Below are 57,671 nucleotides of genomic sequence, written 5' to 3' on the forward strand. Positions count from 1 at the left end.
GGCGCCGGCATAGCTGACCGTGTCATAGCCCGCGTCGCCGAAATACCAGTCGCGGCCGGGAGTGGCCACGAACATGTCGTTGCCGCCCAGGCCGCTCAGTCTGTTTTCCCCCTCGTCGCCCCGCAACCGATCGGCAAAGGCCGAACCTTCGACGGCCTCGATGCCCACCAGAACATCGCCAAGAGCGGCAAGGCCGTTGGTCCGGCTGTTGCCAAGATCGGCCACCACCCCTTGTGGGGCATCGGCATAGCTCATGGTGTCGAACCCGGCCCCGCCGTCGATCGTGTCCGGTCCCTCTGCCCATCCGAACCGGTTGTCGCCATCATCCCCGCGCAGCGTGAACGGGTCGGGCAGATCGACCCGCTGGGTGGCAAAGTCCACCGCGTCAGACAGGTCGCTCCACCCCAGGCGGGCGCCGTCATGCGACATCAGGGTCAACGTCTCGTCGCCCCAGCGCAGCACCGCCCCGCCCGTGATCGGGCCGAGCGCAATGTCGCCGGGCCCGGTCACCCCGGCAAAGGCGCCCAGGTCGATGCGGTCCTCGAACCGGTTGAAATCGGCCACCGTATCGGCCTGCGCATCGGGCGAAAAGACAAAGACATCCGCGCCGGCCGCCCCGAACAGGCGGTCGGATCCGGGGCCGTCGATCAGGATATCCGCCGCCCCCGTGCCGTGCAGATCCCCCCCGGCCGCGGCGCCCTGCAGGACCGGCCCCAGCCCGCCGGTGTCAAGCGCCAGCCGGGTCAGCCCGCCGTCCCGGGAGGACAACGCCCACAGTTCGGTCAGGCCATTGTCCTGCACAAAGCGCAGCTGGCGCACCCCGTCCAGGGCGGTCGCGGTGCCGTCCACCAGGGTTTCGCGATGGATCAGCCGCCCGCCGGGGATCAGCTGGAACAGGGATATCCCGCCGTCATTGCCGCCCGCGGCGATCAGCACCCCGTCCCCCACCGTCACCGCATCCAGCGCCGCAACCCCGTCAAAGCGCGTCTGCAGGCTGTCATTGACCTGATCGGTGGCGATCAGCCTGCCCTCTCCGGTCAGTTCGAACACGTTCAGCGACCCGCTGCCGAAGGCACCCGCGATCACATGCGCCCGACCGTCAAGCACCGCCGTGACAAGGGCCGTGGGCCGGTCGATCGCCAGCCCCTGGGCGACCCCGATCGCCGAACGGGGGGTCAGCACCTGTCCCGGATCCGCGCCGATCTCGAAACTGCTCAGACCGTTTTCCGTGGCCGAGGCCGCCACCAGATAGCGGCGGCCCCCGATCTCGACGCTGTCCAGCGCGGACAGCCCCGACAGGCAGAAGCCGGCCACGGGCTCCACCCTCTGCACCGGCTGTGGCAGACCGGACCCCGTGCGAAAGACGTCGATGCCGCTGCCATGGGGACGGGTTGCGAACAGAAATGCGTCTCCGCCCGGCGTGGCGTGATGCAGAACCACCAGGTTGCCGGCAAAGGCCACCCCATCGAGATAGGCGCTGGCGGTGCCGCCGGCCTGCGTCAGCCGCGCCAGCGTGCCGGCTTCGATCTGGCGATCCTGACCGTCGATGCGCAGCGGGACCATCCCGCCGGCATTGCCCGTCGCCTCGAGCCGAAAGGACGAAAGCGGCACGGGCGCCCTGCCGAATGCCGCGCCCAGGTCGGCACGCGCCAACTGGCCCGTGGCCGGATCCTGCACCACGAGCGTCGAGCCCTGCGCCCCCTGCACCACATCCAGGCGCGCCACCTGGCTCAGCACCGGCAGGTCGCGCACCCAGACCGTCTGGATCCTCGACAGACCCCCCATGTTCCCAAGCCCCACTCCCGGGCCCCCACCCGGTCGCCGGAAAGGGTGGGATGCGGGAGCGGATCGGGTGGTGTCGCGATCGCGGCGAAAGCGGGGTATTCAGAAAGGATTCAATGCAAATCCGCGACTTTCGGCGGGCCTGTCCGCCCGGCCCGGATCATCTGCCGAAGCCCTTGCGCAGAATCCGCCGAGCGCGATCGGCGATCGTTGTCTCGTCGCGCGGCGGATCGGCGTAAAGCCGCGCCGCGATCTCCAGCCATTTCCATTCGGTCACATCGTCGCGATAGAAGAGTTTCCCGGACGGAGCGGTGTCCGACAAGGTGAATCCGGGCTGCCAGGGCTGGACCCGGTCCACGAGACGGGCGTTGACCGGGGCATACACGCTGTGGAACCGGGCGTATTCGGCGCGGCTCAGCAAGGATGTCGGCCGGGGCGGATCGGTGCGCAGGATATCGGTCACCGCCGTCACCAGCGCAGCGGGCGGCGGCGCGCTGCCGGCGATCCGGCTGGCCAGATAGAATCCCAGCGGGTCGGGCGAGATGTTGGCGCTTTCCGGCGGCGGCTGGCGCAGGTCGGAAACGGACAGATCCGCCCCCGCCAGATCCAGAAGAGCCTGGGCCAGCCCGCCCCGGGCCCGGCGGACATGCTCGTAGTCGAACAGATGGATCCGGTCCGGCGAGAACCCTTCCAGCAGCCGATCATAGATCCGCTCGTGATCGATGCTGACGCCATGGCACAACCCCTCGGTCCAGGCCCGGTTCAGATAGGGGCGCAGCGTCAGGGCCCGCCCCTTCCTGGCCACTTCCAGCCAGACCGACTGGGCCAGTTCGGCCTGCCGGCGCAGGGTGCAGATCACCCGCACCTCTTCGAAAGGGGCCAGGCGCCGGGCAAGGTCGGCATAATCGATGGGTTCCCGCCCCTGGCGCGAGAACGCTTCCGAGGACAGGATCACCGTGCCCGGTCCCCGGGCATGACGTTGCACCAGATCTTCCCACAGCCGGTCCGGGCCGCCCTCCCGGAAACGGTCCGGCGGCAGGTCCGGGATCTCGAACCACACTTCGACCAAGGCGTGATGGGCGCTGTCCGAGCCGATGCGGGGATAGTGGAGCCCCGCCTGTTCCAGCCGGTCGCGGTTCAGATGGAACAGGTGCTGAAGATAGCTGGTTCCGGTCTTGTGGGTTCCGATGTGAAGAAAAAGCCTGGCCATCAGCCCGTGTCGTCCTGCCCGTTCTTCCCGGTCACACGCCGGGGTTCGTCGATTTCGATCCTCCCGGCGCCGGGCGCCGGCGGTTTCCGGTCCAGATCGCGGCTTTCCAGCTGCCCCAGCCCCGCGGCATCCGCCAGCACGCCCAGGGCGCGTTCGATCGCATGCGCGGTGGTGCCGTCCACCAGCGCCTGTTCGGGTTCGAAATCCTCCGCCTTGAGGTTCAGCGCCGCCAGCCGCGCGATCAGCGTGGGCTTGATCCAGTAGATCGAACCTGCGGCGAAACGCAGCACCCGGCCCTCGGTGCTCAGGCCGGCGCGGTTCAGCAACGCCTCGGCGCGGAGGCGATTGATGCCCCACCACGCATCGCCCTCGACCAGTTGACCGTCGGCCACCCACAGCGCCGAGGCGGTGTCGGCCAGAAACGCCTCCAGCCGCGCCTGCGTGCGATCGGGATCGCCCAGCACCCCCCGCGCCAGACGCTGCCGCCAGGCATCGCCATCTCCGCGATGGGGGGATTTCTTGCCGTGCAGCTTGCAGACCGCGGCATAGGGCGCCAGCACCCCCGACTGCGCCAGGTGCAGGAACGGCAGGATATCGCGCCCGCGATTCGGCATCGCCCAGACCCGCGCGCGCGGAAAGGCGGTCCGGATCGCCGCCGCCGTGGGGGCGGTTTCCTCCGGCGAGCCGGTCAGCGTCACATAAAGGTCGTATGCAAAGCGCTGTGCCCGCAGCAGCGCGGCGAATTCCGGCCACATGTCGTGGTAGTAGAGATGCAGCACCACCGCCACCGGGGCGGGCGGGTCCGGCCGGTCGGCCGGAGCGATCGCAGGCAGATCCGGCAGCGGCCCGCCGCCGGTCCGCAGCATGACGGTGCGTCCCTCGCCCCGCCCCTGCCGCAGATAGTGCAGCAGCGGCGGATGACCTGCCGCGGCGACATCGGGGTTGTGAAACAGATAGGCCCGCGGTGAAAAGCCGGGATTGGGGCACAGGCCGGCCGGTTCGCCGAACTGGACATAGTGACGTTCGGGCGCCAGGCGGAACAGCCGCCGCAGACGCGGGTTCGAGGCCAGATAGAAGGCGCGATCGAATTCCGGCCGCCCGCGCAGCAGACGGGCATATTCCCGCTCGGCCGGGGTCGGAAACAGAAATCGCAGCACGATGCGCACCCGGCGCAGGAAACCGGCGGCAAGGGGCTCAGATCCGCCGGGAACGGTGCGGGACGGCGGGGTCATCCCGACTGCCGGTCCATCCGATCACGGCCAGCCATGTCCGGTGCCACCCCGCGCGGCGCGCCGCGGCGGTGTGCCAGAAAAACCGGGATGCGAAACCCATGAAGCATGACCGAAAAACCTCGACCTGTCCGGCGCGCGCACCGACAGGGGCACGATAGGCGGCCCACGCCGGAAAGAGAAGAGCCCCGCGTTCCGGCGGATGACATCCCCCCCCGTGCTTGCTATGCAAACGCAATGGTTTTTGACGTCATTGAGGCCCATGCAGATTGAAGAAACCCCCCTTCCGGGCGTCCTGGTCCTGACGCCGAAACGCTTTGGCGACGCGCGCGGCTTTTTCAGCGAAAGCTGGAACCGGCGGGTGCTGGCCGACCACGGGATCACCCTCGATTTCGTGCAGGACAACCATTCGCTCTCGCGGGCGGTGAACACGGTGCGGGGGCTGCACTACCAGGCGCCGCCGCATGCCCAGGACAAGCTGGTGCGCTGCGGGCGGGGGCGGCTCTTCGACGTGGCGGTGGACATCCGCCGCGGCTCGCCGACCTTCGGGCGCTGGTTCGGCATCGAGCTCTCGGCGGAAAACGGCCGGCAGTTGCTGATCCCCAAGGGGTTCCTGCACGGTTTCGTCACCCGCGAGCCGGATACCGAGATCTGCTACAAATGCACCGACTACTACGCCCCCGACTGCGACGGCGCGGTGCGCTGGGACGATCCCGACATCGGCATCGACTGGGGCCTGACCGGCGATCCGATCCTCAGCGACAAGGACGCCGCCGCCCCGCGCCTGGCCGACTTCGACAGCCCCTTCAGGTGGGAGGAATGAGCCGCATGAAACTGATCGTCACGGGCGGCGCGGGCTTCATCGGCTCGGCCGTGGTGCGCCGGGCGGTGCGCGACGGGCACCGGGTGGTGAACGTGGACGCGCTGACCTATGCGGCCTGTCTGGACAACGTGGCCGAGGTGGCCGATCACCCAGATTATGCCTTTGTAGAGGCTGATATCCGCGACCGCGCAGCGATGGACGCGGTGTTCGCCGAACACCGGCCCGACGCGATCATGCACCTGGCCGCGGAATCCCATGTGGACCGCTCGATCGACGGGCCGGGCACCTTCATCGACACCAATATCGGCGGCACCTACACGCTTCTGGAAGCGGCGCGCAAATACTGGACCGCGCAGGGCCGCCCCGACACGTTCCGCTTTCACCACATCTCCACCGACGAGGTCTATGGCAGCCTCGGCCCCACCGGCCAGTTCACCGAAGACACCCCCTACGACCCGCGCTCGCCCTATTCCGCCTCCAAGGCCGCCAGCGACCACCTGGTGCGGGCCTGGCATCACACCTACGGGCTGCCGGTGGTGCTGACCAACTGCTCCAACAATTACGGCCCCTTCCACTTTCCGGAAAAGCTGATCCCGGTCACCATCATCAACGCGCTGGCGGGCAAGCCGCTGCCGATCTACGGCGACGGGTCGAACGTGCGCGACTGGCTCTATGTCGAAGACCATGCCGAGGCGCTGCTGCTGGTGGTGCAGAAGGGACAGGTAGGCCGGTCCTACAATATCGGCGGCGAGAACGAACGGACCAATCTCGAACTCGTCCAAACCCTCTGCGCCATCCTCGACGAGCTGCGCCCCCGCGCGGACGGGCGCCCTTATGCCGAACAGATCACCTTCGTCGCCGACCGCCCCGGCCATGATGCGCGCTATGCGATCGACCCTTCCCGCATCCGCGCCGAACTCGGCTGGCGCCCCTCCGTGACGGTCGAGGAAGGGCTGCGCCGCACGGTGCAGTGGTATCTCGACAACGAACCCTGGTGGCGCGCTCTGCAGACCCGCGACGGCGTCGGCCGGCGCCTCGGAACGGGGGGGTGACGGTCCCATGCTTCTTTCTGGTCCCAAATACCCCCGCCGGAGGCTCGGGTTTCCGCAGGAAACCCGATCAATTCCCCCGCACAGAGCCTGTTTCTGGCAGGCCGGGGGTGTCGCGCCATGACCGTTCTCGTCTTCGGCCGCACCGGACAGGTGGCCCGCGAACTGGCGCGGGCGGGCGGCGTGACCTGCCTTGACCGCGCGGCGGCGGATCTGGCCGATCCCCAGGCTTGCGCCGCCGCGATCCGCGCGATCCGGCCCCAGGCCGTGATCAACGCCGCCGCCTGGACCGCCGTGGACGCGGCCGAGGATCACGAGGAACTCGCCACCACCATCAACGGCGCCGCCCCCGGCGCCATGGCCGGGGCCTGCGCCGATCTCGGCATCCCTCTGGTCCACATCTCCACCGACTACGTCTTTGCCGGCAACGGCACCGCGCCTTGGCGCCCGACCGACCCGACCGGCCCGCTGGGGGCCTATGGCCGGTCGAAACTGGCCGGCGAACGGGCCGTCGCCGCGGCGGGCGGGACATGGGCGGTGCTGCGCACCTCCTGGGTGGTGTCGGCCCATGGCAGCAACTTCGTGAAGACCATGCTGCGGCTGGGGCGCGAACGGGACGAGTTGCGCGTCGTCGCCGACCAGATCGGCGGGCCGACACCGGCCCGCGACATCGCCGCGGCCTGCCTGAAAATCGCCGAAACCCTCCGTGTAGAGCCTGATAAAGGCGGCATCTACCACTTCGCGGGCGCCCCGGATGTGAGCTGGGCCGATTTCGCCCGCGCGATCTTTGCCCAGGCCGGGATCGCCTGCCGGGTCACCGACATTCCCAGCGCGGATTACCCCACCCCGGCCCGGCGCCCGCTGAATTCCCGCCTTGATTGTTCACGAACCGAAGCCGTTTTCGGCCTGAAAAGGCCCGATTGGCGTGCAAGCCTGCGCGACATCCTGACCGAGATCGAAGAGGCGAGGACATGAGACAGAGCAGCACCGGGCGCAAGGGCATCATCCTGGCGGGCGGATCGGGCACGCGGCTTTACCCGATCACCATCGGCATCTCCAAGCAGCTTCTGCCGATCTATGACAAGCCGATGGTCTATTACCCGCTTTCGGTGCTGATGCTGGCGGGCATCCGCGACATATGCGTGATCACCACGCCGCAGGACCAGGACCAGTTCCGCCGCACCCTGGGCGATGGCAGCCAGTGGGGCGTGTCGCTCACTTACGTCGAACAGCCCAGTCCCGACGGGCTGGCGCAGGCCTATGTCCTGGCCGAGGATTTCCTGGACGGCGCCCCCAGCGCGATGGTGCTGGGCGACAACATCTTCTTCGGCCACGGCCTGCCGAAGCTGCTGGCCCAGGCCGACGCGCAGACCGCTGGCGGCACCGTGTTCGGCTATCACGTGGCCGACCCCGAACGCTATGGCGTGGTGGGTTTCGATGCCGAGGGCCGGGTGGAGACCATCATCGAGAAACCCGCCGTGCCGCCGTCGAACTTTGCCGTCACCGGGCTCTATTTCCTCGACGGCACCGCGCCGGAACGGGCCCGCCGGGTGACGCCCTCGGCGCGGGGCGAGCTCGAGATCACCTCGCTGCTCGAGATGTATCTGGCCGAGGGCGCGCTCAACGTGATGCAGATGGGGCGGGGCTATGCCTGGCTGGATACCGGCACCCATGGCAGCCTGCTGGATGCGGGCAATTTCGTGCGCACGCTGGAAACCCGGCAGGGCCTGCAGACCGGCTGCCCCGAGGAGATCGCCTTTGAAAACGGCTGGATCAGCGCCGAAGAGCTGGCCGCCCGCGCCGAGATGTTCGCCAAGAACGGCTATGGCGCCTATCTCGCGGGGCTGCTGAAGTGAGATCCCCCGCGTCCGCGCGTCCTGCCGATTGCATCCGGACCCTGCCCCGTGCTTGTCTTTGACCGCACCCCATGACGAAGGAATGTCCATGAAGATCCTGTTCGTTCACCAGAACATGCCCGGCCAGTATCGCGAACTGGTGCAGTGGCTGGCCGCGCGGGGCGGACACGAGATCGTCTTTCTCACCCAGCGCAAGAAGGGGCCGGAATACAAGGGCGTGACCAAGGTCGTCTACACGCCCCATCACCGCCCCGCCAAGGATGCCTATGGGCTCTCGAAGGTCTGGGAAGAGGCGACCGGCACGGGCTTTGGCGCAGCGATGGCGGCGCGGATGCTGGACCGGGAAAAGGGCTGGCGGCCCGACCTGATCCTCGGCCATACCGGCTGGGGCGAGCTTCTGTTCATGAAGCAGGTCTGGCCGGACGTGCCGGTGCTGGGCTTCTTCGAATATTTCTACCGCATGACGGGCGGCCTGGTGGGGTTCGATCCCGACGAGCCGGTTTCGGATCACGCGCCCTTTCTCAACCACGCCCGCAACGCGGTGCCCTTTGCCAGCATCGAAAGCGTCGATCTGGGCCATGTGCCCACCGAATGGCAAAGGGATCGTTTCCCCGCGAGCTTTCACGACAGGTTCTATGTCTGCCATGACGGGATCCGCACCGATCTGCTGCAGCCCGACCCGGAGGTTTCGCTGAAACTGGGTCGGCTCGACCGGCCGCTGACGCGGGCCGACGAGGTGTTCACCTTCATGGCGCGCAATCTCGAACATGCGCGCGGCTTTCACATCTTCATGCACGCTCTGCCAAAGATCCAGGCGGCGCGCCCCAATGCGCGGGTGATCGTGATCGGCGGCAACGATGTCTCCTATGGCCGCAAGAGCAAGCATCCCGGCGGCCTGCGGGGCGAGCTGACCGAGACGCTGGGCGACAGCGTGGACTGGAACCGGGTGCATTTCCTGGGCCAGGTGCCCTATTCGTCCTTCGTGCAGGTGGTTCAGCTCAGCCGCTGCCACCTGTATCTGACCATGCCCTTCGTGCTGTCCTGGTCGCTGCTGGAATCGATGTCGATGGGCGCGACCGTCGTCGCCACCGATGTCGCGCCCGTGCGCGAGGCGATCACCCATGGCGAAACCGGGATGCTGGTGGATTTCTTCGACGTGGACGCGCTGGCGGATCAGGTGATCGACGTGCTGGCCAACCCCGGTGCCTATGCCCATCTGGGGCCGGCGGCGCGGGCGCATGTGGTCGAGAAATACGACTTTCTCACCCGCTGCCTGCCCGAGCACATCGCGCGAATGAATTCCCTGGTGCCGGCTTCGGCCCGGATCGAACTGCCGGGCTGACCCGCTCGGCGGTCCGGGGTCAGTTCACCAGCCCGATCCGGTTTCCCAGCCCGTAGAAATTGCCGACGATCTGCGAGATCGTGAGCAGGTCGTTGATCGGCGCTTCGGTGGCCAGGATCAGGTCGCCCGAGTTGATCCTGAAATTGCGTGCCGCGAACAGCCCGTCGGCCGAGGTCAGGTCCAGCGCGAACACCACCCGCGGCTGGCGCGGCCCCTGGTTGCCCGGCCGGACGGCCGAGGCGGGGTATTCCCGCAGCACCAGCAGACCCTGCGGGTCGGCGCGGCTGTCGTTCACGCCGCCCATCGCCGCCACCGCGTCCATCGCCGACATCTCGTCCTTGTTGAAGATGTGCATCGCCTCGGTGCCGGTGGCGCCGAAGGACAGGAAATAGCGCTCGTCCTCTTCGACGAAGACCCGGTCCCCGCCCCGCAGAAGCGTGTCGGCCTGCGGGTTGGCCAGCAGATGATCGACCGAGGTGCCGTAGAGCCGCCCCCCCCGCATCAGGCGGATCTGCGGGTTGTTGAGGTTCGGGTTGATCCCGCCGCCGGCGGCGATCAGGCTCATCACCGTGTAGTTGCGGTCCGGCATCGGATAGGTGCCGGGGCGCGGCACGCCGCTGACCAGATCGACCGAGTTGTTGCGCCCCTCGGTCATGCTCAGCTGCACCTGCGCCGAGGGGATGATCGCCTCGAGCGCGGCCTGCAGCTGTTCGCGGGCCAGGTCGGGGGTCAGGCCGACCACGCTGATATTGCCCACATAGGGCATGAAGATCGACCCGTTCGCGGCCACCTTCACGTTGGGCAGCGCGATCTCCTTTTGATCCAGCGAGGTCAGCAGCGAGTTTTCCGAACTGTCCCAGACGCGGATGTTCAGCGTATCGCCGGGCTGGATGATCTGGGTGCGCGCGCCGCTGCTGTGGGAAATCCAGCTCAGCCGCTGCTGGGTGCCGGTGTCGGGCCAGCGCGCGACGATGGGCAGAAAGGCGCGCGTCACCTTGTAGGCGGCGAAATCGGCATCGGCCCGGGTGGCTTCGCGCAACAACTGGCGGCTGTTCGGCCCCCCGCCCGGCAGTTCCGAGGAACAGCCCGAAAGCGTGCCCAGGACCAGTCCGGCCACGACCGCTATGTGCAGAAGAATCCTCATTCGCCGGAAGGGCCTGCCCTGGGAGTTGCCGTTGTCGTTTTCCGGCCGCAAGATACCCCCGGCGGGAAACGGGTCAACCGAAATGGGGCGGGCAATGCATTTTCCACGGATTCTGGTCCTGGGGGCCACAGGTCGGATCGGCGCGATCCTGCGCCGGTTATGGCTCCGAAGCGGGGCACGAACCGGGGATCATGTGCTCTGGCAGGCCCGCGCCGCGCGGCACGGCAACTGGGCGGTGTTCGACCCGCGCGACCCCGATGCGGTGGCGCGCGCGGCACGGGGCTGCGACACGATCCTGTGTCTGGCCGGCGTCACACCCACGCGCGCCGCGCGGGGCGCGGCCATGGCCGACAACGTGAGGCTGGGCCTGGCAGCGGTGCGCGGCGGCGCGGCGGCGGGCGCGCGGGTGCTGTTGGCGTCCTCGGCCGCGGTCTATGGGGGCGGCCAGGGTCTGTTGGCCGAAACCGTCCCCCCTGCCCCGCTGTCCGACTACGGGCGCGCCAAGGCCGAAATGGAGCATCGCGCCATCGCGCTGGGGGCCGAGCTGGGCGTATCCGTGACCTGCCTGCGGATCGGCAACGTGGCCGGGGCCGATGCGATCCTGGGCGACTGGCGTCCGGGATTCCGGCTGGACCGTTTTGCCGACGGCCGCACCCCCCGGCGCAGCTATGTCGGCCCCGCAACGCTGGCGCGCGTGCTGAAGGATCTTGCCGCCGCCTCCGATCTGCCGCCGGTTCTGAACGTCGCCGCCCCCGGCTCGGTCGAGATGGGGGCGCTGCTCGATGCGGCGGGGCTGGCGTGGACGCCGCGGCCGGCTCCGGAAGACGCGATCGCCCGGGTGCAGCTTGACGTATCGGCACTGGAAAGGTTCACCTCGTTTGCGCCAAGGGATAGCCTGCCCCGGACAATGGTGGCGGAGTGGCGTGAATTGGCTTGTTTAGAGACTTATATTTCCTGATGACCCCCCAGAAACGCCTGCTTGATCTGGTCTTTGCCCTGCTGCTGGTCGCGCTGCTCTGGCCGGTGATCCTGGGGCTTGCGCTCTGGCTGTGGGCGAAACAGGGCCGGCCGATCTTTCATGTGGCCGAACGGATGAAGGGCATCGACCGGCCCTTCATGCTGTGGAAATTCCGCACCATGACCGTGGCCGAAGATGATTCCGGCGTCTCGGGCGGGGACAAGGCGGCGCGGATCACGCCCGCCGGCGCCTGGCTGCGGGCGCGGCGGCTGGACGAGCTGCCGCAGCTGTGGAACATCATCCGCGGCGATCTGAGTTTCGTCGGGCCGCGCCCGCCGCTGAGGCAATATGTGGAACGCTTTCCCGACCTCTATGCCCAGGTGCTGAAATCGCGGCCCGGCGTGACCGGGCTGGCCTCGCTGGTCTATCACCGGCACGAGGCGCGACTTCTGGCGCGCTGCACCGCGCCGGAAGAGACCGATGCGCTCTATTCCCGCATCTGCGTGCCGGCCAAGGCACGGCTGGACCTGATCTATCAGCGCCACCAGTCGATCTGCTACGATTTCGATCTGGTGTTCCAGACGATCGGAAATCTGCTGCGACGCGGCGGGTAGAGCGAAGGGCGCGCCCGGTGAGGCGAGAAAGGGGGCGCTGCCCCCGTCGCCCTGCGGGCGACTCCCCCGGAGTATTTTTCGCAAGATGAAGGAAGCGGGTCCGCGTCGATTTCGGAAAATGCCTTTTCAGAGCCTGTTTTTCACAGCCGCTTCAGCAGCGCCGCCAGCCACAGCGTGGCGTGATTGATCCGCCCCTTGCGATGCAGCCCCGTCTCGCGCAAGAGCGCCAGGCGGGCGCGCAATCCCCCCTGCCGGTCGCGGGCGAAGCGTTCCAGCAGGGCGCGCGCGTCATCGGTCAGCAGATCCGCATTGGCCATGAGCGCTGCGACGTTCAGATCGTTCCAGTGCCGGTAGGTGCCCCGCAGCATCGCCACGAAGCGCGCCAGCTTGGAGCCAAGGCCCCGGTTGGCGCCGATCTGGTTGCCCGGGTGCTGGCGATAGAGGATCCGGGGCTCCTGCCCGAACAGGATCGTGCCGCCCGCACCCGAGATCAGCTGGTAGAGCCACCAGTCATGCACCGCCACGTCCCGCACCCGCGGCACCGCCCGCTGCACCAGCGCCATGCCCGCGCGGTTCAGCACCATGGTGTTGCCGCCTGCGAAGTTCTGCACCAGCGCGTGGCGGAAATCGTGCGGCCCCGGCACCGGGCGCGACAGGTGGCGGCGGCCGGTGGCCGAATCCCATTCCCAGCTGCGGGTGCCCAGCAGGGCCGGGGCGGATCCGTGCGGGGCCAGCAGGTCAGCCGCCTGGCGCAGCTTGTCCGGCAGCCAGATGTCGTCCTGATCGGCCAGGGCGACGTAATCGACCGCGGCCGCTTCGGGCCGGCCCAGCAGGTGCAGAAAATTGGCGCTGGCGCCCCGGCGGGGGCCGTCGATCACGGTGACGGCGATTCCGTCGCGGCCGGCCTGCGCGGCAAAGGATTTCAGCCGCGCCCGGGTGCCGTCGGTCGAGCCGTCGTCGGAAATCACGATCCGCGCCGGTTTCAGGCTCTGCTCCAGAAGGCTTTGCAACTGGGGCATCAGGTCTTCTCCGGCCTGAAAGGTCGCCATCAGCACCGCCACGCGCGGGGATTGGGGATCCTGATCCGTCACGCCCCGCCCTAACGGTTCATGGCATCGCGGATATGCCGGTTGAGCATCAGCAGCCCGACCGCGAACAGGATCCCGGACACGCCCATGACATAGACCAGCGACACGTAGGGCGCGTCATAGGTGGCGTAGATGCCCGATCTCAGCAGGCCGACAAGGTGGATGAGCGGGTTGAACCACAGGATGTCCCGATAGGGCTGGGGCACGATGTCGAACATGAAGAAGATGCCCGAGACCAGGAACATCGGGCGGTTCAGGATCGCCCAGACCTGAACATAGGAGGGATAGGCCGCGAACAGGTAGCAGTTGAAGGTGCCGATCCCCAGCGTGAAGGCGCCGGCGGCAAGGTAGGCCAGAACGATGGTCGGAAAATCGAGAATGAGCCGCAGGTCATAGATCGCGATGATGCCGCCGAAGATGATCACGGACACCATCAGCTGGGTGAGATAGTTCAGCAGGAACCGGGCCAGGATCGTGTCGAGCGGGGTGACGGCGGGAAATTCCAGCAGGGGCTTGGAAAAACTCACCGCCTGCGCCACCTTGTTGCCGACATTCATGTAGAGATTGAAGACCAGGTAGCCAGACGCATAGAACAGGGGAAAGTTCGTCCCCAGGGAGGGGTGGCGCAGAAACAGCGCGAACGCGATCGACAGCAGCGCCAGCGCGGCCACGGGTTCGATGATCGCCCACAGATATCCGGCCGCGGATCTGCCATAGGTCGTGCTCATCTCGCGCAGCATCAGCGCGGTGATGGTCCGAAGGGGGCGAAACCAGCGGAAGCGGAGGATCTGGACCGAATTGGACATGGGATGAGGCCGGGAACTACCCAATCGGGCGGATGTGGTATAAGACCCAGACTTATATCGGATTTCAGGAAGGCACAACGATTTGACCGAACCGGCAGTCAAGCCCGCAGCCTCGGCGACCGACGAAGGCAAGCCCGACAAACCGACGCCCAGGGTTGACGTGGTGAAGTCGGGCGATGCCCCCCGGCCCGCGGCCGGGGACGCGCGGGAGGGCGCGGCAAGGGTCCAATCCGAACCGGCAAGACCGGCCAAGGGGGCCGACAAGGCCGGGAATGCCCCCGACCATGGCAAACCGGCTCCGAAACAGCCGGAACGGAAACCGCCGCCCCCGGCGAAACCGGCGCAGCCGAAGGTGATCGAGGTCGCCCCGATGGCCCGCCACGCCCGCACCCACCGGCGGCACTGGGGCATCCTTCTGAGCTTTCTGGCGCTGGTGATCCTGCCCACGGCCCTGACCGGATGGTACATGTATGCGATTGCCGACGACCAGTACGAGTCCCGCGTCGGGTTCTCGGTGCGGTCGGCCGAAAGCCAATCGGCGCTGGACATGCTCAGCGGGTTGGGAGGGCTGATCGGAGCGACCTCGTCCTCCAGTTCGGATCCCGACATCCTTTATGAATTCATCCAGAGCCGCGAAATGGTCGAGCGGGTCGATGCCAGAATGGATCTGCGCGCGGTCTTCACGCAGCCCTGGTTCGACCCGGTCTTTTCGCTGCCGGACGATGCCAGCATCGAGGATCTGGTGGACTACTGGTCGCGCATGGTGCGGGTCTATTACGACAGCGGCACCAAGCTGATCGAGGTGCGCGCCTTTGCCTTCACCCCCCAAGAGGCGCACCGGTTGGCGCAACTGATCTACGAGGAGGCCGAGGCCAAGATCAACGAGCTGTCCTCGGTGGCCCGGGATGACGCCACCCGCTATGCCAAGGAAGAACTCGACAAGGCGATCGACCGGCTGATCAAGGCGCGCCAGGCGATGACCGAATTTCGCGTCCGCACCCAGATCGTCGATCCGCAGGCCGACATCGCCGGGCAGATGGGGCTCTTGAACTCGTTGCAGACCAAACTGGCCGAGGCGCTGATCGAACAGGATCTGCTGGAACAGACCGCGCGCAATGGCGATCCGCGGCTCGACAAGATCGCGCGCGAGATCGCCGTGATCGAGGAACGGATCGCCGAAGAGCGGCGCAAGCTGGGGGTTGGCGGCCCGGACGCGTCGGCCAATGGCGAGCCCGAAGAGGGCTATGCCAAGGTGATCGGCGAATATGAGAGGCTTCAGGTCGAACTGAAATTCGCCGAAACCGCCTATGTGAGCGCGCTCGGCGCCTATGACGCGGCGCTGGCCGAGGCACAGCGCACCAGCCGCTATCTCACCGCCTATCTGCAGCCGACGTATCCGGAAACCCCGACCGCGCCGAACCGGCCGCTGGTGGTTGCCCTGATTGCGGGCTTTCTGTTCATCGGCTGGTTCAGCCTCGTGCTGGTCTATTACAGCTTCCGTGATCGCAGGTGATCGGGGGCGAACATGATCCGGCTGGAAAACCTCAACAAGCGGTTCCACTTCCGGGGCCGGGACAAGGTGGTTGCGGACAATCTGAACATCACCCTGCCCTCGGGCGTGGCGATCGGGCTGCTGGGCCGCAACGGCGCGGGGAAATCGACCCTGTTGCGGATGATTGCCGGAACGGTTCTGCCGGATTCGGGACGCGTCCGCACCACCGGCACGATCTCCTGGCCGGTGGGGCTGGCCGGAGGGTTCCATCCCGACCTGACCGGCGCGCAGAACGTGCGCTTCATCGCCCGGATCTATGGCGTCGATACCGACGAGCTACTGGATTTCGTTGCCCATTTCGCCGAGCTTGGCATTCATTTCCACCAGCCGGTGCGCACCTATTCGTCGGGGATGCGGGCGCGGCTGGGGTTCGGGGTGTCCATGGGCATCCCCTTCGACACCTACCTGGTGGACGAGGTGACCTCGGTGGGCGATGCCAACTTTCGCGCGAAAAGCGAGGCGCTGTTTCACGAACGCATGTCGCGGTCCGGCGCGATCCTGGTGTCGCATGGCGCGGAGATGATAAAGCGGGTCTGCCGGGCCGGCATGGTTCTGGAAAACGGCAAGCTGCATTATTTCGACGACGTGAACGAGGCGATCGCCTTTCACCTGGACAACATGAAGGTCGCCAGAAGCGAAGAATAGCCCAAGGGCGGCCTCACAGAGGAGAGCGCAGATGAACATTACCGTGGTCGGGATCGGCTATGTCGGCCTGTCCAATGCCATTCTTCTGGCCCGCCGCCACCGGGTGGTGGCGCTGGACATCGACGCCGATCGCGTGGCGCGGCTCAATCGGCGCGACTGCCCCATCGTGGACCCCGAGATGGAACAGTCGCTGGCCAATGACGCCCTGGATCTGACCGCGACCACCGACGCGCCGGCCGCGCTGCGGGAGGCGGATTTCGTGATCGTCGCCACCCCCACCGACTATGACCCCAAGGCCAATTTCTTTGACACCTCCAGCGTCGAGGCCGTGATCGGCCAGGTTCTGGACATGAACCCGGATGCGGTGATCGTCATCAAGTCCACCGTGCCGGTGGGGTTCACCCGCGAGATCAGCGCGCGTCTGGGCACCGACCGGATCATGTTCAGCCCCGAATTCCTGCGCGAGGGGCGCGCGCTTTACGACAACCTGCACCCCTCGCGGATCGTGGTGGGCGAGGAGACCGACCGCGCCCGCGCCTTTGCCGAGATGCTGCGCGACTGTTCGGAAGAGCCCGACGCGCCGATCCTGCTGACCGGCCCCTCCGAGGCCGAGGCGATCAAGCTTTTTGCCAATACCTATCTCGCCATGCGGGTGGCCTATTTCAACGAGCTGGACAGCTATGCGCTGACCCATGGGCTGAACCCGCGGCAGATCATCGAAGGCGTCGGGCTCGATCCGCGGATCGGCACCCATTACAACAACCCCTCCTTCGGCTATGGCGGCTATTGCCTGCCCAAGGACAGCAAGCAGCTTCTGGCCAACTACGCGCAGGTGCCGCAGAACCTGATGCAGGCCATCGTCGAGGCCAACCGCACCCGCAAGGATTTCATCGCCGACCGGATCATCGAAAAGGCCCCCCGCAAGGTCGGGGTCCATCGGCTGGTGATGAAGGCGGGGTCCGACAATTTCCGGCACAGTTCGATCCAAGGGATCATGAAGCGGATCAAGGCCAAGGGGATCGAGGTGATGGTCTATGAGCCGACGATGGAGGAGGAGAGTTTCTTTGGCTCGGAGGTGACGCATGATCTGGATCGGCTCAAGCGGGAATGCGACGTGATCATCGCCAACCGGCGGGCGCCGGAGCTGGAGGACGTGGCCGACAAGGTGTTCACCCGCGACCTGTTCGGGTCGGATTGACGGAGCGGAAGGCGAGGGGCGCTGCCCCTCGCGCTCCCCGGGGTATTTCGGACCAGAAAGAAGCAGGGGGCCATTTGCGGAAAGATGGGGCCCTGCGCTGCTGTCAGAGCGTGAAAACGGACTCTAACCGGTCCGTTTCTTCACCCAGCCCAGAAATGCCGCGTCGGGCTTGCGCAGGCGGGGATGGCCGGTGCGGGCCCAGACCCCGCGCCATTCGGCCTCGAGCGCGTGCACGTCCGCGCCCGGCATCAGGGCACGCGCGGCCTCGAGCGTCTCGGCGCGCAGAACCGGCGGCGGGGGGGCGGATTCGGTCAGCCGGGCGCGCGGCGTGAACCGGATCAGGTCGCCGGGTACCTCTTCCATCGCATAGTCCGGCAGGTGGTCGGCGGCGATCATCTCGCGCAGCATGGCGCGGAACACCCGCCGGGGCGAGGCGGAGCCCGATTTCTTCAAGAGCGTGTCCACCGAGACGGTCCAGCCGTCCTGCCGGCCGCAATGCTTGCGCGCCAGTTCGTAGATGCGCCGTTCCAGCGGTTTGCGCAGGCGGAAATAGTCGCGGCTGAGCGTCAGCACCGATTTCGACAGCACCGCGCGATAGAGCCAGTCGCTGAGCGTCACCGCCACGCTGACCATGCGCCCGCCGCGGGTGCGCCGGACGATCTCCCAGCGTTCGATCAGGCCGAACCCGGTGGTGGTCTCGGTGTCGCCGGTGGTGATGTTGGTGGTGATGCGGGTGCCGGCCAGCCGCTCGAACGCCTCGCGCAGGCGACGGTAGGCATCGCCGCTGGTTTCGCGATTGGTGGCAACCAGCAGGTCATGCGCCTTGAGCGTGAGCGTGCGGCTCACCTGCCGCCCCGCATTCAGCGCCGCCATCAGCTGACTGATGCAGAAGATCAGGATGTCCTTGTCGTGGATCGTCGCCAGTCCCTTGACCGAAGGCGTGACCTCGATCCGCACCCCGTTGTGTTCATAGCGCAGGATCCGCCGGTCGGGCCGGGTGGAGAGCGAAAACACCGGATGCTCCATCGTCGCCATGTCGTCCTTGGGGATCGCATCCAGGATATCGCAGACGAAGAAATCCCCCTGAGGATGCCTCAACGGCAGCAACCCGCCCGATCCGCCCGTCACCGCGCTGTTCATGTGCCCTGCCCGACTCGATTTTTTTTCGTGGTTTCGTTGACGCCCACCCTAGAGTTATCCACAGCCTGCCGCAACGTGGCTTTGGAGTCGCGCAATCGTGGGATCGGAGTCGGTTTATCGTGGGTTCAGAGTCGGAACGCGCTGGATGAAGCTATCAAACGTATTGAAATCAAATGAAATTGTTTCACGACAGGCGTGCTTTAACACTGAAATAACACAAATCTAACCAAGAAAAAAATTGCAGCTCGCACCGCCAAACCGCAGAAATCCTCCTGCCAACGCCCAAAATTGCAAAGAAAAGACGCCGATCTGTTCGTGTTTTCCTTTCATGTCGCGGGTTTCGTGGTATCATGCGAAAAATACGGCACATCGGGCAAAAATCATGGCACGCGACAGCGCAAGCGGACAGGCGGGACTTCCTCCCTATTTCAACATCGATCCCGACGCGGCACTGGCGGATCTGGACCCGCCGACCGATACGGGCGGCTTCGCGCGGATCGCCGAATCCTGCGCCCGGGGACGGGCGGATCTGGCCAGCCGAGGGCTGGACGAACAGGGTCAGAAACAGCTGCGGCGGTTTTCGACCTGGGAGATCTGCCGCTATCTGATCCCGGTGGCGCAGGCGCATTTCCGGCGCGTGCTGCGGCAGAACCCGGATCTGCCGCAGGGCATGTCGGAAACCGAAGGCGGGGCCAAGTGGTTCACCCTGGACGAGGTGCTGCGGCTGCGTGCGTTCTTCGGCGCCCAGGGGTCGAAGGCCAAGAACTATCTGCCCTACCGGCCGAAGGGGTTGCCAGCCAAGATCGTGGCGGTGGCAAATTTCAAGGGCGGCGTGGGCAAGACCTCGACGGCCGCGCATCTGGCCATGTCCGCGGCGCTGGACGGCTACAAGGTGCTGGTGATCGATCTGGACAGCCAGGGCTCCATGACCTCGATCTTCGGCGGGCGGGTCGAGGATGAATGGCAGACCGCCTTTCCGCTGCTGGCGCGCCATTACGGCGAGCATCTGCGCGCCGAAAACCAGCTGCGCGTCAGCCGGGGCGAGCCGCCGCAGCCGCTGGACGAGGCGCTGGAGACCGCACTGGGGATGACCGCGCGGGACGTGATCCGCCCCACCCACTGGCCGAACATCGATCTGATCGGCGCGCAGCTGAACCTCTACTGGGCCGAGTTCCAGATCCCGGTCTGGCGGATGCAGGCGCGCGGCTGGAAGCTGTGGGACGCGCTGACCGACCGGCTGGCGGCGGACGGGGTGCTGGACGACTATGACCTGGTGTTCGTCGATACCCCCCCTGCCCTTGGCTATCTGACCATCAACGGGCTGGCGGCGGCGGATATCCTGCTGGTGCCGTTCGGGGCCTCGTTCCTGGAGTTCGACTCCACGGGGCGGTTTTTCGACATGCTGCATTCGACCTTTGCCAGCATCGAAGAGGGAGAGAACACCGCCGCCCGCGCCCTGGGCCGGCCCGGCATCGCCTTTGAATGGGACGCGGTGCGGGCGGTCATCACCCGCTATGACGGCGCCCAGCAGGGCGAGCTGGCGGCGCTGATCCAGGCCTATATGGGGCGCACGCTCAGCCCGCACCGGCAGGATTTCACCGCGCTGATCGGCCAGGCCGGGGAACAGGTCAACGGCATCTACGAGGCCGACTATCGCGACTTCAACCGCGAAACCTATGCCCGCGGGCGCGAGACATTCGACGCCACCTATGCCGCCTTCAAGCGGTTGCTGCTGGGAATCTGGCGGCGCGACGAATTGGCCGCGCGGGAAGAGGCCGCCATGCAGGGCGCGTGAAAGCAGGCTCTGGCAAGGCGAAATCGCGCGGAAACGAGGAGGACGAGACATGGCCAGACGCAAACGGCTCACCCCGGCGCAACCGGATTACCTGAGCGGAGACCGCGCGCCGGGAACGGCCCTGTCCGGACCGCTCGGCGCCTCTGCCCCGTCGTCAGCGGCGCCGATCGCCCAGGTCGCGGGCGAGGCATCGGTGCATGCCGCGCTGGAGGAGCTGTCGCGCGAGGTCGAGGCCGCGCGGGCGGATGGGCGGATGATCGAGGCGCTGCCGCTCGAGGCGGTGGACGAAGGCTATCTGGTGCGCGACCGGATGGTGCAGGACGAAGAGGAAATGGCCGCGCTGATGGACAGCATCCGCGCCCGCGGCCAGCAGACCGCGATCGAGGTGGTGCCCCTGCCCGGCGGCGGACGCTACGGGCTGGTGTCCGGCTGGCGGCGGCTGACGGCGCTGAAGCGGCTGCAGGAGGAAGAGGGCGGCGCGCGCTTTGCCACGGTGCTGGCCCGGATCGTGTCGCCCGAGACGGCGCAGGCAGCTTATGTGGCGATGGTCGAGGAAAACGAAATCCGCGCCAATCTGAGCTTTTACGAGCGCGCCCGGATCGTCGTGCAGGCCCTGCGCGAGGGGGTCTATCCCACCCGGCGGGCGGCGCTGCAGGGGTTGTTCGGTTCCACCACCCGGTCGCGGCGGTCGAAGATCGGCAGCTTCATGGCCTTGGTCGAGGCATTCGACGGAGATCTGAAGCACCCCACCGCGATTTCGGAAAAGCTTGGGCTGGCGCTGGTCAAGGAATTGGCGCGCGATCCCGGCTTCGACGATCGTGTCCGCGGGCTGCTGCGGCAGCGGCCCGAACGGACGGCGGGCGAAGAGATGCAGATTCTGGTTTCGGCGCTCAGGCCGCCGGAAGCGGCGGGGGGAGAAAAGGCGGACGCCGGCGCAGCTGGCCAGCCGAAGGCGGAGCGCCCCGCAACGGACGCGGTGTCCGACGTGGCGCGGGAGCATGTCGCCCCCGGCCTCACGGTCAGCTTCTACCCCTCGAGAGGAAAGATCGAACTGTCCGGCCCGAAGGTGGACGAGGGGTTGTTGGCGGATCTGCGCGACTGGCTGGCGGCGCGGGCCGGCTGAGACTCGTTTCGGGAAAATGTTTCGCGTGCGAAACAATGGCGGCCCGCGCCAAGGCTGGGATTGCGCGGAAACCTGCGGAAACTCCGGGCAGGATACTGCCTGCGGCGGTCTCTTCGAATCGAAGTTTTGCAATGGCTTTTGAAATCGGTAAGGTTTCGGGGTGACATTGTTTTTGGGTAGCGTTTTCGCCGAGGGCACGGCGCCAGGGAAAAGGCTGCGTTCGGGGCGGAGATTCCAGGTGGCATGCTGAACTTGATTCGTGGATTGTCTCGGCGGCAGAAGGGCTATGTTCTGCTGATCCTTGACCTGCTTCTGATCCCGGTCGGGTTGCTGTTCACCTATGCCGTGCAGGGGATCGGGGGTTCGCCGCTCCGGGCGCTCGAGGCCGCGTCGGCGGTCTTGCCTTACCTGCTGCTGATCGGGGCTTCGGTATCCATCTGGCTTGGCCTTCCCTCGATCCGGCTGAACGCCTACGAAGGCCGCGCAATCACCTTGACCGCTATCCTCTCCCTGGTCCTTGCGGCCGGATCGGCCGGGCTGTCGGGGCTGGTTCCTCTTCCGTTGGTGCCGGGCACGCATGTGGTGTTCGGGATCATCTATTTTCTGCTGGTGGTGTCATCCCGTGTGGTCTTGTACCAGATCGTGACGGCGCTTTACCGGCGGGCCCAACCACGACGACGCGTGCTGATCTACGGGGCGGGCACCACGGGAACCCAGCTGGCGCAGGCGCTGCGGGCCCATGAAAGCATCGATCCCGTGGCCTTTGTGGACGACAACAGGTCGTTGCAGGGGCTGTTTCTCGCGGGGTTGCCGGTCTTTTCCCCGGCCCGGATCACGGAAATTGTCCGGGAAAAAGCGGTCGATCGGGTGCTGCTGGCAATGCCGTCGCTGTCTCATCCCCGGCAGGCGCAGATCGCCCGGCAGCTGCAGGAGTTGGGAATCGAGGTCCAGGCCCTGCCATCCTTTGCCCAACTGATCGGCGAAGAGCCCCTGCTTGACAAGCTGACGCCGGTGGCGCCGCAGAGATTGCTGGGGCGTGCGAGCTGTGATCTCGATCTCGGCGATGCCTGCGATCAATATGCGGGCCGCACGGTGATGATCTCGGGGGCCGGCGGAACGATCGGCGCGGAACTTTGCCGCCAGGTTCTGAGCTGCCGGCCGCACCGGCTGGTGCTCTACGAATTGTCCGAGCATGCGCTCTACACCGTGCACCAGGAACTCGAACTGCTCACCGAGGGGACCGGAGTCGATCTGGTTCCGGTGCTGGGCTCGGTCGCCGACGACCGGCAGGTGCGCAAGGTGGTGGCGGATCATGGCGTACAGGTCGTGCTGCACGCCGCCGCCTACAAGCATGTGCCCCTGGTCGAGGCCAACCCGCTGCCGGGGCTTTCCAACAACGTGCTGGGCACCCAGGTTCTGGCCCGCGCCGCCGCGGATGCGGGGGTCGAGCGGTTCATCCTGATCTCGTCGGACAAGGCCGTGCGGCCGGCGAACATGATGGGCGCCTCCAAGCGGCTGGCGGAACTGGTGGTGCAGGATCTTGCGGCCCGCAAGCCCGGCACGATCTTTGCGATGGTGCGATTCGGCAACGTGCTGGGATCGTCCGGTTCGGTGGTGCCGCTGTTTCAGGATCAGATCAGCCGGGGCGGGCCGGTCACCGTGACCCATCCCGAGGTCAAGCGATATTTCATGACCATACGCGAGGCGGTGAACCTTGTGCTCAAGGCCGGGGCCGAGGCCAAGGGCGGTGAGGTCTTCGTGCTGGACATGGGCGAGCCCGTGCCGATCATCCGGCTTGCCCGCCAGGTGATCGAAAGCGCCGGCTACACGGTGCGCGACGCCGACAATCCCGACGGAGACATCGAGATCGTCATCACCGGATTGCGACCGGGCGAGAAGCTTCAGGAAGAGCTGTCCCTGTCCGACGAGCGGATCGTGACCCGCCATCCCAAGATCTTCTGGGTGCGCGAAGCCGGCCTGTCCGAGATCGAAGTGGCGTCGATGCTGCGGGCTCTCAACGAGGCGCTGGAGGCAAATGACGTGGCCGCGGCCCGGGCCGTGGTCGGCCGGTGGGTCGAAGGCTTTGCCCAGGTCGAGGCGGCGCGCCAGTCGCTGTGAGCCGGCGCCGCCGCGGGGGTGTCCGATTGCTCCATCTCCATTGATCCAGGCCGGCGAACCGTGTTCTAACCGCCAGGAAGGCCCGCCTGTGCGGCGGGGCGGGGCGGGCAGGTTCACAGGTGATGCGGCGCGTGTTTCAGGCAGTCAGGAAGAGGACCGGTGCGCGGATCGTCGCGGGCACGATCTGTCTGATCTCCCTGTGGGGCCACGGGCTTGGGGCGCAGGAACACGGGCAGGAACACGGGCAGGAACACGGGGCGCAGGATCCGGGGCCGCCCTCCTTCGCGCCGCTGCCCCCGCCGACGCTGAGTTTTTACGGGGCGCCGGGGCTGATGGACATGCCCACCGGCGAGATGATGCCCGATGCGCAGTTCGGGGCCAGCCTGGGCGGGTTTGCCGGGCAGTGGCGCTATACGCTGACTTTTCAGGGCCTGCCCTGGGTGTCGGGCAGTTTCCGCTACAACGGCATCCGCGGCCTGAACCTTTTCGGGTTCAGAACCTATTACGACCGCAGCTTCGATGCCCGGTTCCGGCTGCGCCGGGAAAGCCGATACTGGCCGGCCATCGCGCTGGGGCTGCAGGATTTCGCCGGCACCGGGATCTATTCGGGGGAATATATCGTCGCCACCAAGACCCTTGCCGTGCCGGGGCTCGGCAAGGCCAGCCTGCCGGGGCGGTTGAAGATCACCGCGGGGCTGGGCTGGGGGCGGCTGGGGTCCTATCGGTCGATCGGGTCGATCGGCAGCCGGCCGGCTTTCGATCCCGGCAGCACTGGCGGCCAGCTGTCCTATGACCAGTGGTTTCGCGGCCCCTTCGCTCCGTTCGGCGGGGTCGAATGGCAGCCCGATGACCGCTGGGGGGTGAAGATCGAATATTCCTCGGATGCCTATGTGACCGAGACGCGGACCAGTTCGGTGTTCGAGCGCCGCTCGCCGTTCAATTTCGGGGTGGAATACCAGGTCTCGCCGCGCACCCGGCTGGGCCTGTATTACATGTATGGAACGGAACTGGGATTTTCCGCCCAGATCCAGCTGAACCCGAAGGACACGCCGGTCAAGCTGGCCGTGGCGGCGCCGCGACCGCTGGCCGTGCGTCCGCCGCGGCAGGTCCAGCCCGCCGCATGGGGCACCGAATGGGTCACCGTGCCCGGCAGGCCCGCGGAAGTGCGCGACGCACTGGATGCGGCGCTGAAGGGGCAGGGGCTGATCCTTGAAACCCTGACCATCAGCGCCCACGAGGCCGAACTGCGGTTCCGCAATCCGAACTATCATTCCTTCACCCTGGCCGCGGGGCGGGCCGCGCGGGCCATGGCGGCGGTGCTGCCGGCCTCGGTCGAGACCTTCCACCTTGTGCCGGTGTCCCAGGGCATGGCGCTGTCGCGGGTGACGATCCGCAGGACCGATCTGGAGACGCTTGAATTCGACGGCAACGCCGCAGAGGCGCTGGGGGCGGTGGCCGGGATCTCGGACGCGCCGCCGCTGTCGGGGCGGGCGCTGCCGGCAGAGGGGCTGTATCCGGACAAGAGCTGGGCGCTGTCGCCCTATTTCTTCCCCAGCTATTTCGACCCGGCCAAGCCGGTGCGGATGGACGTCGGCATTGCCCTGCACGGGGCCTGGCGCCCGGCGCCGGGCTGGCTGGTGTCGGGGCGGATCTGGCAGCGGCTGGCGGGCAACGTGGCCGGCAGCCCCCGGTCGGGGTCGCGCCTGCCGCCGGTGCGGACCGAGGTGCCGCTTTATGCCCAGGCGGACACGACCCTGCACGACCTGTTCCTGTCCTATCAGTGGCGGCCGGGTGCGGACCTCTATGGCCGGGTCACCGTCGGTTATCTGGAGCCGATGTATGGGGGGATCTCGACGGAACTGTTGTGGAAGCCGGTGGCCAGCCGGCTGGCTCTGGGGGCCGAGATCAACTATGTGCGCAAGCGGGACTATGACCAGCGTCTGGGGTTTCTGGATTATACCGTGGCGACCGGCCATGCCTCGGCCTATTACGAATTCGGCCCCGGCCTGATCGGGCAGGTGGATGTGGGGCGCTATCTGGCCGGCGATGTCGGCGCGACCTTCGGGATCGACCGAGTGTTCAACAACGGCTGGTCGGTGGGCGGGTTCTTCACCAAAACCAACGTGTCGGCCCGGGATTTCGGCGAAGGATCGTTCGACAAGGGGGTCCGGTTCACGATCCCGCTGACCTGGTTCCTCGGTCACGAGACGCGCCAGGCCACGGGGCTGGCGATCCGGCCGATCACCCGCGACGGGGGCGCGCGGGTGGACGTGCCCGGACGGCTTTATCCGCAGATTCGCGCGGCCCATGCCAAGGCGCTGTCGGAAAGCTGGGCGAGGGCGTGGGAATGAGGGTGAAACAGGCTCTGCGCGGGGGAATTGCCGTCTTGTTCCTTGCGGGGCTGGCGGCCTGCAGCGGCGGCAGCGACGCCCCGACCGAAGTGGTACAGCTGACCACCGCCCTGCGCGAGGCCGTGGCCGCCCGGGTCGCCGGCGATCAGCCTGCCGCGCGCCCGCAGCTGACCCGCGCCATGCTGAAAGGGATCGAGGGCGCCTATCTCGAGGCCACGCTCGAGAAGAACGGAAAATGGGCCTATCTTCCGGTCGAAGGCGTGCGCCCCGATGAGGGCAATGGCGCGGTCACGGTCTGGCGCACCGTGGACGACGTGTCGCTGATTACGCGCAATGGGGTTCTGGTGGGCACGCGCGGGCTGGGCGGCGACATCCTGTCCACCGAGATCGACCTGCCGGCGGGCCGGGCCGGCCCGCCCGAGGGCGGGGTGCGCGTGCTGCATGTCCGCGACAGCAATGACGCGACGGTGCCGGTGACGCTGGCCTGTTCGGTGCGGGATCTGGGGCCCGAGACGATCGAGATCGTCGAGTTGCGCCATACCACCCGCCATCTGCGCGAAACCTGCGACGGCGGCGGCGGGCGCGTGGTGAACGACTACTGGATCGATACCCGCCGCCCGATCGTCTGGCAGTCGCGGCAATGGGCGGGGCCCCATAACGGCTATCTCAGGCTGCGGCAGATCACCGAATAGGCCGGGTGCGCACGACGAAAGCCCGCCGATTCCGGCGCGCCGGCCTGCTCTTTCGTTGAAACACAAGGTCAATTACGTTACGAATTCATGTGAGTTGTTCCGAGGGGTTTCGAGAGATGAAAAAGACATTGGCGATTTTGACCGCGGCCGCTCTGCTGCCCGGCGCTGCATTTGCCCAGGCCGACGATGCGATGGAGCAGGCCATCAAGGGCGGCTATTGCGGCTCGGCAACCCCGCTCGACGCGGTGTTCCTTGCCACCGGGCAACTCCAGGTCACCTGTCCGCCCGGCACTGCCGCCGGCGCGGGGGCCGGTGCCGGTGCTGGTGAAGGGGCGGCGGTTCTGGCTGGTGGTGGCCTCGGGTCGGCTGCGCCGGTCATTATTCTGGTCGCCGGACTCGGACTTGCCGCCGGTGGTGGCGGCGGTGGCGGTACGACGACGACCACGACGACCACGACGACCACCACGACCGGTACCAACTGACGGCTGGCTGGTTCGCGTCAACGGGTGAGCGGCCCGGGGCGGGGGGCCGGTTTTCCGTGACCTGCGCGAGACAGCGGGGCAGGTGTCGGGCGCCGCAGGGCTGGCCCAGGGCCATGCTTGGCGCCGTGGCGATGCCTGGGCAGGCAAGAGGATTGACGGGTGACGGGCGGAACGGGCGCTGGCAATCATGTTCTGGTCACCGGCGGAGCGGGCTATATCGGCAGCCATGCCTGCAAGGCGCTGAAGGCAGCCGGCTTTGTCCCGGTGACCTATGACAATCTTTCCACCGGCTGGCGCGACGCGGTGAAGTTCGGCCCGTTCGAGCAGGGCGATCTTCTGGACCGTGCCCGGCTGGACGAGGTCTTTGCCCGCCACCGCCCCGTCGCGGTGATGCATTTCGCGGCCCTCAGCCAGGTGGGCGAGGCGATGGCCGAGCCGGGCCGCTACTGGCGCAACAACGCTGCCGGGTCGCTCAACCTGATCGAGGCCGCCTGCGCCGCCGGATGCCGCGATTTCGTGTTCTCCTCGACCTGCGCCACCTATGGCGAGCATGACGACGTGGTGCTGGACGAGGACACGCCGCAGCTGCCGCTGAATGCCTATGGCGCGTCCAAGCGCGCGATCGAGGACATGCTGCGCGATTTCGGCGCGGCGCGGGGGCTGAATTCGGTGATCTTCCGCTATTTCAACGTGGCCGGTGCCGACGCGGAGGCCGAGATCGGCGAGTTCCACCGCCCCGAGACGCATCTGATCCCGCTGGTGCTGGAGGCGGCGGACGGCCGGCGTCCGGCGCTGACGATCCACGGCACCGACTACGACACGCCCGACGGCACCTGCATCCGCGACTATGTCCATGTCTGCGACCTGGTGGAGGCGCATCTGCTGGGGCTCGACTGGCTGCGTGCGGGGCGCGGCAGCCGGGTGTTCAACCTCGGCACCGGGCACGGATTCTCGGTGCGGCAGGTGATCGACGCCGCCGCCGCGGTGACCGGGCGGGTGGTGCCGGTGGAGGAAGGCCCGCGCCGGCCGGGGGACGCGACGCGGCTGGTGTCGGGGTCGGTGCGCGCTGGCCGGGAACTGGGCTGGACGCCGGCGCGTTCGACGCTGGAGCAGATGATCGCCGATGCGTGGCGCTGGCTCCGGGTGGGGCACTACGCGCGGTGAAACCGGCATTTCGCTCTTTGGGCTTTCAGGGGGGCGGCGCATGTGCATTCCCAGTCTGCCGTCTCCGAAAAGCAAGCTGGAAGGTCCGAAATCCAGGTCATGAACGGCCGGTTCCGGCAAGGGGGGGCGGCGGTGCCGCCATCGGGACTGGTGTTTTGCCTGAAGATGCTTCGGAGCATGGTGCGGCGCCGGGGAAGAAATTTCCCTGTTTTGAATGGAGGTAAACTTGGTGGAGATTGTTTTCCGGATTTTTTGATTCTTACTTCAGTGGAAAATGAACTCATTTCATGAAAATTGATAAGATAAACTTATCGAGCCTGCGAAATACAGCGCCCAATCCGCCCCTTGTGCGATTGTCGAAGGGCTTGGGCGTTGCGGCAAACCGTTAATGCTCCGTCCGCGGGGCTGACATTTTCTTTGCACACTCCGCTTCAAGGTGCGCCCGTTCGCTTAACCGGAACAGGAGCCCCCATGACGGATCTCTCGCCACGTCTCGGCCTGCCTTACCTGCTGCCGTCGCAGGCCCAGAAACATGTCACCCACAACGAAGCGCTGCGCCTGCTGGATGCGCTGGTGCAATTGACGGTCGAGAGCTTCGAGGCCCTCACGCCACCGGCCAGCCCGGCCGATGGCGAATGCCACGCGCTGGGGGCGGCGCCGACCGGGGAATGGGCGGGGCAGGAGGGACGGATCGCCCTGCGTGAAACCGGTCGCTGGCGCTTCATCGACCCGCAACCGGGCTGGTTGGCCTGGGGGCGCGACGGCAGCGGTTTGCGGGTTTACGACTCCGGCGGGTGGATGCCGGTCCCGGTCGGGGTCGAGCAGGTGGACCGGCTCGGCATTTCGACCGCGCCGGATGCGGTCAACAAACTGGCGGTGGCCGCCGACGCCACGCTGCTGACGCATGCCGGTACGAGCCATCAACTCAAGGTCAACAAGGCCGCGGCCGGCGATACCGCAAGCCTTCTGTTCCAGTCGGGCTGGACCGGCCATGCCGAGATGGGGCTTTCCGGCAGCGATGATTTCTCGATCAAGGTCAGTTCCGACGGCGCGACATGGCGCCAGGCGCTGACTGTGGATGCCGCCACGGGGTTCATGGGGCTGTGGGAGGCCGCCACCCCGGGATCTGCGCTGGAAGTGGCGCAGAATGCGGTCGAGCCGACCATTACCGTTCGAAATACCGGCGGCTCCGGAGGGGCATCATTCCGCATGGTCGATGCGGCAAGTCTTGGCGACTGGAAGGCCGGGATCACCGCGGGTGGAGATTTCAGGTTGCGGGACCAGCGGGCGGGACAGGATTGCATCCACATTTCCACCGATACCGGGCATGTCGGAATCTCGAACACGTCACCGACCGCTCCGCTGGATGTGGGGGGCGGTGTCCGGCTGGGCTCCAGCACCGTTGCCACGCTGCCGTCGGCCGCGGATCTGGGGGCCGGGACGCTGATCTACGTCTCGGACGAATCCGGCGGTCCCGTGATCGCATTTTCCGACGGCACGAACTGGCGGCGCATGACCGACCGCGCGGTGGTTTCGTGACGCCCGGCATGTGCCGGATCAGGACGCGCCGGGGTCTGACGCCTCCGGCTGGGCGATCTGAAGGTTCTGGGAAACCCAGTCGTTCGTGCCCGGATAGGCGTTCAGGTAGAACACGTTGTCCGGGGTTACCCGGACGGCGAAGATCCGGTCTTCGGGTTCCAGAAACGGGCGCAGATGCTCGATCAGCGCCCGCGCGCTGTCGGTGTTGACATGGACCAGCGCGGCATTGTTCAGTACCCTGCAGACATTGAGCTTCTGCATCGCTTCCGCAAAACCGGCATAGTGGGGCGGGCCGTCCTCGTGGTTCAGGTCATAGCTGAGAAGGAATATCGGCATGGGCTTCTCCGAATTGTCAGGTTGTCGTTGCGCAATTGATTGAAATGGGGCGGGGCGTCGGCCCCCGCAGGCGTGACATCCGTCCATGCCGGTCCCCGATGGCCGGGCGCGCGCCGGACGCCGCGGGAAGATCGGCCGTCAGTTGACGCGCGAAAGGTCATGCAGATGCTTGGCGGCCCAGATCGCCGCCTGGGTCCGGTTGCGGACCCCGATCTTTCGGTAGCAGGCGCGCAGATGGACCTTCACGGTGCTTTCCCCGATGTTCAGCGCATTGGCGATGTCCTTGTTCGATGCCCCTTCACACAGTTTGCGGATGACGGCGGTTTCGCGGCGTGACAGCAGGGCGCCGGAGGTCTTGCGGGAGGCTGCCCGCCGTGGGCGGCCCACGTCGTCGTCCTCCTCCGATGTTTCCTCGATCGGATCGGGAGCCGATCCGGTGTCGAGATCCCCGGCTTCATGCGGTTCGGCCCGCGTGATCATGAAACCTTCATGTACCAGGGTCAGCACGCCGGACAGGGAGCGCAGGGAACTGTCGTCCAGCACCATCGCCTCGACCAGGCCGGTCGGGAGCGATTGGAGTTTGCCATACATTCGCCGGGAACACAGGATGACGATCCGGGCCTCGCCGTAACGCGCGCGGAAGGCCTCGATTTCCTCTGCCTCCAGACGGTCCCCATGCGCAAGGTGAAGCAGAACGACCGGATCGGACGAAGGGGCGTCGATGTCGGACAATCGTTCTGCGACGCCGTGCACCTTGATGCCTTCGCCGGCACAAAAGGATGCAATCAGATCGCGCAACAAGGCGCGCCGAGAAACAACAAAAAAAATCATGGGCAACACCCCGAACAACACAACTACGGGAAGGAAACGCCAGCACGGACGCGATATGCAAGCGTCCTGGATGCTGCCCCCCCATTCGAATGGGCGAATCCGCCATTCGTTAACGTGACCTTAACACAAAAGCGCGAAGTTGGCATCGGATTCTTCCCTTTCGGACAGGTCGAATTCGAGGGCGGCCGAGCCGAATGGAGAGGGAACCGGTCCCCCGCCTGTTTGAAGATGTGCAACGCAGCCGATTTTTCTTTTTTTATCAATTTATTGATGCCGAATAACCGGCGGGCGCCGCCGCCTTGCGCCCCTGCTTCTTTTGGCCTAGGGTGGGGCATTCGTGATTGCATTGCCCGCTGCGAAAGCAATGCCCACGGAATCGTTCAGGCAAGGCACATCGTCTCCCATTCCAAAAGTATTAGTCCTTTTGGATGATATTTGTTTTCATTTTGGAAACAGATGGCCTGTTTCGGATTCATTGTTTCCAGAAACTCCGCAAAGCGCGAGATATGGATGGCATACCTTACCTCCTAAGGCCGAGTTTTTAGAGGTCCGGTTTCATTGTACCATCCGATCGAGAAAACGAGGGCTGTCGATCGGAGGACATCGAACACCATTATTTTCAAGTTTCCAGTTTCCAGTAGCGAGTTTCATGGTGCCGGGGGGCCAAACCACATGTTGATCGAGAAATGTCGCGGGATCTCCGTTCCGCAGGTGATTCATTGCGACGCCCTGAGCGAGGTGGTGGGAACCATCTCCGACTTTTCCATGGTCTGGTTTGACAGGGGAAATGCCTGCATGCCCGATGGCATGGTGGCGACTTCGGGACAAGGCGGCGACCTGCCTGGCTTGCTCCAGAAGAAGGATATTCCGACACAGGCCAGCGGTTCGTTGTGCGAGGTTGTTCTCCTGGATCCGAATGCCGACGATACGGTGACACGGCTGCGCGGGCTGGTCGCTGATCTGCCCGAAAGCCGGGACAACATCAAAACCGGCGACGGGGCCAATGGCGCGACCGAACCGGATGACGCCACCGAAACGCCGCCGCCCGACGCCGGTCCCGAGCCGGGATGGAAGGCGTTCGAATGCGTCTTTCAGGACGGCACCCGGGATGTGGTCGTGGTCTGGACGGCCGAGCCCGATGACGCTCTTCGCCAGATCCTCACCGTGATCTGGCCGGGCCTGCGGCGGCTGTGCCTCGACGAGATCCGCCGGAGTCAGGCCGGCTTGCCCGACGAGGCGATGCTGTGGCTGGTCCAGCGCAAGGTGAACGCCTCGGTCCTGGTGCTTGACGAGAACTGCAACCTGCTCCAGACGAATGCGGCGGGGGCCGATCTGATCAAGCGGGGCGACCTGCTGCGGGTGTCGGCGGGGCGGCTGTGCAGCGTGAATGAACGCGCCACCGCGGGGCTGCACCGGATGGTGCATGACGTGTTCCGGGCCTCTGAAAAGGATCGGAAGGCACGGGAATACGTCCTGCTGCTGCGGTCGCGCAAGGGGGCGGACGGCCAGGAGCACAAGCAACCCCTGCCGTTGACGCTGACCCCCTTCCAGGGATCGGATGGCCGCAAGGTTCTGATTGCCCTGCTGCCGATGCCGCCCGAACAGGACCGGATCGAGCATCTCGCGCGCAAGATGGGACTGACCCCGTCCGAGGCGCGGGTGGCGGCCCTGATCCGGGCGGGGCTTCCCAGCCGCGAAGCCGCAAGGATCGCCGGTCTGAAGATCGAGACGTTCAACACCTACGCCAAGCGGGCGCTGGCCAAGATGAATGTCAGCGGGCGGGCCGACATGGCGCAGATGCTGACCTGGCAGGCGGCCGTGGAGCGGCCGTCATGACCACGCCGCTGCCTGATCGCATCCTGTCGCCGCCGTCCGGTGGCGCGGTGGGGGCTTTCGATTTGACGAAAGCGAAACCGGCAGGGAACGTTCTTTTGTTTCCCGAGGGGATACAATCAAGAACTACGATCCCGGCCGCCCCGCCTCGGCGCCGCCGCAGGATGTCGTCGGCCGGCCGCCGGGGGCGGCCAGGCCCTGAGAAAGTGGATTTTTCATTTCGCCTGAATTGTTCGGACGAAATTCAAGCCGCCGGCCGGGCCGGCGCAAACACGCAATTGGGGGGGGACCATGCGTGACAGGACTGACAAGATTAGCGAAGACGATCTCATTCGCGGACGGAACGAATTGCGGGCGGCCCGGCGGGCCAGCCGCAGGCTGATTCTGTCGGCCGGATTTTTCAGCATTTTCGTCAATGCCCTGATGCTGACCGGGCCGATGTTCATGCTTCAGGTCTATGATCGGGTGCTGGGCAGCCGCTCCGAGGAAACGCTGGCCGCGCTCTTCGGGCTGATGGCCTTTCTGTTCCTGATGATGGGGGTTCTGGATTGGGCCAGGGGACGGATCCTGGCCCGGGCCGGCGCCCGGTTCCAGGCGCTTCTCGACCGGCGCGTCTTTTCCGCCGTCCTGAAGAAGGCTGCGCGGGGCCAGCCGATCCGCGAGACCGAAAACCAGCTCAAGGATCTCGAAGCCGTGCAGAAGTTCTTCGGCTCGAACGCGTTCGGGGCGCTGATGGATCTGCCCTGGACGCCCCTGTTTCTGGTCGGCATCATGGTGTTTCACCCCTTCCTGGGGGCGCTGGCGATCATCGGCGGCAGCATTTCCATCGCCCTCACCATGCTCAACCAGATCCTGACCAAGAACCCGGTCGTGGTTGCGGCGGCGACCGGCTACAAGGCGGACCGATACGCCGAAAATCTGCAGACCGAGGGCGAAACCATCCGCAGTCTCGGGATGCAGGAGGCCGCGTTCGAGCGCTGGAACCGGGTGCATCGGAACGCCCTGCAGCAAGGCGTGCGCGCCAATGATCTCAGTGGCAGCTTCCTGGTCGGAACCAAGACCTTCCGCCTGTTCCTGCAATCGGCGATGCTTGGCGTCGGCGCCTATGTGGTGCTCAAGGGCGAGGCGTCACCGGGGGTGATGATCGCCGCGTCGATCCTGCTGGGGCGTGCCCTGGCCCCGGTCGATCTGGTGGTCGGGCAATGGCCGATGGTGCAGCGGGCGCGGCGCGGCTGGGAAAAGCTGACCGAGCTGCTGGCCGAGGTGCCGCCGGACGAAACCCGGATCGACCTGCCGCGGCCCAAGGCGCATCTGGAGGTCGAACAGCTGACCGTGGTGCCGCCGGGGGCGCGGCAGGCCTCGCTGCGGCTTGTCAATTTCGAGATCAAGCCGGGCCAGGCGGTGGGCGTGGTCGGACCCAGCGGCGCGGGCAAGTCCACGCTGGCGCGCGCGGTGACGGGCATCTGGCACCCGGCCGGCGGCAAGATCCGCCTCGATGGCGCGGCGCTCGACCAGTATGACCCGGTGAAGCTGGCACGCTATATCGGCTATCTGCCGCAACGGGTGCAGCTGTTCGAAGGCACCGTGGCCGAGAACATCGCCCGGCTTGAGTTGGAGCCCGACAGCGAAAAGGTGGTCGAGGCCGCCAAGCGCGCGGCGGCGCATGACATGATTACCAAGCTGCCGCAGGGCTACAACACGCCGATCAGCATGATCGGCACGCAGCTTTCGGGCGGACAGATTCAGCGCATCGGCCTGGCTCGGGCGCTTTATGGTGATCCGGTCCTGCTGGTGCTGGACGAACCGAACTCGAATCTCGATACCGAGGGGTCCAACGCGTTGAACGAGGCGATCCGCCAGATGAAGGCCAGCGGCGGCGCGGTGCTGATCATGGCGCATCGCCAGGAAGCGCTCAGGGAATGCGACATGCTGCTCGTGCTTGGCGACGGTGTCCGCAAGGCCTGGGGTCCGCCCCGCGAGATCATGGCCGGCGCAACGGCCAGGATCCGTGAAATCCAGACGGCGAGAGCCGCGAACAATCCGGTCGGAGTATCGTGATGGGCAAGACACGCAAGACGAAGGCGACGGGGGACGCCCCCTTGCACAAGATCAACCTGCGCGACGGTTTTCTCGTCCCGAAGGTTCCGTTGCTGATCGGTTTTCTGACCGTTGCCTTTCTGGTGGGCGGGTTCGGCCTGTGGGCCACCCGCACCGAGATCGCCGGCGCGGTGATCGCGCCGGGCCGGATCGTGGTGGATCAGAACCGGCAGGCGATCCAGCATCCCGACGGCGGCGTGGTCGAGGAGATCCGCGTCAAGGAAGGCGATGCGGTGCACGAAGGCGATCTGCTGGTGCGGCTGGATTCGACCCGGCTTGCGTCGGATCTCGCGATCGTGGAGTCCCAGCTGTTCGAGACGATGGCCCGGCGGGCCCGGCTCGAGGCGGAACGCGATGGCGCCGAGGCGATCGCGTTCGATCCGCTGCTGGTCGAACAGGCCCGGACCGATCCGCTGGTGGCGGCCCGGATGCAGGGGCAGGAACGCCTGTTCCGCGCCCGGCGCGAGTCGCTGGACAAGCAGACTGAACAGCTGCAGGCCCAGAAAGAGCAACTGGCGAAGCAGATCGCCGGGATCGACGCGCAGATGGACGCCACCCGCCAGCAGCAGGATTTGATCGAGGAAGAGCTGGCCAACCAGCAGATCCTGCTGGACAAGGGGCTGGCGCGGCAGGACCGCGTGACCGCCCTGCGGCGGGAAGAGGCCCGCCTGGCCGGAATCCTGGGCAGCCTGGAATCGCAACGGGCGCAGGCCGAACAGCGCATCGCCGAATTGCAGATCACCGATCTGCGCCTGCGCGCCCGGTTCCGGGAGGACGCCATCACCCAGCTGCGCGACCTGCAGAACAACGAGGCCCAGCTGCGCGAACAGCGGCGCACGCTGATGACCCGGCTGGACCGGCTCGAGATCCGCGCCCCGATCGACGGGGTGGTCTATGACCTGCGCGTGCTGGGCCGCCGGTCGGTGATCCGCCCGGCCGAGCCGGTGCTGTTCCTGGTGCCGCAGGACCGGCCGCTGATCATCGAGGCGCGGGTGCCGGTGATCAACGTGGACGAGGTGGCGCCGCAGCAGAAGGTGTCGCTGAACTTCTCGGCCTTCCACACGCGGGACATGCTGCAGATGGAAGGCAGGGTCACGCGGATTTCTCCGGATGCGTTCACCGATCCGCAGACCGGCCAGTCGTGGTATCGGGCCGAGATCCAGCTGCCCCAGGAAGAACTGGCCAAGCTGCCCGAGGGCGAAACCCTGGTCCCAGGCATGCCGGTCGAGGCCTTCATCCGGACCCGGGACCGCACGCCGATGGCCTATCTGATCGAACCGCTGACCACCTATTTCAACAAGGCGTTCCGCAGCTGACAACCGGGCCCGCGCCGCGGGCCTTGCGTGCCGGCGAGGTATTGCCTTGCCGGCATTTTTCATGTCGCCCGAACGGACCGGGGATCGTTTCGTCTCGCGCGGGTTCCGGCCATTCGGACCGTGCCGGATCGGCGCGCCGCCCGTGCGGAGTCCATCCGCGCGCCCGCCTTTTCGGACCGGGCAGGCAACGGTTTCGCCCGCCTCCCGTGAGAGCATGGCACGGTGTCAAAATCGGCAACAGTTTGTTTCTGTTTATCAACAATAAATCTCCCGGATTGTCCCCATTTGGGGGTATCGGGACTCCCCTCTTCGACAGAGCATGAATTCGAGGCACTGCGCGGAATGGTCCGCGTCATGTCTTTGTGACCCGGCGGCCGTGTGATTTGGGCCCGGGGGCAATTGTTGAAACTTCTTACGGGGGTAAAAAGAATGTCGCATATTACTTGGTCTTCAGTGAGCGGCGTGTGGAACAACACGAATGGCGGCGCGACACCGAACAGCGACGTGGCCGTGTTCACGCCGTTCGAAAACAAGGCGCGGATGCTGAGCGGCAATGATGTCGCTGTCGGCAACGCCAACACCAACTACATCGCCGGCAATGGCGGCAACGACTTCCTGGTCGGCATGGGCGCCGCTGACCGCCTGCTGGGCGGCAGCGGTCAGGACGCGCTCGTGGGCGATGCCTTCGTCGACCTGATCGGGGTCGCCGGCAACGACGAAATCTCCGGCGGCAGGGGCAATGATGTCATCGCCGGCAATGGCGGCAACGACTGGCTGAACGGCGACTACGACAATGACCTGGTGTTCGGCGGCGCCGGCAACGACACCGTGATCGGCAGCTATGGCAACGACTGCCTGCTGGGCGGCACCGGCAACGACCGGGTCTTTGGCCACACCGGCAATGACCTGATGTTCGGCCAGAACGGCAATGACGCCATGTTCGGCGGCTATGGCATTGACAGCATGTCGGGCGGCACCGGGCACGACACCCTTTATGGCGGTGGTAACCGTGACTTCCTGGCCGGCAACGCGGGCAACGACTACCTGCATGGCGGCAGTGACAACGACACCCTGATCGGTGGTTCCGGCGACGACAACATGCGTGGCGGTTACGGCTGGGACAAGATGTTCGGCGGCAATGGCGACGACGCCATGAACGGCGAGAACGGCAACGACTACATGGATGGCGGCGCCGGCAACGACAACATGAAGGGCGGCGCCCATGACGACACCCTGATCGGCGGCGAAGGCGACGACATCATCGAAGGCAACGACAATGCCGACTGCATCGATGGTGGCGAAGGCAACGACCGGATCTGGGGCGACAACCAGATCGGTCCCGATGCGGCCGGCCGCGCGGCTGACCTGATCGACGGCGGTTCCGGCAACGACACGATCGATGCGGGCCAGGATGACGACGAGGTTCGCGGCGGCACCGGCAACGATTCGATCCTGGGCAACACCGGCAATGACACGCTGGGCGGCAATGCGGGCAATGACACGATCCGCGGCGGCGACGGCAATGACGACATCACCGGCGATGACGCCAACGACAGCGTCGGCGGCAACGACTGGCTGTTCGGCGATGCCGGCAATGACGAAATCGACGGCCGTGCCGGCAATGATTATGTCGACGGTGGCACCGGCTATGACTGCGTCGCGGGTGGCGACGGCAGCGACAGGGTGACCGGCGGCGATGACAACGACACCGTCAATGGCGGCGAAGGCAACGACTATCTGACCGGTGGCGATGGCGATGACCTGGTCAACGGCGGCACCGGCAACGATGTCGTGCATGGCGACAACGGGTTCATCCTTTGGGGTCCGAGCTTCGAGAGCATCTCGGCCAATATCGGCGACGACACCGTTCTGGGCGGCTTGGGCAACGACATCGTCTATGGCGACAAGGGCTCCGACTGCGTGATCGGCGACGAAGGCAATGACCAGCTGTGGGGCGGCGCCGAAGGCGATACCTTCCAGTTCGGCTTCTACGGCAATGGCGTCCATCGTCTGGATATCGGCGATGACAAGATCAAGGACTTCTCGACCTCCAATTCGGACGTGCTGTCCTTTGATACCGATCTCGAGGGCCACCTGAAGGCCAAGATCATCGGCAACGACGTGCTCTTTACCGTCAAGAACAGCGCGCCGGGCACCGACGCCGATGGCGATACCGTCCTCGTCGAAGGTCTGGTGAACCAGGTTCAGGCGCTCAAGGCCGCTGCCCTGCTGCCGCAGGACTCGGACACCACGAGCAACGCGATCATGGCCGCGCTGGAGCAGTATTACGGTGTTGACCCGCTGACCGGCGACGGCAAGGGCGTCATCGTCTACGAGGACAAGTGGGTCCGCCTGCCCGAGTGCAATCCGGATGATCCCCAGGTCGAGTGGGAGCTGATGAAGCAGCCGCATGATTACAGTGGGAAGGCGCTCGAGACCGAGCATATCGGCGACGACATCCCGAACACGACCATGTTGGACATTGCCCAACAGGCCTATGATGAAGACGGTTATGGCGAAGACACGAACGTCTGGATTGATGGTGCGCTGTATTACGACCTGACCACCGAGGGCGTGATCTGAGCCAGCCTCGGGTGACTTGACAGACAACGGAAACCGCCCCGCGGGGCGGTTTCCTCAGAGAAGGAAGGACCGGGTTCGGACCGGTTCACGACTGGCTCCGGGCTCGTCCCCCGGCACCGCCCCTTCACAGGGGCGGTGTTTTTTGTCGGGCAGGGATGTTTCCCGGCGGGATCAGCCGCCGAAAATGGCGGATGCCGGCACCGCGCGGGCCTGTGCGCGCAATTCCGCGCCGCGGGCACGGGCGCGGGCGCTGGCCGTCTCCAGCCCGCCGGGGCCGTCCAGAAGCCGCGCAAGCGCCCGGGCCGCGGCGGTCGTGTCGCCGGTCGGCACCACCGCGCCGGCGCCGCTGTCGCCGATCAGCTCGGGCGGGGTGCCGCGATCCCAGGCGATCACGGGCCGGCCCGCGGTCAAGGCCTCCAGCACCGTGCGGCCAAAGCTTTCGGCCACGCGCGACAGGCTCATTACCACATCCGCCTGCGCCAGCGCCTCGGCCGGGCCGGCGGCATAGCCGGCATGGCTGACATTGGCCGGCAGCGGCTTCAGCCGGTCCAGGTCGGGCGTGTCCGGCCCGATCAGCACGAACCGGGCGCGGCCGCGCGGCGTGGCGCGGGCGACGGCCATGAAATCGGCGATCCCCTTTCTGGCCGAAAGGCTGCCGATCAGCGCCACCCGCGGCGGGCTGGCCGGGGCAAAGGGCAGATGGGCCAGCGCCGGATCCACCGTGTTCGGCACCACCGTGACCGGACGGGCTGCGCCCAGCCAGTCGGCCACCGCGCGGGAATTGGCGACGAAACGGGTGGCCAGGCGGGTCAGATGGTCGCGCAGATCGGCGGCGGACAGGCCCAGATCAAGACAGAGCCGGGGATCCTGGGCGGGCAGTTCGCGCACATGCACCACCGCCGGCACGCCGGCGGCACGGGCCGCCCGCAGGGGGGCGTCCATCACCGCCGTGTTCTGATGGAGCTCGACCGCGCCGCTGTCGCGGATCAGCCGGGTCAGGCGCTCCAGCGTCGCCGGATGGGATGCAACGCCGCCGAACAGCCAGCCCATCGGCACCACATGCACCCGGTGGCTGCGGGCCCGGAGCGCGGCCAGGTAGTCGGCGTTCAGCACATGCGGCAGCACCACCGACGGGGTCCACCCCGCCGCCACCGCGCGGTCGAGCATATCCAGCAGCGACCGTTCCGCGCCATAGACCCGTTCCCGGGCCTGGTGGCCACAGAACAGCAGTCCCCGGCCCGGTGCGGCGGGGGGCAGGGCGCCGGCGAACACCGGCAGCGGCGCCAGCCCGGCGGCGCGGCCCCGGTCCAGGTAATGCTCCAGCGCCGGAGCATCCCCGATCCCGTGGGCCAGCCGGTAGGCCGAGGTCGAGAAATCCGGCCCCGGATCGCGCCCCTCGGTCTCGCCCCGCTCCAGGTAATGGGCCAGCCCGTCCACCTCGGCCGCGCGCAGGTCGTGATAGGTCTGCATGTACCAGCGGTCGTCCCACAGCCCCGAGCCTTCGATGCGTGATTCCCGCGTGGGTGCGGCGGGCGGGTCGCCGATCGCCAGTTCCGGGGGCAGGTCGAAGGGGCGCCGGGCGGGGTGGCGCGGCAGCGGCAGGTCGGGCTGCATCCGGGCATGCCAGCGCCGGCCGGCCAGGTGATAGGCGCGGCGGGGCCCGTAATACTGGCTGGCGATCGAGGTCGCCTTGTCCTGCGTCAGCGAGCCGGGGCTGATCCGTCCGAAAGACAGCGGCAGGCCCGGGGTCACGCTGGCGACGGCGTCGTCTCCGAAGGCCGCGCGCAGCCGGTTCAGATATTCGCTGTCGGCGCCGGCGCGGGCGCGGTCCCAGTAGCCCAGGGTTTCGCGCAGTTCGATGCGGAACATCAGCGACGAGATGTTGGGATAGATCAGTCCGGCATCGCCCCACCACCGGGTAAAGCGCAGATCCGGCGTGGTGCGCACCCAATGCGAGATGCTGGCGGCGCGGGCCGGCGCGCGCAGCAGGGCCGTCACCTGCCGGGCGATCCGCGCCGGATGGGCCCAGTCGTCGGCATCCAGCACGGTGAAGAAGGCCCCGCGCGCGGCCGCGAGCCCCGCATTGCGCGCCGGATAGGCGCCCGGTTCCGCCGCGCCGTCGATCAGCCGGATGCGCGCATCGGCAGCCGCGGCCCGGCGCACCCGGTCGGCGGTGGCATCGGTCGAGCCGTTGTCCACCACCAGGATCTCCAGGTTGCGCCAGCTCTGGGCGCCGAGGCTGGCCAGGGCCGCGTCGATCGTGGCGGCGGCGTTGCGGGCGGGCATGATCACGCTGACCAGGGGGCCGTCGCGCCGCCGCGGCGCCGGCCAGGCCGGGGCGAGCCGGTCAAAGGCCGGGGCGTTGCCGTCGCGCACCGTCACCCCGCCCAGCCCCCGGCGCGCGAACAGAAGCGCCATGCGGCGGCGCCAGGCGGGGCCGAAGCCGAGGGTGGCGGCGGCGATGTTGGCGGCGGCCAGCTCCAGATCGGGCAGCCGGCCGAAGGCGCGCACCGCGCGGCGGCACAGATCCGCAGCCCGCGGGGCGTTGCCGGTCATCAGCGCCGCCTCGATCGCCAGAAGCGCATGATCGGGTTGGCAGAATCCGCCGATCAGGTCGCGGCCGGGGTCGAGCGGCGCCAGCCAGGCATCGGCGGCGGCCCAGTCGTCGCGCCGCGCCGCCGCCCGCGCGCAGGCCAGCGCCGCCTGCACCCGTTCGGCGCGGTCCGGGGCGGCGCGGGCCAGCCGTTCCAGCGCCGCTTCGCCCTCGTCGAGAAAACCGCCCAGCAGATCGCGTTCGCGCCGGGGCGTGTGGATGGCGCAGGGCAGCCGGCCTTCGCGGCGGCCGTGGCGGCGATAGTGGCGCAGCGGATCGATGCCGGCGGCGGCCACGTCGTCATGCACCTCGAGATACCAGTCGGGGTCGAAATATCCGGGCCGGCAGGCGGACATCGGCAAAGCTCCGGTGCGGTTTCTCGGGCGCGCGGGCCGGGGGCGCGGGCCGTCCGGCGGGGGGATCGACAGGACACTGGCACTTTACAACCCGGACAATCAAGGCCATTCAGAAACGGATCCGCCCGCCTTTTCCCAAGTCCCAGAGCCGGCATTCCCGAGCGTTCCATGACCGATCCAGACCGTTCCAGCCCAGACCGGACGGCCGCGCCCGACACGGTCGAGACGCTTCAGGCGCGGGTCGAAGCGCTCTATCTGGAATCCCGGACCCTGCACCGGGAAGTGCGCCGATTGCAGGCGGTCCAGCCGGTGCTGGGGCTTCGTCCCCGCACGCCGTCGCCCGTGATGCGGCTGGCGATGCGGCTGATGCCGGGGCTGCGGCGGCGGCACCATCTGCGCATGATCCGCGAAAGCGGCCTGTTCGATGGCGACTGGTATCTGGCCGCCTATCCGGATGTCGCCGCCGCCGGGCTGGATCCGGCGGTGCACTTTCTGCTGCATGGCGCGGAGGAGCGGCGCAATCCGGGGCCGCATTTCGACACGGCCCATTATCTGGCCCTTTACCCGGACATCGCCGAAAGCGGCCTGAATCCGCTGGTGCATTACTTGCAGGCGGGCTGGGCCGAGGGGCGCTCGATCCGGCCCGGAATGCCTCCCCGCAATGCCGCGGGGGGCGGCCGGTGATGCCGCTTTCGGCGCTGCCGGGGCGGCTGGCCTATGTGGTCGGCGACAGTCATCCCTGGTCGTCCGGCAGCTACGCGGCGCGCGTGCACCGGGTGGCGTGCGCGCTGGCCCGGGCGGGGATCGAGGTGATCGTGTTCGGCCGTCCGGGGCTGCCCTGGGACATGGCCCCGACGTCCGACGACATCGAGCCCGAGCTGCGCATCGACGGGGTGCGCCATGTGTTTCTGCCCGGCTCCGCCCCGCCGGGCGCATCCCGCCGTGATCGGTTGCGCCATGCCGAAACCGCCCTGGCCGAGGCGTTCGGGATCTTCCGTCCGGCGCTGGTGCTGGCGGCGTCGGATTGGGAAAACGCCGAGCCCGCGCTCAATGCCGCGCGGCGGTGGGGCTGCGGCTTCTGGTGCGAACAGTTCGGGTTCTGGGAACGGGTGCCCGGCGCCGAACACCCCGGCTTTGCGGGCACCGAGGAGGCCGCCCGGATCCGCGCCAATGCGCTGCGCGTGGCGCAGGCGGCGCAGGGGGTTCTGGTCCAGAGCGCGGCGATGCGGGATGAGCTGGCCGCCGCCGGGCTGCCGCCGTCGCGGCTGCACATGGCGGCGGACGGGTTTCCCGCCATTCCTCCGACGCCTCCCCGCGCAGAGCGGCTGCGACAGCGCCGGGCGCTGGGGCTTGGCGCGCGGTTCGTGATCGGCCATGCCGGGGCGCTCTGCCCCGAGGATGGCGCCGATGGCCTGCTGGCGCTGCTCGACCGGCTGGTGCGGGCGGGGATCGACGCGGCCCTGCTGTTGCCCGCGCCGCCGGCCATGTCTGCGCCGCAGACCGCGCTGGCGGCGCGGATCCGGGCCGAGGCGGGGCGGCGGGGCCTGGCGAAGCGGCTGGTTTTCGCCGCCCGCCCCCCCGGAGACCGGGCGGCGGGATGGATGCGGATGGCCGATGCGCTGGTTCTGCCGCGCCGGGCGGTGCCGGCAACGGCGCTGGCGGCGGCGCCCGAACCCTGGCTGGCGGCGGCCTGCGGCGTGCCGATGGTATCATCCGACATCCCGCCGCTGAACCGGATCGCCGGCGTCACCGGCGCGCGGCTCTGCCCGGCGGACGACCCCGAGGCGCTTGTGGCCGCCTTGACGGAAATCGCCGAAACGCCCCAGCCAGAGCCTGTTTTCGACCCTGACCCCGCCTTGCGGTGGACGGCGCGGATCGCACCTGCGGCGGCGATCCTGCGGGCGGCCTGCGGCGCGGGAACGGCGCGTCGGGCCGCGGACAGGGTGCCGCCCGCGCCGGGCGGGTTCGACCTGCGGCAGCTGCCGCAGGTGGCCTTGCGCGGCGTGCTGACGCCCGCGACGCTCGCGGTTCTGGGGCCGGGGCGCGGGCTGCCGGCAGAGGCGCGGGCCGCAGGGGAACGGCCGATCCGGCTGACCCGCGCGAACATCCTCGGGACGCTCGCTACCGCCGCGCCGGGACTGTTCGTGATCGACTGGGCCGGCCTGCAGGACGAGCCTGGGGAATGGGACGGGCTCTGGGGCAGCGACCACATGCGTCTGAACCGGCAGGTGATGGATGCCTGCCGGATCGCGCTGGATCGCGGGTGGCGGGTGCAGGTGATCGGGCCGGTGGACCGGGCGCGTGCGCCGCTGTTCCGCACCGTGGCCGGCGTGGTCGAGGAAGTTGCCCCGCAGGAGGCCGCCCGATGAAGGTCGCGATTCTGGCCGAGCAGAATTTCAACCTGGTGGATGGCTCGACCGTCTGGTTGCTGAACGTCTGCCGGTTGCTGGCGATGCAGCCGGGTTTCGAACTCGATCTGTTGCTGTCGCATCGGCTGGAGAACCGTGTTCTCGCCGATGAACTGCCCGTCGCCGCGCGGGTGGTCGAGGCGCCGGAGCTTCTGGCTGCGGCGGGGCTGGTCGCGCCGCGGGTCGAGGCGGAGACGGTGCTGGAGGTTCTGGCCGCGCAGGAAGCCGCGCGGGGGCGGTATGACCGGATCTTCGTGCGCGGTGCGCTCTATCTGGACCGGTTGCTGGCCGAGCCGGAGATCCGCGACCGGGTCGTCGCCTATGCCGCGGGGGTGGTGCCCGACCTGTCCGCCGCCGAACCCCGATGGCTCGGGGCCGCGCGGGCGGCGCGGGTGCCGCTGGTGGTTCAAAGCGCGACCGCGGCGCGGGTGATGGAGACGCTGGCCGATTACCCCCCCTGGGCGATCCATGTGGTGCCCCCGGCGGTCTTCGTGCCCGATGTCCCGCCACCGCCGCGCGACGGGCCGGTGACCCTGTGCTATGCCGGCAAGATCGACGCGGGCTATGGTCTGGACTGGCTGGCCGACCTGGCCGAAGCGATCGCCGCCGATCCCGGCCTGGGCCTGCGGGTGATCGCCGGAAAGGAGGCCTGGCGCGCCCGTCACCCGGCCTTCTTCGCCCGCATGGACGCCTTGCGCAAGGCCGCGACGGCGGGGCGGCTGCCGGGGGTGTCGGTGGTCTCCAACCTGCCGCCGTCGCGGGCGATGCGGCAGATGGCGGAGGCCGATTTCGGTTACTGTCTGCGCGGGCCGGCCTATGACGACGTGCTCGAGGTTTCGACCAAGGCGATGGAATTCTGCGCGCTCGGGGTGCCGCCGATTCTCAACGATACCGCCCTGAACCGCGACATGTTCGGCGCGGATTATCCCTATCTGATCGACCCCGCCGCCGAGGACGTTCCGGCGCGGTTGCTGGAGATCCTGCGGGGCGGGCGCAAGGGGGCCGACCATGCCGCCGCCCGAGCCCGCGCCGCCGAGGCGGCAAAGGCGGCCGCGGCCCCGGTTCTGGCCGCGCGGCTGGGGCGGGCGGTGCTGGGCCGCGACCCGGCGGCGCCGGCGCTGGTCACCGCGCCGCGCCGGATCCTGGTGGCCACCCATCAGCCCAAGTTCCTGGACCGGATGGCCGCGCGGCTGCGGGGCGAGGAAAAGCTGCGGCTTGACTGGCAGATCTGGGCCGGCATGGACGGCCCCGGCGATGCGCTGCGCGCCGAGGTGCCCGCGGGCGTGGACACCGTGTTCTGCGAATGGTGCTGTGAAAACGCCGTCTGGCATTCCCGCAACAAGCGCCCCGGCACGAAGCTGATCGTGCGGCTGCACCGGTTCGAGGCGTTCCAGCCCTTTCCCGGCCGGGTGGACTGGGACAAGGTCGATGCGCTGATCGTGGTGTCGGAATGGTTCCGAGATCACATGGCCGGGCAATACGGAATCGATCCCGCCCGGATTCACGTCCTGCCGCAATATGTCGACTGGCACGCCCTGCGCCGGCCGAAACTGCCCGAGGCGCGCTTTGCCGTCGGGCTGGTCGGGATCGCCCCCTTCGCGCACAAGCGTCCCGACCGGGCGCTGGATTTCCTGGCCGCGCTGCGCGCGCGCGATCCGCGCTTTCATCTGGTGGTGCGCGGCGCCATGCCCTGGCAGATGCCGTGGCTGTGGAACCGCGAGGACGACACGCGCGCCCGCTACGAGGCCCTGTTTCGCCGTGTAGAGACGGATTCCGCGCTGGCCGGCGCCGTCCGCTTCGACCCGCCGGGACCGGACATGGAGGAATGGTATCGCGGCGTCGGCGCGATCCTGTCGAGTTCGGACAGCGAGGGGTGCCATACCGCGGTGCTGGAGGGCATGGCGTCGGGCTGTCTGCCGGTGGTGCATGACTGGCCCGGCGCGCGCGGCCTTTACGGCGAACATGTCCATGCCGATCTGCGCGCGGCCATTCCCGGCCTGATCGCCTTTGCCGAAGGCGACGATATCGATACGGCGCGCGCGGCGCTGTCGCGCCGGGTGGAACGCCACGACGTGGCGCATTTCATCCGCGCCGTCCTGCGGCTGTGAGCGCCCCCCGCGGGGATCGCCTTGCGCCCTTCAAGGGGTTCCGGCATCAATGCGGCACAAGGCATTTGAAACGGAACGGTGATGATGATTACCCCCATTCTCCTTTGCGGGGGCTCCGGCACCCGGCTCTGGCCGCTGTCGCGCAAGAGCTATCCCAAGCAGTTCGCCCCGCTGATCGGGTCGCGGTCCCTGTTCCAGGATGCCGCCCTGCGGCTGTCGGGGGACGGCTTTGCCGCGCCGGTGGTGCTGACCAATGCCGATTTCCGTTTCATCGTCACCGATCAGCTGGCGGACATGGGCATTGCGCCGGGCGCCATCCTGATCGAGCCGCAGGGCCGCAATACCGCGCCGGCGGTGCTGGCGGCGGCGGTTCATCTGGAGCAGACCGATCCCGACGGGCTGATGCTGGTGGCGCCCTCCGATCACGTGGTGCCCGATGCGGATGCGTTCCGCGAAGCGGTCGCCGCGGGGGTCGAGGCGGCGCGCGCGGGCAAGCTGGTCACCTTCGGCATCGCCCCCGACCGGCCCGAAACCGGCTATGGCTATCTGGAGCTCGGCCGGCCGCCGCGGGAGGGCACCGTCGAGGCGATCGACCTGACCGCCTTTGTCGAGAAGCCCGACCGCGCCCGCGCCGAGGCGATGCTGGCGGCCGGGAACTACCTGTGGAACGCAGGGCTCTTTCTGTTCTCCGTCCGGGCGATCATCGGCGCCTTCGAAACACACGCGCCGGGTCTGGTCGCGCCGGTCCGCGCCGCGGTGGCCGAGGGGCAGCGGGATCTGGACTTTCTGCGCCTCGCATCCGGCCCCTGGGCCGAGGCCGAGGACATCTCGATCGACTATGCGGTGATGGAACGCGCCAGCGACATCGCGGCGGTGCCCTATGGGGGGCGCTGGTCCGACCTGGGCGACTGGCACGCGGTCTGGCGCGAGATGGAGCGCGACGGCGACGGTGTCGCGGTCTCGGGGCCGGCCACGGCGATCGACTGCGCCGATACGCTGCTGCGCTCCGAGGACGAGGGGGTGGAACTGGTCGGAATCGGCCTGCAAGGCGTGATCGCGGTTGCCATGCCGGACGCGGTTCTGGTGGCCGATGCCGGGCGCGCGCAGGAGGTGCGGCGCGCGGTGGATGCGCTGAAATCGAGGCAGGCCAAGCAGGCCACGGCCTTTCCCAAGGATCACCGCCCCTGGGGCTGGTTCGAAAGCCTCGTGGTCGGCGACCGGTTCCAGGTCAAGCGGATCGTGGTCCATCCCGGCGCCGCGCTCAGCCTGCAAAGCCACCATCACCGGGCCGAGCACTGGATCGTGGTGCAGGGCACCGCGCGGGTGACGGTGGGCGACGAGGTGAAGCTGGTGACCGAGAACCAGTCGGTCTATGTGCCGCTGGGCGCCGTGCACCGGCTGGAAAATCCCGGCAAGGTGGATATGATCCTGATCGAGGTCCAGACCGGCTCCTACCTGGGCGAGGATGACATCATCCGCTACGAGGACGTCTATTCCCGGACATGAGGGGCCGGCCGGTCACGCGCAGGCGGGGAGGAAAGGGCCGAGAGTGGCAGAGGAAGAACGCGACGAACGGCCGCTGTCCGAGATCGTGCGGGATCTGGAGACCCGCGTGGCCCGGCTCGAGGCGCAACTGCGCCGGGACCGGAGCGAGGAGCGAGCCGAGGACCGGGCCCGGACGTTCCGGGACTTTGCCCTGCAGCTTTACCGGCATGTCGATCAGGTGGCGTTGCACCAGCGCGCCAATTTCGACCGCGAACTGGCCGCGCTGCGGCGCGCCCTGGGCCAGCCGGAGGCCTCGTCCCCTGCCGCGCGGCGGCCCGGCCGGGTGGTGCTGTCCTTCGGCGACGAGATCATCGGATATGGCATCCACGCGGTGCAGAGGACCTCGACCGGCAAGCTGTTCCGCCATGTGCATCCGCGCTGCGGCATCCTGGTGCCGGCGGTGGTGCCGGGGCCCGCGCGGCTGGTGGTGCAGGGGATCCGGCGCAGCCATGACGGCGCGCTGGAGGGGGCGCGCCTGGCCATGAACGGCCAGGCGATCCCGATCCGGCCCTATGTCAATCCGCGCGCGGAAAGCTGGAACATCACCGCCACCGTTCCGGCCGAGGCGCTCAGGCCCGACGGCAACCTGCTGGAGCTGCGCCTGCCCAACGGGCCCGCGCCGGGGGCGACCGGCGCGGCGGCCGAGGCCGCCGTCGGCATTCTCGAGATTTCCCTGGCCGCCGAGGCGGCCCTGCCGGACCCCGATGGCTGAGGCCCGCCCGCCGCTGGTGCACCTGTCGCCGCTGCCGCCGATGCGCAACGGCATCGCCGATTATGCCGCCGCCCTGCTGGCGCGGCTGGCTGCGCATTATCGGCCGATCTGCGTGGTCGAGGATCCGGGCGCGGTCGATGCCGGGCTGGACGGCGTCGGCGAACTCGTGGCGGCCGAGGATTACCTGCGCGACGCCGATCGCTTTGCCGGGATGCGGCATCTGGCACATCTGGGAAACAATCCCGACCACGGCTTCGTTCTGGATGCGCTGCGGCGCAATCCGGGCGTGGTGGTGTTGCACGACCTGACGATCCTGTATCTGCTGCAAAGCCGGCTCCGGCGGCGCGGCGAGGATGCCGCCGCCCTGGCCGGGACGGCGCGGCGCCTTGCCGGAGAGGATGCGGCGCGGCTGGCCGAGGCGGCCTTTGTGGACCGCGTGCCGCTGATGTCGCTGTATGCCGAAGTGCCCGGCCTGGAACTGATGCGGGACGTGGCCACCGCGGTCATCACCCATTCCCGGCAGGGCGAGATCCGGCTGCGGGCTGCGGGCTTTGACGGCGCGGTTTCGGTGATCCCCCATTTCGCCCGCGTTCCGCCCCCGCGGGCGCGGGCCGAAAGCCGGGCCGAATGGCGGCGCCGGCTGGGCCTGCCCGAGCGCGGGTTTCTGCTGGCCTCTCCGGGTTTCGTCAGCCCCAACAAGATCATCGGCGTGGTGCTGCGGGCCCTGGCGCAGCTGCCGCCCGAGGCCGGGGACTGGCGCTATCTCGTGGCCGGCGAGAACCGCGATCCCGGCCTGCGCGGCGCGATCGAGCGGCTCGGTCTCGACAACAGGGTGATGGTTCTGGACTATCTGCCCGAGGCGGCATTCGACGGCGTGCTGGCGGCGGCGGATCTGCTGGTGAATCTGCGCTTTCCCACGTCGGGCGAAGCGTCGGGCACGGTCTGCCGCGCCCTGGCCCATGGCCTGCCCTGCGTTCTGAGCGATCATGGCTGGTATGCCGAACTGCCCGACGATGTGGCCTACAAGATCACGCCGGGCCGCGACGCGGCGGTGGTCGAGGAACTGGCGGCCCTGCTGTGCCTGGCGATGCTCGACCGGCGGGGCAGGGCGGAAAAGGGCCGCCGCGCGGCGGCCTTCGCGGCGGAGATGCTGTCGCCCGTCCGGGCCGCCGCGGGGGTCCGCGCGGCGATCGAGGCCACCCGGGAGCCGGCACGGGGACCTCTGCAAGGGCCACCTCGGCCCTGAGGTCCGGCCTGTCATTTTGCCGACTTGTCAAGCGGCTGGCGATCTGAAACCGTGGGTCGCGCGGAATGGGGCGGCGGCCCGATCGGCGGAGGACATGCGAGGGAGGCGTCTGCCAGATGAGCGAACGGAATACGGTTGACGGGAGCAAGCTGATCGCCGGCTCTCCGCTGGAGTTCTGCACTGTTCTTTATGCCGCCCTGCTGAACCGTTTTCCGGATCGGAAGGCCTGGACCCATTTCCGCTGGCATGTCGGCGACGACCCCGAACGGCGCCTGGCCGAGGTCCGCAAGATCCTGGACTCCGACGAGTTCCGGAAAAAGGGGGGCGTGGAATGCGTCTTCGGTCCGCCGCTGAAGGATCTCTATGACCGGGATCAGAGGATCGACAATTTCCTCTCCTACTGCCTGCCGCTGCTGCCCACGATCTTTCACGACAACAGGGATCTGCTGACCCTCAAGACCCGCGAGATCACCGATCTGCTGCAGGCCATCCTGTCCCGCAGGGAGGGCGGCGGCGATCAGGGGGGCGATTTCCTGTTGTTCGGCTATCTTCTGAGCCAGTTCGCGCCGGCGCCGCCCGAGGCGCTGGAAGACACCCGCAAGACGCTGCAGGAGGAATTCTCCGGGCTGAGCGGCTCGGACCTGGTGGCCAGGTTGACCGAGGTTCTGGCCCGGCAGTCGCAACAGGTCGAGCGCCTTGCCGCCACGGTGCGGCTGCTGGATGCGTTCGAACAACAGCGCGACATCCTGCTGCAGGCCGAGGGGCCGGTGGCGGGCAAGGCTTGGCCGCTGGCCCGCTCGGCAGAGATCCGGGCCACCGACTATCTGCCGCCGGCCGCGGGATTCCACGCGCTACAGTTCACGGCGGGCGGGACGCCCTATCGCTGGTGCGGACCGGAGGGGACGCTGCAATTTGCCGTTCATGTGGATCGCACGCAGGGGGCCAGGCTTCGGCTCGAAATGCGGTTCGCCGTCGAGCCCGAGAATTTCCGGCATGTCGAACTGCTGGACGGCAGACAGCCGGTGCCGGTGGAGATTGCCGCTTCGGGCGAGAGTCGCGCGGTGGTGACCGCCACGCTGCCGCCGCGCGAGGACGAGGGGGGCACATATCTGACCTTCCGCTTTCCCAGGGTCCGCCGGCTGTCGGAAACCGATGAACGCCTGGCCGTGGGGGCCTTTGTCCGCCTGACGGTCACGGCGCTGGACCAGGAGGCAGGCGTGCAATGACGACCCCCCGCATCGCGGCCGCGATCTGCACCTACAACCGGTACGACCTGCTGGGAGAGGCGATCGAATCCTGCCTGAAGCAGGATCTCGACCCGTCCGAATTCGAAATCATCGTCGTTGACAATTCGCCCGATCACGCGGCGGCCGAAAGCTTTGGCCAGGCATATCGGGAACACGCCAACCTGACCTATCTGGTGGAACGGACACCGGGGCTGTCCAATGCGCGCAACGTGGCCGCGCGGAACAGTTCCGCCCCGATCATCGCCTATCTCGACGATGACGCCATTGCCCGGCCCGGCTGGCTGCGGGCCTATCTGGCCGTCTATGACTCCTTCGGCCCGGCGGTCAATGTCGCCGGCGGTCGCATCAATCCGATCTGGGACGTGCCGCGCCCGTCCTGGCTGTCGGATCGCGATCTTGGATATGTTTCCGTGGTGGACTGGGGCGGCAGTGCCCGGATCCTGAAAGAGCACGAGTGGCTGGCCGGGGCCAATATCTCGTTTCGCCGCGCCGCGCTGCTCGAGATCGGGGGGTTCGATACCGGCCTGGGCCGCAAGGGACCCGAGCTCCATCTGCTGAGCAACGAGGAATCGGAGGTCATCGAGCGGCTGACCGAAAATGGCGGGCTGGCGCTCTATGTCCCCCAGGCCGAGGTGGACCACCTGGTCGATCGGCGGCGGCTGACCCAGGAATGGTTCCGGCGCCGCGCCGCGTGGCAGGCGGTGTCCGACTGGGTCGCCGATCCGGCGATGGCCGACCGGGCCGAGGGCGCGCTGAACAAGGCGCTGGACTATCTGCTCAGGCAGCCGCCGCGCTATCGCTCGATCAGCGGCCTGTATCGCGAAATCGACGACCCCGAGGCGTTCCGTGAACAGGTCTATGCGATCTACAACTTCACGATCGCCACCCTGGCGGGGCTGAAGAGCGTGCCATGACAGGAGCCGTCGCCCCCCAGGCCCGCCGCGACCAGTGGCAGGACCGCGTGGTTCTGGTGGTGTCTCCGACCCCGACCCATCCGCAGGATTACGGCAACCGCAAGCGCATCTTTCGCATCTGCCGAATGCTGCAGGATGCCGGCGCCCGGATTCATTTCGTCCACTACGCCTCCGAGGCCGAATGGCGCCGGAAACTGCCGATCCACGCCCAGGCGGCGATGCAGAAGACATGGGACGCCTACTACCTCGTCGCCCCCGGCCGCGATCTGCATTGTGCGCCGGAGGGCACCCATCACCTGATCGACGAATGGTGGGATCCGCAGCTGGAAAAGACCCTGCAATGGCTGGCCGAGCGGATCCGCCCCGATGTCGCCATCGTCAACTACACCTGGTTGTCGGGGGCGCTGGAGCTGATGCCGTCGGGCACGCTGAAGGTGCTGGATACCCACGACAGGTTCTCGGGGCGAAAGGAGATGCTGGAAAGCTATGGCATCGCTCCGGAATTCTTCTACACCACCGAAGAGGAAGAGGCCGAGGCGCTGGCGCGGGCCGACGTCGTCTGGGCGATCAAGGAGGAAGAGCGGCTCCAGTTCGAGGAGATGACCGACCGCCGGGTGATCACGGTGCCGCATGCCGATCCGGCCAGCCCCCTGCCTCTGCGGCCGCTGCCGGCCGATCCTGCGGATTTCGAGATGCGGATCGGCGTGATCGGAGCGCGCAACCAGGTCAATACCCGCAACCTGATCCGGTTCCTGGAGGTGGCGGACAAGGTCTTTCGTGCCCATCTTCCGCCGCTGAAGCTCGTCATCGGGGGCACCGTCTGCGACCTGCTGGAAGGCGTGGATCTGCCCTTTGTGGAAAAGCTGGGCTGGATCGACGACGTGGAGAATTTCTATCGGCAGATCGACGTGGCGCTGGTGCCGATGGAGTTCTCGACCGGTCTGAAGATCAAGGTTTCCGAGGCGCTCAGCCACGGGCTGCCGCTGATCGCCCATGAACATGCCTTCGAAGGCTACCGGCCGTTCCATCCCTGGCATGCCCTGCCCTCCTTCGAGGCGATCGCCGAGGCCTGTGCCGACCTGGCCTTCCAGGGAACGGAGGGGCTCGAGCCCCTGCGCAGGGCCAGTGCGGGCAGCCATCGCGCGGTGGTGCGCGATCTCGAGGCGGGGATCGCGGCGACGGGGGCGGCGATCGCCGCGGCGGCGCCCGCGACGCTGGTGCTGGGGGACCCGGCGATCACCGTCAGGGGGTCGTTCCGCGAACAGCTCGCGCAGGGCATCCTGGGGCGCCTGGCCGAACGCGGCCATCTGCTGCTTTACCTGGACGGGATCGAGGACGTTTCCGGCGCGACCCGGCTGTTTGCCGGCCTGGATCCCTGCCGGATCCATGTCAGCCCCGCCGTCCGCGAGCGGCTGAGCGCGAGCGACATCGCCCGCCTGGAAGACGCCGGCGTCCGCTGGGCGGGGCTGGATCAGGTGATCGCCGGCCATGAGATCCGTCATCTGTGGCTGGACCGGCTGCCGCGGCCGGGCGAGAGACTGGCGCGGCTGCGGGGCGTCGAACGGATCTATCTCAACCTGGCGATGCTGCGGCGGGCCGATGTCGCGGCGGTGCTGGAGGGCGAGGCCGGCGAGCTTCTGACCCCCCTCACCAAGGTCACGCTGGTCGGCGACTGCGATCGCCCGCTGTCTTCGCGGTTGCGGCGCCGGCTGGGGGCGGAACAGGTTCTGGCCGCGCCCCTGGCGGCCACCGGCGATGCGCTGCGCCGCAGCCTGCTGGCCCCGCCCTTTTCCAGCCGCAAGGGCCTGACCGTGATCCTGGAGCACCCATCCGAGGCGATCGTCGAAATGGCGGCCGCGGTGGCGGTCAGCGCCGGGCAGAACCTGGTGAATGTCGTGACCCTGGAGACGGATGAAACCGAGCTGCGAAGCGATCTGCAGGGGGGCGTCCTGCGCCGCCACCTGCCGGGGCATGTGCTCGACCGCGAGGCGCTCAGGCTATTGCGCACGACGCGCCTGACGGCCGGGTTTGCGCCCGAGAGCCTGCGGGCGGGCACGCTTCTGGCTGCTCTCGAGAGCGCGGGGCATGATGTCATGCGGTTCGGCGCCCCGCAGACCCGGACCCTGCTGTCCTGCATGCGCCGGATGCAGGCCCGCCTGATCCGGCCGGGCGAAGACATGCTGCCGGGGCGGCGGCAACATGCGGTATTCTACAGCGAACCCGGCTGGAGGCGGATCCGGGACCACTGGGCCGAGCCGGCGCCATGAGCCCCGCGGCAGGGGCCGCCGCGGGATTCGCGCCGGGGCGGACCGTTTCGCGCCGGCGGCCATGAACCGGAAAGGAAGGACCATGCACACCGTTGGGGAAATGGCGCCGCGCAGCCCGGATTTCTTCTGCATAGGGGCGCAGAAGGCCGGCACCACCTGGCTGTATGAAAACCTGCGCCGCCATCCCGGGATCTGGATGCCGCCGATCAAGGAGTTGCAGTATTTCAACCATGTGCATGTTCCGGGCCATCGGTCATGGACCCAATGGCACCGCGACAGCCATGCCCTGCGCCTGCTCAAGACCCATCTCCAGGCGCCCGATCCGAACCTGCGTTATATCCGCCTTCTGGCCCGGATCACCGACCCGGCGATCGGCGATGACTGGTATCGGTCGATCTTTGCCTTTGCGGAAAACACGACCCTGTGCGGCGAGATGACGCCGGAATATTCGATCCTGCCGGATGAGGGGATCGCGCATCTGCGGGCGGTGGCGCCCACGGCCAGGGCGATCTTCATCATGCGCGACCCGATCGACCGCTGCTGGTCGCATATCCGCATGATTCACCGCAACAACGCCTCGACCGACATGACGCTGGAAGAGGCCGCCCGTTTCGACGATGTCCATGTCCGCGCGGATTATCCGGCCATCATCGACCGCTGGCGCGCGCATCTGGACGCGCGCGATCTGCATCTGTCCTTCTTCGACGATATCGGCACCCGCCCCGCCGCGCTCTTCGGCGAGGTGCTGGAGTTTCTGGGGCTGGATTTCGACGCGGCGATGTTTCCCGAACTGGAAAAGGTGGTGCATCCGGGCCGGCCGCTGGACATCCCCGCCGGTATCCACGACTACATGAGGCAGCGGCTGGAGCCGGTCTATGACGAAATGGCCCGGCGCTTCGGGGGGATCGTGGACACCTGGCGCGCGCGGCATTACGGCTGAGCGCCGCGCTCTCGCCGGTCGGGGGCAGGCTCATCCCCGCGCCAGGGCCTCGATCTCCGCCATGAAGGCGGACGAGATCGTATCGGGGGCGCGGGCGGCCAAGGCCTCCGGCGCGGGCGGCGACGGGGGGGCATCCATCACCCGCGCCATGGCCGCGGCCAGCGCCCCGGCGTCGGCGGAATCGAAGCGGATCGCACCCAGGGCTTCGAGATCCTTCGAGGCGGCGCCTGCGGGCATGATGAAGGGCTTGCGGAAGGTCGCCGCCATCAGCGCCGCGCCGGAATTGAGCGTTTCGCCATAGGGCAGGACCATCGCGTCGGCGGCGCGGTGCAGATACTGGATCTCGTGGTCGTGGATCTTGCGGGTCAGCAGGCGGATGTCGGGCCGTCCGTCCCAGCGATGATACAGCGCGCGCACGGCGTCGTGCTCGACCGGGATGCCGCCCACCACCGCCGCCACGTCGCGGCCCTGCGCCTTCAGCGCGTCCATGGCCTCCAGCAGCGCATCGACACGCTTGTAGCCCTGGATCGAACCGAAATAGCCAAAGACGAACGTATCCGGCGCCAGCCCGAAATGCGCCCGCGCCGCGACCGGGTCGATATCGTCCTGGACCGCCCCGTCATACAGCATGTGCGGCACGGCAAAGGCGGGCGGGGCGGGGCGATCAAAGGCGGTTTCGAGCACGGGCAGGTGATCGGGGTCCATCACATGGATCGCGTCGAATGTGTCGAAGATCCAGCGGCGCAGGCGCAGGAAGGTGTTCGGAAAGCGGTTGCCGTGGGGAAACACGTTGTGCGCCGTCCACAGAAGCCGCGCCCCGGTGCGGTCGCGGAACGCCAGGATCCGGGCGATCGCCTGATCCAGCCGCGCGCCGGCTTCGGCCTCGGTTTCCGCGCCGTTGAATATCCCCGCGAACCAGTGCGCGTGCAGCACCACCGGCCCGGCCCAGCTGACATGTTCCAGCGCATCGGGCAGCGTCACCCCTGCCACCGCCCAGCGATGGCGCGCGGCGGTCTTGTAAAGCAGGATCTGATACTTGTTGGCCCAGGCCGTGGGCATGGCCAGGATCAGCCCCGGCGGCGTTTCGGCGGGGCCGGGCACGGCGCGGTCGATGTCCAGCCACAGCCGCGTCAGGGTCGGTCCGGCATTTTCGGCCGAAAGAACGGGAATGGGCAGCGCCATCAGCCGGCCCTCCGCACTGCGTTGCGTTGCGCGTGAATGTCGCGGGCGGTGGCATAGACCGCGTCATAGCGGCGCGCCACGCTGGCCCAGACCCGTTCGCGCAGCACCCAGTCGCGGGCCGCCGCCGCGCGGGCGGCCAGCGCCGAGCGGTCGGCCAGCGCCGCCGCGATCGCCCCGGCCAGCGCCTCGGCATCGCCCGAGGGGAAGATGCCGGCGCGCTCTTCGCGTTCGCCGGCGATTTCCCGTGCGACGGGGCGGTCCGACATCAGCACCGGCACCTGCTGGGACATCGCTTCGAACGGCTTCAGCGGAGTGACGTAATCCGAGGCGAAATCGGCGATCCGGGGCACGATGAACAGATCGATGGCCCGGTACCAGGCGCGGATCTCGCCGTGATCGACCGGCCCCGGCATGGTGACGCGATCGCCGAGCCGGCGCTGGCGCACCTCTTCGGCCAGTTTCGGCCGTTCCGGCCCGTCGCCGACCATCACCAGGTGCAGGTCATGCCCGGCGGCGACCAGACGGGCAAAGGCCTCCAGCAGCACCCGGTGCCCCTCGCGCAGCGAGAAGTTGGAGATGTAGCCCACCGTGACCGGCCCGGCGAAGCCGTGACGCGCCCGCAGCGCGTCGGCCTCTTGCATCGGGCAGAGCGTTTCGAAGGTCGGCCCGATCGCGTTGGGCACCACGAAAAGCCGGTCGGCCGGCACGCCGCGTTCGCGCAGGTTCGTCTCCATCGCGCGGCTGATGGTGACCACCGCGTCGGCCGCGGCCATGCAGCGGTCTTCCTGCGCCATGCGCAGCCGGGTCAGCCCGTCGCCCAGATGGGTGGCGCTGACCGGCCGCCAGGTATGTTCGTGGAACGATCGCACCTCGTAGACCATCGGCAGACCGTTGGCCTGGGCCAGCGCCAGCCCCTTGAGCGCGTTTTCATAGCCGCGAAAGCCCGAAGCGGCATGGATCAGGGAGGCCCGGTGCGCCCGCAATACGCGATTGTGCAACGCGGTCTCGAAGCGCAGCAGGTCGGTCGCCGGCAGCGCCCTGGGGTCGAGCGCGGAGAAATTCAGGAAATTCACCGAAACCCCGTTGCGTTCGAGACTGACGATCCCGTCGGGACGGCCGGCCATGTCCCCGCGCGGCGCGGCCAGCGGCAGACAGGCCACGGGGCGCAGGCCGGATGCCGCCTGGGACTCGAGGATGCTGGTCGAACGGACCGCGCCGCCGCTGCCTTCTTCGGGACAGATCACCTTGAGCAGGTGCAGAACGGTCCGCGGATCCGCATCGAGCGGCGGTTGCGGGGGCAGCTCCGGCAGCCAGCCGGTATCGAGCTCGGTCAGCTGCCCGGTCAGCGCCTCGGCGCGGCGCAGACGGTCCGCGGCCCGGTCCCCGCCCATCACCCCCAGCGCCCGGCTGATCGTGCGCCAGGCCGGCAGATCCCAGACCGCGCGGGCGATCGTCTC

45 protein-coding genes (1 of these 45 running past the window's edge) are annotated in these 57,671 nt (G+C 67.7%); 33 read left to right on the forward strand and 12 right to left on the reverse strand.

Annotated features, from left to right (window positions below; all coding sequences use genetic code 11):
• The 3 genes from C4S70_RS14655 to C4S70_RS14665 form a co-directional block, all read right to left on the reverse strand.
• Positions 1-1,785: calcium-binding protein (locus C4S70_RS14655; RefSeq protein WP_146064225.1), on the reverse strand; the 1,785-nt coding region annotated here is incomplete at its 3' end.
• A 157-nt stretch (positions 1,786-1,942) separates the two neighbouring features.
• The gene (locus C4S70_RS14660) at positions 1,943-2,992 is read right to left on the reverse strand and encodes a hypothetical protein (protein WP_104008865.1); all 1,050 of its coding nucleotides are present in this window, start codon (positions 2,990-2,992) and stop codon (positions 1,943-1,945) included.
• Positions 2,992-4,224 carry a rhamnan synthesis F family protein gene (locus C4S70_RS14665; RefSeq protein WP_104008866.1) on the reverse strand — a complete coding sequence of 411 codons (1,233 nt, stop codon included), beginning with the start codon at positions 4,222-4,224 and terminating at the stop codon, positions 2,992-2,994. The genes C4S70_RS14660 and C4S70_RS14665 overlap by 1 nt, the downstream gene beginning before the upstream one ends.
• A gap of 259 nt (positions 4,225-4,483) precedes the next feature.
• Between C4S70_RS14665 and rfbC the strand changes: the two genes are divergently transcribed.
• The 5 genes from rfbC (at position 4,484) to C4S70_RS14690 (ending at position 9,291) form a co-directional block, all read left to right on the forward strand.
• Positions 4,484-5,044 carry a dTDP-4-dehydrorhamnose 3,5-epimerase gene (gene rfbC, locus C4S70_RS14670; protein WP_104008867.1) on the forward strand — a complete coding sequence of 187 codons (561 nt, stop codon included), beginning with the start codon at positions 4,484-4,486 and terminating at the stop codon, positions 5,042-5,044.
• Between the two features lie 5 nt (positions 5,045-5,049).
• Entirely contained in the window at positions 5,050-6,096 is a 1,047-nt protein-coding gene (gene rfbB / locus C4S70_RS14675; protein WP_104008901.1) for a dTDP-glucose 4,6-dehydratase, read from the forward strand.
• Between the two features lie 117 nt (positions 6,097-6,213).
• On the forward strand, positions 6,214-7,068 hold the full coding sequence (rfbD, locus tag C4S70_RS14680; protein ID WP_104008868.1) for a dTDP-4-dehydrorhamnose reductase: 855 nt from the start codon (positions 6,214-6,216) through the stop codon (positions 7,066-7,068).
• Positions 7,065-7,949: a glucose-1-phosphate thymidylyltransferase RfbA gene (gene rfbA / locus C4S70_RS14685; protein WP_104008869.1), complete on the forward strand. Its 885-nt coding sequence runs from the start codon at positions 7,065-7,067 to the stop codon at positions 7,947-7,949. The genes rfbD and rfbA overlap by 4 nt, the downstream gene beginning before the upstream one ends.
• Positions 7,950-8,037: 88 nt before the next feature.
• Positions 8,038-9,291, forward strand: a complete 1,254-nt coding sequence (locus C4S70_RS14690) for a glycosyltransferase family 4 protein (RefSeq protein WP_104008902.1) — start codon at positions 8,038-8,040, stop codon at positions 9,289-9,291.
• A 19-nt stretch (positions 9,292-9,310) separates the two neighbouring features.
• Here the strand turns inward: C4S70_RS14690 and C4S70_RS14695 are convergent, their stop codons facing one another.
• Positions 9,311-10,435: a polysaccharide biosynthesis/export family protein gene (locus C4S70_RS14695; protein ID WP_104008903.1), complete on the reverse strand. Its 1,125-nt coding sequence runs from the start codon at positions 10,433-10,435 to the stop codon at positions 9,311-9,313.
• 94 nt (positions 10,436-10,529) lie between these two features.
• Between C4S70_RS14695 and C4S70_RS14700 the strand changes: the two genes are divergently transcribed.
• Positions 10,530-11,393, forward strand: a complete 864-nt coding sequence (locus tag C4S70_RS14700; protein ID WP_104008870.1) for an NAD-dependent epimerase/dehydratase family protein — start codon at positions 10,530-10,532, stop codon at positions 11,391-11,393.
• The gene (locus C4S70_RS14705) at positions 11,393-12,007 is read left to right on the forward strand and encodes a sugar transferase (RefSeq protein WP_104008871.1); all 615 of its coding nucleotides are present in this window, start codon (positions 11,393-11,395) and stop codon (positions 12,005-12,007) included. The genes C4S70_RS14700 and C4S70_RS14705 overlap by 1 nt, the downstream gene beginning before the upstream one ends.
• A gap of 140 nt (positions 12,008-12,147) precedes the next feature.
• Here the strand turns inward: C4S70_RS14705 and C4S70_RS14710 are convergent, their stop codons facing one another.
• Positions 12,148-13,098 (reverse strand): glycosyltransferase, encoded by a 951-nt coding sequence (locus C4S70_RS14710; protein WP_235003843.1) that lies wholly within the window; start codon positions 13,096-13,098, stop codon positions 12,148-12,150.
• 8 nt (positions 13,099-13,106) lie between these two features.
• Entirely contained in the window at positions 13,107-13,901 is a 795-nt protein-coding gene (locus C4S70_RS14715) for an ABC transporter permease (protein ID WP_104008872.1), read from the reverse strand.
• Between the two features lie 82 nt (positions 13,902-13,983).
• Here C4S70_RS14715 and C4S70_RS14720 point away from each other — a divergent pair, with 82 nt between their 5' ends.
• Genes C4S70_RS14720 through C4S70_RS14730 form a run of 3 tightly spaced genes read left to right on the forward strand, consistent with a single transcriptional unit; the run spans position 13,984 to position 17,296 of the window.
• Entirely contained in the window at positions 13,984-15,414 is a 1,431-nt protein-coding gene (locus tag C4S70_RS14720; RefSeq protein WP_235003844.1) for a sugar transporter, read from the forward strand.
• 12 nt (positions 15,415-15,426) lie between these two features.
• Positions 15,427-16,098, forward strand: a complete 672-nt coding sequence (locus C4S70_RS14725; protein WP_104008873.1) for an ABC transporter ATP-binding protein — start codon at positions 15,427-15,429, stop codon at positions 16,096-16,098.
• A 31-nt stretch (positions 16,099-16,129) separates the two neighbouring features.
• Complete coding sequence (locus C4S70_RS14730; protein WP_104008874.1) at positions 16,130-17,296, forward strand: nucleotide sugar dehydrogenase; 1,167 nt, start codon at positions 16,130-16,132, stop codon at positions 17,294-17,296.
• 123 nt (positions 17,297-17,419) lie between these two features.
• Here the strand turns inward: C4S70_RS14730 and C4S70_RS14735 are convergent, their stop codons facing one another.
• On the reverse strand, positions 17,420-18,436 hold the full coding sequence (locus C4S70_RS14735) for a replication initiator protein A (protein WP_104008875.1): 1,017 nt from the start codon (positions 18,434-18,436) through the stop codon (positions 17,420-17,422).
• A 382-nt stretch (positions 18,437-18,818) separates the two neighbouring features.
• On the opposite strand from C4S70_RS14735, the gene C4S70_RS14740 reads away from it, so the two are divergent.
• From C4S70_RS14740 to C4S70_RS14775, 8 genes are all read left to right on the forward strand, one after another.
• The gene (locus C4S70_RS14740) at positions 18,819-20,231 is read left to right on the forward strand and encodes an AAA family ATPase (RefSeq protein ID WP_200822772.1); all 1,413 of its coding nucleotides are present in this window, start codon (positions 18,819-18,821) and stop codon (positions 20,229-20,231) included.
• A 49-nt stretch (positions 20,232-20,280) separates the two neighbouring features.
• Positions 20,281-21,354, forward strand: coding sequence for a ParB/RepB/Spo0J family partition protein (locus C4S70_RS14745; protein WP_104008877.1), 1,074 nt, complete (start codon positions 20,281-20,283; stop codon positions 21,352-21,354).
• Positions 21,355-21,597: 243 nt separating this feature from the next.
• Positions 21,598-23,472: a polysaccharide biosynthesis protein gene (locus tag C4S70_RS14750; protein ID WP_104008878.1), complete on the forward strand. Its 1,875-nt coding sequence runs from the start codon at positions 21,598-21,600 to the stop codon at positions 23,470-23,472.
• A 122-nt stretch (positions 23,473-23,594) separates the two neighbouring features.
• Complete coding sequence (locus C4S70_RS14755) at positions 23,595-25,823, forward strand: YjbH domain-containing protein (protein ID WP_104008879.1); 2,229 nt, start codon at positions 23,595-23,597, stop codon at positions 25,821-25,823.
• On the forward strand, positions 25,820-26,515 hold the full coding sequence (locus tag C4S70_RS14760; protein ID WP_104008880.1) for a YjbF family lipoprotein: 696 nt from the start codon (positions 25,820-25,822) through the stop codon (positions 26,513-26,515). The genes C4S70_RS14755 and C4S70_RS14760 overlap by 4 nt, the downstream gene beginning before the upstream one ends.
• 116 nt (positions 26,516-26,631) lie before the next feature.
• On the forward strand, positions 26,632-26,997 hold the full coding sequence (locus C4S70_RS19335; RefSeq protein ID WP_104008881.1) for a hypothetical protein: 366 nt from the start codon (positions 26,632-26,634) through the stop codon (positions 26,995-26,997).
• Positions 26,998-27,156: 159 nt separating this feature from the next.
• On the forward strand, positions 27,157-28,161 hold the full coding sequence (gene galE / locus C4S70_RS14770) for a UDP-glucose 4-epimerase GalE (protein WP_104008882.1): 1,005 nt from the start codon (positions 27,157-27,159) through the stop codon (positions 28,159-28,161).
• Positions 28,162-28,632: 471 nt separating this feature from the next.
• Complete coding sequence (locus C4S70_RS14775; protein ID WP_104008883.1) at positions 28,633-29,700, forward strand: DUF2793 domain-containing protein; 1,068 nt, start codon at positions 28,633-28,635, stop codon at positions 29,698-29,700.
• An 18-nt stretch (positions 29,701-29,718) separates the two neighbouring features.
• Here the strand turns inward: C4S70_RS14775 and C4S70_RS14780 are convergent, their stop codons facing one another.
• Together C4S70_RS14780 and C4S70_RS18700 are read right to left on the reverse strand one after the other, a co-directional pair.
• Entirely contained in the window at positions 29,719-30,036 is a 318-nt protein-coding gene (locus C4S70_RS14780; protein WP_104008884.1) for a hypothetical protein, read from the reverse strand.
• A gap of 138 nt (positions 30,037-30,174) precedes the next feature.
• Positions 30,175-30,582, reverse strand: a complete 408-nt coding sequence (locus C4S70_RS18700) for a response regulator transcription factor (RefSeq protein WP_160114885.1) — start codon at positions 30,580-30,582, stop codon at positions 30,175-30,177.
• Positions 30,583-30,711: 129 nt separating this feature from the next.
• On the opposite strand from C4S70_RS18700, the gene C4S70_RS18705 reads away from it, so the two are divergent.
• From C4S70_RS18705 to C4S70_RS14805, 5 genes are all read left to right on the forward strand, one after another.
• Positions 30,712-31,299 (forward strand): hypothetical protein, encoded by a 588-nt coding sequence (locus tag C4S70_RS18705; protein ID WP_160114886.1) that lies wholly within the window; start codon positions 30,712-30,714, stop codon positions 31,297-31,299.
• A 363-nt stretch (positions 31,300-31,662) separates the two neighbouring features.
• A complete protein-coding gene (locus C4S70_RS14790) occupies positions 31,663-32,703 on the forward strand; it encodes a helix-turn-helix transcriptional regulator (protein WP_146064226.1) in 1,041 nt (346 codons plus the stop codon).
• A 288-nt stretch (positions 32,704-32,991) separates the two neighbouring features.
• Positions 32,992-34,758, forward strand: coding sequence for a type I secretion system permease/ATPase (locus C4S70_RS14795; protein ID WP_104008887.1), 1,767 nt, complete (start codon positions 32,992-32,994; stop codon positions 34,756-34,758).
• Positions 34,758-36,113 (forward strand): HlyD family type I secretion periplasmic adaptor subunit, encoded by a 1,356-nt coding sequence (locus C4S70_RS14800; protein ID WP_104008888.1) that lies wholly within the window; start codon positions 34,758-34,760, stop codon positions 36,111-36,113. Before C4S70_RS14795 ends, C4S70_RS14800 begins: the two co-directional genes overlap by 1 nt.
• Before the next feature lie 429 nt (positions 36,114-36,542).
• Entirely contained in the window at positions 36,543-38,696 is a 2,154-nt protein-coding gene (locus C4S70_RS14805) for a calcium-binding protein (protein ID WP_104008889.1), read from the forward strand.
• A 171-nt stretch (positions 38,697-38,867) separates the two neighbouring features.
• On the opposite strand, the gene C4S70_RS14810 is transcribed toward C4S70_RS14805, so the two are convergent.
• Complete coding sequence (locus C4S70_RS14810) at positions 38,868-41,645, reverse strand: glycosyltransferase (protein WP_104008890.1); 2,778 nt, start codon at positions 41,643-41,645, stop codon at positions 38,868-38,870.
• 168 nt (positions 41,646-41,813) lie between these two features.
• On the opposite strand from C4S70_RS14810, the gene C4S70_RS14815 reads away from it, so the two are divergent.
• The 10 genes from C4S70_RS14815 to C4S70_RS14855 all read left to right on the forward strand — a co-directional run bounded on the left by C4S70_RS14815 (position 41,814) and on the right by C4S70_RS14855 (position 55,032).
• Positions 41,814-42,329, forward strand: a complete 516-nt coding sequence (locus tag C4S70_RS14815) for a hypothetical protein (protein ID WP_104008891.1) — start codon at positions 41,814-41,816, stop codon at positions 42,327-42,329.
• Positions 42,329-44,014 carry a glycosyltransferase gene (locus C4S70_RS14820; RefSeq protein ID WP_104008892.1) on the forward strand — a complete coding sequence of 562 codons (1,686 nt, stop codon included), beginning with the start codon at positions 42,329-42,331 and terminating at the stop codon, positions 44,012-44,014. Before C4S70_RS14815 ends, C4S70_RS14820 begins: the two co-directional genes overlap by 1 nt.
• Positions 44,011-46,161 (forward strand): glycosyltransferase family 4 protein, encoded by a 2,151-nt coding sequence (locus C4S70_RS14825; RefSeq protein ID WP_104008893.1) that lies wholly within the window; start codon positions 44,011-44,013, stop codon positions 46,159-46,161. Before C4S70_RS14820 ends, C4S70_RS14825 begins: the two co-directional genes overlap by 4 nt.
• Before the next feature lie 84 nt (positions 46,162-46,245).
• Positions 46,246-47,667 carry a mannose-1-phosphate guanylyltransferase/mannose-6-phosphate isomerase gene (locus C4S70_RS14830; RefSeq protein WP_104008906.1) on the forward strand — a complete coding sequence of 474 codons (1,422 nt, stop codon included), beginning with the start codon at positions 46,246-46,248 and terminating at the stop codon, positions 47,665-47,667.
• 43 nt (positions 47,668-47,710) lie between these two features.
• A complete protein-coding gene (locus tag C4S70_RS18710; RefSeq protein ID WP_160114887.1) occupies positions 47,711-48,418 on the forward strand; it encodes a hypothetical protein in 708 nt (235 codons plus the stop codon).
• Complete coding sequence (locus C4S70_RS14835; protein ID WP_160114888.1) at positions 48,411-49,664, forward strand: glycosyltransferase; 1,254 nt, start codon at positions 48,411-48,413, stop codon at positions 49,662-49,664. The genes C4S70_RS18710 and C4S70_RS14835 overlap by 8 nt, the downstream gene beginning before the upstream one ends.
• Before the next feature lie 116 nt (positions 49,665-49,780).
• A complete protein-coding gene (locus C4S70_RS14840; protein ID WP_104008895.1) occupies positions 49,781-50,890 on the forward strand; it encodes a hypothetical protein in 1,110 nt (369 codons plus the stop codon).
• The gene (locus C4S70_RS14845; RefSeq protein WP_104008896.1) at positions 50,887-51,825 is read left to right on the forward strand and encodes a glycosyltransferase family 2 protein; all 939 of its coding nucleotides are present in this window, start codon (positions 50,887-50,889) and stop codon (positions 51,823-51,825) included. Before C4S70_RS14840 ends, C4S70_RS14845 begins: the two co-directional genes overlap by 4 nt.
• The gene (locus tag C4S70_RS14850) at positions 51,822-54,092 is read left to right on the forward strand and encodes a glycosyltransferase (RefSeq protein ID WP_104008897.1); all 2,271 of its coding nucleotides are present in this window, start codon (positions 51,822-51,824) and stop codon (positions 54,090-54,092) included. The genes C4S70_RS14845 and C4S70_RS14850 overlap by 4 nt, the downstream gene beginning before the upstream one ends.
• Before the next feature lie 82 nt (positions 54,093-54,174).
• Positions 54,175-55,032, forward strand: a complete 858-nt coding sequence (locus C4S70_RS14855; RefSeq protein ID WP_160114889.1) for a sulfotransferase family protein — start codon at positions 54,175-54,177, stop codon at positions 55,030-55,032.
• A gap of 30 nt (positions 55,033-55,062) precedes the next feature.
• Here C4S70_RS14855 and C4S70_RS14860 read toward each other — a convergent pair whose 3' ends face one another.
• Positions 55,063-56,214: a glycosyltransferase gene (locus C4S70_RS14860; RefSeq protein ID WP_104008899.1), complete on the reverse strand. Its 1,152-nt coding sequence runs from the start codon at positions 56,212-56,214 to the stop codon at positions 55,063-55,065.
• Positions 56,214-57,671: the end of a glycosyltransferase gene (locus C4S70_RS14865; RefSeq protein WP_146064227.1), read on the reverse strand. It continues 1,713 nt past the right edge of the window; the window shows 1,458 of its 3,171 coding nt (coding positions 1,714-3,171); the start codon falls outside the window, past its right edge — the gene reads right to left on this strand; the stop codon is at positions 56,214-56,216. Before C4S70_RS14865 ends, C4S70_RS14860 begins: the two co-directional genes overlap by 1 nt.

This window comes from Jhaorihella thermophila (assembly GCF_900108275.1).
Taxonomy (GTDB): Bacteria; Pseudomonadota; Alphaproteobacteria; order Rhodobacterales; family Rhodobacteraceae; genus Jhaorihella; species Jhaorihella thermophila.

What these genes read in the sequence shown, in the direction of transcription:
- C4S70_RS14730 (WP_104008874.1), top strand. Translation starts at nt 16,130, where the DNA reads ATGAACATTACCGTGGTCGGGATCGGCTATGTCGGCCTGTCCAATGCC.
- C4S70_RS14800 (WP_104008888.1), top strand. Translation starts at nt 34,758, where the DNA reads ATGGGCAAGACACGCAAGACGAAGGCGACGGGGGACGCCCCCTTGCAC.
- C4S70_RS14740 (WP_200822772.1), top strand. Translation starts at nt 18,819, where the DNA reads ATGGCACGCGACAGCGCAAGCGGACAGGCGGGACTTCCTCCCTATTTC.
- C4S70_RS14790 (WP_146064226.1), top strand. Translation starts at nt 31,663, where the DNA reads ATGCCCGATGGCATGGTGGCGACTTCGGGACAAGGCGGCGACCTGCCT.
- C4S70_RS14695 (WP_104008903.1), bottom strand. Translation starts at nt 10,435, where the DNA reads ATGAGGATTCTTCTGCACATAGCGGTCGTGGCCGGACTGGTCCTGGGC.
- C4S70_RS14820 (WP_104008892.1), top strand. Translation starts at nt 42,329, where the DNA reads ATGCCGCTTTCGGCGCTGCCGGGGCGGCTGGCCTATGTGGTCGGCGAC.
- C4S70_RS14735 (WP_104008875.1), bottom strand. Translation starts at nt 18,436, where the DNA reads ATGAACAGCGCGGTGACGGGCGGATCGGGCGGGTTGCTGCCGTTGAGG.
- C4S70_RS14780 (WP_104008884.1), bottom strand. Translation starts at nt 30,036, where the DNA reads ATGCCGATATTCCTTCTCAGCTATGACCTGAACCACGAGGACGGCCCG.
- C4S70_RS14840 (WP_104008895.1), top strand. Translation starts at nt 49,781, where the DNA reads ATGAGCGAACGGAATACGGTTGACGGGAGCAAGCTGATCGCCGGCTCT.
- C4S70_RS14760 (WP_104008880.1), top strand. Translation starts at nt 25,820, where the DNA reads ATGAGGGTGAAACAGGCTCTGCGCGGGGGAATTGCCGTCTTGTTCCTT.
- C4S70_RS14715 (WP_104008872.1), bottom strand. Translation starts at nt 13,901, where the DNA reads ATGTCCAATTCGGTCCAGATCCTCCGCTTCCGCTGGTTTCGCCCCCTT.
- C4S70_RS19335 (WP_104008881.1), top strand. Translation starts at nt 26,632, where the DNA reads ATGAAAAAGACATTGGCGATTTTGACCGCGGCCGCTCTGCTGCCCGGC.
- C4S70_RS14745 (WP_104008877.1), top strand. Translation starts at nt 20,281, where the DNA reads ATGGCCAGACGCAAACGGCTCACCCCGGCGCAACCGGATTACCTGAGC.
- C4S70_RS14700 (WP_104008870.1), top strand. Translation starts at nt 10,530, where the DNA reads ATGCATTTTCCACGGATTCTGGTCCTGGGGGCCACAGGTCGGATCGGC.
- C4S70_RS14805 (WP_104008889.1), top strand. Translation starts at nt 36,543, where the DNA reads ATGTCGCATATTACTTGGTCTTCAGTGAGCGGCGTGTGGAACAACACG.
- C4S70_RS14850 (WP_104008897.1), top strand. Translation starts at nt 51,822, where the DNA reads ATGACAGGAGCCGTCGCCCCCCAGGCCCGCCGCGACCAGTGGCAGGAC.
- C4S70_RS18700 (WP_160114885.1), bottom strand. Translation starts at nt 30,582, where the DNA reads ATGGTGCTGGACGACAGTTCCCTGCGCTCCCTGTCCGGCGTGCTGACC.
- C4S70_RS14825 (WP_104008893.1), top strand. Translation starts at nt 44,011, where the DNA reads ATGAAGGTCGCGATTCTGGCCGAGCAGAATTTCAACCTGGTGGATGGC.
- rfbB (WP_104008901.1), top strand. Translation starts at nt 5,050, where the DNA reads ATGAAACTGATCGTCACGGGCGGCGCGGGCTTCATCGGCTCGGCCGTG.
- C4S70_RS14815 (WP_104008891.1), top strand. Translation starts at nt 41,814, where the DNA reads ATGACCGATCCAGACCGTTCCAGCCCAGACCGGACGGCCGCGCCCGAC.
- C4S70_RS14660 (WP_104008865.1), bottom strand. Translation starts at nt 2,992, where the DNA reads ATGGCCAGGCTTTTTCTTCACATCGGAACCCACAAGACCGGAACCAGC.
- C4S70_RS18705 (WP_160114886.1), top strand. Translation starts at nt 30,712, where the DNA reads ATGCGCAAGGTGAAGCAGAACGACCGGATCGGACGAAGGGGCGTCGAT.
- C4S70_RS14810 (WP_104008890.1), bottom strand. Translation starts at nt 41,645, where the DNA reads ATGTCCGCCTGCCGGCCCGGATATTTCGACCCCGACTGGTATCTCGAG.
- C4S70_RS14755 (WP_104008879.1), top strand. Translation starts at nt 23,595, where the DNA reads ATGCGGCGCGTGTTTCAGGCAGTCAGGAAGAGGACCGGTGCGCGGATC.
- C4S70_RS14690 (WP_104008902.1), top strand. Translation starts at nt 8,038, where the DNA reads ATGAAGATCCTGTTCGTTCACCAGAACATGCCCGGCCAGTATCGCGAA.
- rfbC (WP_104008867.1), top strand. Translation starts at nt 4,484, where the DNA reads ATGCAGATTGAAGAAACCCCCCTTCCGGGCGTCCTGGTCCTGACGCCG.
- C4S70_RS14725 (WP_104008873.1), top strand. Translation starts at nt 15,427, where the DNA reads ATGATCCGGCTGGAAAACCTCAACAAGCGGTTCCACTTCCGGGGCCGG.
- C4S70_RS14860 (WP_104008899.1), bottom strand. Translation starts at nt 56,214, where the DNA reads ATGGCGCTGCCCATTCCCGTTCTTTCGGCCGAAAATGCCGGACCGACC.
- rfbD (WP_104008868.1), top strand. Translation starts at nt 6,214, where the DNA reads ATGACCGTTCTCGTCTTCGGCCGCACCGGACAGGTGGCCCGCGAACTG.
- C4S70_RS14665 (WP_104008866.1), bottom strand. Translation starts at nt 4,224, where the DNA reads ATGACCCCGCCGTCCCGCACCGTTCCCGGCGGATCTGAGCCCCTTGCC.
- C4S70_RS14795 (WP_104008887.1), top strand. Translation starts at nt 32,992, where the DNA reads ATGCGTGACAGGACTGACAAGATTAGCGAAGACGATCTCATTCGCGGA.
- C4S70_RS14705 (WP_104008871.1), top strand. Translation starts at nt 11,393, where the DNA reads ATGACCCCCCAGAAACGCCTGCTTGATCTGGTCTTTGCCCTGCTGCTG.
- C4S70_RS14775 (WP_104008883.1), top strand. Translation starts at nt 28,633, where the DNA reads ATGACGGATCTCTCGCCACGTCTCGGCCTGCCTTACCTGCTGCCGTCG.
- rfbA (WP_104008869.1), top strand. Translation starts at nt 7,065, where the DNA reads ATGAGACAGAGCAGCACCGGGCGCAAGGGCATCATCCTGGCGGGCGGA.
- C4S70_RS14750 (WP_104008878.1), top strand. Translation starts at nt 21,598, where the DNA reads ATGCTGAACTTGATTCGTGGATTGTCTCGGCGGCAGAAGGGCTATGTT.
- C4S70_RS14845 (WP_104008896.1), top strand. Translation starts at nt 50,887, where the DNA reads ATGACGACCCCCCGCATCGCGGCCGCGATCTGCACCTACAACCGGTAC.
- C4S70_RS14855 (WP_160114889.1), top strand. Translation starts at nt 54,175, where the DNA reads ATGCACACCGTTGGGGAAATGGCGCCGCGCAGCCCGGATTTCTTCTGC.
- C4S70_RS14835 (WP_160114888.1), top strand. Translation starts at nt 48,411, where the DNA reads ATGGCTGAGGCCCGCCCGCCGCTGGTGCACCTGTCGCCGCTGCCGCCG.
- C4S70_RS14830 (WP_104008906.1), top strand. Translation starts at nt 46,246, where the DNA reads ATGATTACCCCCATTCTCCTTTGCGGGGGCTCCGGCACCCGGCTCTGG.